Origin of the sequence: Rhodoferax mekongensis (genome assembly GCF_032191775.1) — a bacterium.
In the GTDB taxonomy this organism is placed as follows: domain Bacteria; phylum Pseudomonadota; class Gammaproteobacteria; order Burkholderiales; family Burkholderiaceae_C; genus Allorhodoferax; species Allorhodoferax mekongensis.
Genome location: NZ_CP132507.1, coordinates 1,040,997 through 1,098,468, shown reverse-complemented (window position 1 = coordinate 1,098,468; position 57,472 = coordinate 1,040,997). Strand labels below are relative to the sequence as shown.

General features: G+C 58.2%; 54 protein-coding genes and 1 pseudogene (1 of these 55 running past the window's edge). 17 read left to right on the top strand and 38 right to left on the bottom strand.

Features of this window, described 5'->3' with window-relative positions; translation table 11 throughout:
- The 18 genes from RAN89_RS05215 to RAN89_RS05130 form a co-directional block, all read right to left on the bottom strand.
- Window positions 1-296: the start of a UDP-glucose 4-epimerase family protein gene (locus tag RAN89_RS05215; protein WP_313868568.1), read on the bottom strand. Its footprint begins 655 nt before the window's first position; only the first 296 of its 951 coding nucleotides appear in the window; its start codon is at window positions 294-296; its stop codon lies beyond the left edge, outside the window.
- Window positions 293-1,546 (bottom strand): glycosyltransferase family 4 protein, encoded by a 1,254-nt coding sequence (locus RAN89_RS05210; RefSeq protein ID WP_313868567.1) that lies wholly within the window; start codon window positions 1,544-1,546, stop codon window positions 293-295. Before RAN89_RS05210 ends, RAN89_RS05215 begins: the two co-directional genes overlap by 4 nt.
- Before the next feature lie 4 nt (window positions 1,547-1,550).
- Window positions 1,551-2,723: a non-hydrolyzing UDP-N-acetylglucosamine 2-epimerase gene (gene wecB / locus RAN89_RS05205; RefSeq protein ID WP_313868566.1), complete on the bottom strand. Its 1,173-nt coding sequence runs from the start codon at window positions 2,721-2,723 to the stop codon at window positions 1,551-1,553.
- Complete coding sequence (wbjC, locus tag RAN89_RS05200) at window positions 2,720-3,847, bottom strand: UDP-2-acetamido-2,6-beta-L-arabino-hexul-4-ose reductase (protein WP_313868565.1); 1,128 nt, start codon at window positions 3,845-3,847, stop codon at window positions 2,720-2,722. The genes wecB and wbjC overlap by 4 nt, the downstream gene beginning before the upstream one ends.
- A gap of 4 nt (window positions 3,848-3,851) precedes the next feature.
- Window positions 3,852-4,889, bottom strand: coding sequence for a polysaccharide biosynthesis protein (locus tag RAN89_RS05195; RefSeq protein ID WP_313868564.1), 1,038 nt, complete (start codon window positions 4,887-4,889; stop codon window positions 3,852-3,854).
- Between the two features lie 4 nt (window positions 4,890-4,893).
- Entirely contained in the window at window positions 4,894-6,030 is a 1,137-nt protein-coding gene (locus RAN89_RS05190) for a glycosyltransferase family 4 protein (RefSeq protein ID WP_313868563.1), read from the bottom strand.
- Between the two features lie 11 nt (window positions 6,031-6,041).
- Complete coding sequence (locus RAN89_RS05185) at window positions 6,042-6,923, bottom strand: methyltransferase domain-containing protein (RefSeq protein WP_313868562.1); 882 nt, start codon at window positions 6,921-6,923, stop codon at window positions 6,042-6,044.
- Window positions 6,924-6,925: 2 nt separating this feature from the next.
- The gene (locus tag RAN89_RS05180; protein WP_313868561.1) at window positions 6,926-8,005 is read right to left on the bottom strand and encodes a CgeB family protein; all 1,080 of its coding nucleotides are present in this window, start codon (window positions 8,003-8,005) and stop codon (window positions 6,926-6,928) included.
- A complete protein-coding gene (locus RAN89_RS05175) occupies window positions 8,002-9,102 on the bottom strand; it encodes a glycosyltransferase family 2 protein (RefSeq protein ID WP_313868560.1) in 1,101 nt (366 codons plus the stop codon). The genes RAN89_RS05180 and RAN89_RS05175 overlap by 4 nt, the downstream gene beginning before the upstream one ends.
- Window positions 9,103-9,110: 8 nt before the next feature.
- Window positions 9,111-10,133, bottom strand: coding sequence for a methyltransferase domain-containing protein (locus RAN89_RS05170; protein ID WP_313868559.1), 1,023 nt, complete (start codon window positions 10,131-10,133; stop codon window positions 9,111-9,113).
- Between the two features lie 52 nt (window positions 10,134-10,185).
- On the bottom strand, window positions 10,186-12,051 hold the full coding sequence (gene asnB / locus RAN89_RS05165) for an asparagine synthase (glutamine-hydrolyzing) (protein WP_313868558.1): 1,866 nt from the start codon (window positions 12,049-12,051) through the stop codon (window positions 10,186-10,188).
- Window positions 12,052-12,092: 41 nt separating this feature from the next.
- On the bottom strand, window positions 12,093-12,983 hold the full coding sequence (locus RAN89_RS05160; RefSeq protein ID WP_313868557.1) for an alpha-1,2-fucosyltransferase: 891 nt from the start codon (window positions 12,981-12,983) through the stop codon (window positions 12,093-12,095).
- 239 nt (window positions 12,984-13,222) lie between these two features.
- Window positions 13,223-13,918, bottom strand: a complete 696-nt coding sequence (locus tag RAN89_RS05155; protein WP_313868556.1) for a methyltransferase domain-containing protein — start codon at window positions 13,916-13,918, stop codon at window positions 13,223-13,225.
- Window positions 13,919-13,934: 16 nt separating this feature from the next.
- A complete protein-coding gene (locus RAN89_RS05150) occupies window positions 13,935-14,720 on the bottom strand; it encodes a DUF268 domain-containing protein (protein ID WP_313868555.1) in 786 nt (261 codons plus the stop codon).
- A 41-nt stretch (window positions 14,721-14,761) separates the two neighbouring features.
- A complete protein-coding gene (locus tag RAN89_RS05145; RefSeq protein WP_313868554.1) occupies window positions 14,762-16,048 on the bottom strand; it encodes a lipopolysaccharide biosynthesis protein in 1,287 nt (428 codons plus the stop codon).
- Window positions 16,045-17,061: a UDP-glucose 4-epimerase GalE gene (galE, locus tag RAN89_RS05140; protein WP_313868553.1), complete on the bottom strand. Its 1,017-nt coding sequence runs from the start codon at window positions 17,059-17,061 to the stop codon at window positions 16,045-16,047. Before galE ends, RAN89_RS05145 begins: the two co-directional genes overlap by 4 nt.
- A gap of 10 nt (window positions 17,062-17,071) precedes the next feature.
- Window positions 17,072-18,079, bottom strand: a complete 1,008-nt coding sequence (locus RAN89_RS05135; protein ID WP_313869345.1) for an NAD-dependent epimerase — start codon at window positions 18,077-18,079, stop codon at window positions 17,072-17,074.
- A gap of 125 nt (window positions 18,080-18,204) precedes the next feature.
- Entirely contained in the window at window positions 18,205-20,205 is a 2,001-nt protein-coding gene (locus RAN89_RS05130) for an SDR family oxidoreductase (protein WP_313868552.1), read from the bottom strand.
- Between the two features lie 218 nt (window positions 20,206-20,423).
- Here RAN89_RS05130 and RAN89_RS05125 point away from each other — a divergent pair, with 218 nt between their 5' ends.
- The 4 genes from RAN89_RS05125 (at window position 20,424) to RAN89_RS05110 (ending at window position 23,824) form a co-directional block, all read left to right on the top strand.
- Entirely contained in the window at window positions 20,424-21,032 is a 609-nt protein-coding gene (locus RAN89_RS05125; RefSeq protein WP_313868551.1) for a phasin family protein, read from the top strand.
- Between the two features lie 105 nt (window positions 21,033-21,137).
- Window positions 21,138-22,382: a patatin-like phospholipase family protein gene (locus RAN89_RS05120; protein ID WP_313868550.1), complete on the top strand. Its 1,245-nt coding sequence runs from the start codon at window positions 21,138-21,140 to the stop codon at window positions 22,380-22,382.
- Window positions 22,383-22,385: 3 nt separating this feature from the next.
- Complete coding sequence (locus RAN89_RS05115; protein WP_087496204.1) at window positions 22,386-23,042, top strand: TetR/AcrR family transcriptional regulator; 657 nt, start codon at window positions 22,386-22,388, stop codon at window positions 23,040-23,042.
- On the top strand, window positions 23,042-23,824 hold the full coding sequence (locus RAN89_RS05110; RefSeq protein WP_313868549.1) for a tetratricopeptide repeat protein: 783 nt from the start codon (window positions 23,042-23,044) through the stop codon (window positions 23,822-23,824). The genes RAN89_RS05115 and RAN89_RS05110 overlap by 1 nt, the downstream gene beginning before the upstream one ends.
- Here the strand turns inward: RAN89_RS05110 and RAN89_RS05105 are convergent, their stop codons facing one another.
- Window positions 23,825-25,432: a wax ester/triacylglycerol synthase family O-acyltransferase gene (locus RAN89_RS05105; protein WP_313868548.1), complete on the bottom strand. Its 1,608-nt coding sequence runs from the start codon at window positions 25,430-25,432 to the stop codon at window positions 23,825-23,827.
- Window positions 25,433-25,567: 135 nt separating this feature from the next.
- Between RAN89_RS05105 and RAN89_RS05100 the strand changes: the two genes are divergently transcribed.
- Window positions 25,568-25,822, top strand: coding sequence for an acyl-CoA-binding protein (locus tag RAN89_RS05100; RefSeq protein ID WP_313868547.1), 255 nt, complete (start codon window positions 25,568-25,570; stop codon window positions 25,820-25,822).
- Between the two features lie 60 nt (window positions 25,823-25,882).
- Here RAN89_RS05100 and RAN89_RS05095 read toward each other — a convergent pair whose 3' ends face one another.
- Complete coding sequence (locus tag RAN89_RS05095; protein ID WP_313868546.1) at window positions 25,883-26,206, bottom strand: polyhydroxyalkanoic acid system family protein; 324 nt, start codon at window positions 26,204-26,206, stop codon at window positions 25,883-25,885.
- Between the two features lie 77 nt (window positions 26,207-26,283).
- Here RAN89_RS05095 and RAN89_RS05090 point away from each other — a divergent pair, with 77 nt between their 5' ends.
- Window positions 26,284-26,613 carry a DUF1840 domain-containing protein gene (locus RAN89_RS05090; RefSeq protein WP_313868545.1) on the top strand — a complete coding sequence of 110 codons (330 nt, stop codon included), beginning with the start codon at window positions 26,284-26,286 and terminating at the stop codon, window positions 26,611-26,613.
- A 34-nt stretch (window positions 26,614-26,647) separates the two neighbouring features.
- Here the strand turns inward: RAN89_RS05090 and RAN89_RS05085 are convergent, their stop codons facing one another.
- The 8 genes from RAN89_RS05085 to RAN89_RS05050 all read right to left on the bottom strand — a co-directional run bounded on the left by RAN89_RS05085 (window position 26,648) and on the right by RAN89_RS05050 (window position 36,415).
- Window positions 26,648-27,619: a tripartite tricarboxylate transporter substrate-binding protein gene (locus RAN89_RS05085; protein WP_313868544.1), complete on the bottom strand. Its 972-nt coding sequence runs from the start codon at window positions 27,617-27,619 to the stop codon at window positions 26,648-26,650.
- Between the two features lie 199 nt (window positions 27,620-27,818).
- On the bottom strand, window positions 27,819-29,072 hold the full coding sequence (locus RAN89_RS05080; protein ID WP_313868543.1) for a phenylacetate--CoA ligase family protein: 1,254 nt from the start codon (window positions 29,070-29,072) through the stop codon (window positions 27,819-27,821).
- A gap of 86 nt (window positions 29,073-29,158) precedes the next feature.
- Window positions 29,159-29,968, bottom strand: coding sequence for an ABC transporter ATP-binding protein (locus RAN89_RS05075; RefSeq protein ID WP_313868542.1), 810 nt, complete (start codon window positions 29,966-29,968; stop codon window positions 29,159-29,161).
- 146 nt (window positions 29,969-30,114) lie between these two features.
- On the bottom strand, window positions 30,115-31,443 hold the full coding sequence (locus tag RAN89_RS05070) for an ABC transporter substrate-binding protein (RefSeq protein WP_313868541.1): 1,329 nt from the start codon (window positions 31,441-31,443) through the stop codon (window positions 30,115-30,117).
- Window positions 31,444-31,501: 58 nt separating this feature from the next.
- Complete coding sequence (locus RAN89_RS05065; protein WP_313868540.1) at window positions 31,502-32,578, bottom strand: branched-chain amino acid ABC transporter permease; 1,077 nt, start codon at window positions 32,576-32,578, stop codon at window positions 31,502-31,504.
- Between the two features lie 161 nt (window positions 32,579-32,739).
- Entirely contained in the window at window positions 32,740-33,669 is a 930-nt protein-coding gene (locus RAN89_RS05060) for a branched-chain amino acid ABC transporter permease (RefSeq protein WP_300475648.1), read from the bottom strand.
- Window positions 33,670-33,680: 11 nt separating this feature from the next.
- Complete coding sequence (locus RAN89_RS05055) at window positions 33,681-34,466, bottom strand: ABC transporter ATP-binding protein (RefSeq protein ID WP_313868539.1); 786 nt, start codon at window positions 34,464-34,466, stop codon at window positions 33,681-33,683.
- Entirely contained in the window at window positions 34,463-36,415 is a 1,953-nt protein-coding gene (locus RAN89_RS05050; protein ID WP_313868538.1) for an AMP-dependent synthetase/ligase, read from the bottom strand. The genes RAN89_RS05055 and RAN89_RS05050 overlap by 4 nt, the downstream gene beginning before the upstream one ends.
- A 175-nt stretch (window positions 36,416-36,590) precedes the next feature.
- On the opposite strand from RAN89_RS05050, the gene RAN89_RS05045 reads away from it, so the two are divergent.
- The 6 genes from RAN89_RS05045 (at window position 36,591) to RAN89_RS05020 (ending at window position 42,587) form a co-directional block, all read left to right on the top strand.
- On the top strand, window positions 36,591-37,334 hold the full coding sequence (locus RAN89_RS05045; RefSeq protein WP_313868537.1) for a Crp/Fnr family transcriptional regulator: 744 nt from the start codon (window positions 36,591-36,593) through the stop codon (window positions 37,332-37,334).
- Window positions 37,335-37,375: 41 nt separating this feature from the next.
- Window positions 37,376-39,376: a putative bifunctional diguanylate cyclase/phosphodiesterase gene (locus RAN89_RS05040; RefSeq protein ID WP_313868536.1), complete on the top strand. Its 2,001-nt coding sequence runs from the start codon at window positions 37,376-37,378 to the stop codon at window positions 39,374-39,376.
- 38 nt (window positions 39,377-39,414) lie between these two features.
- Window positions 39,415-39,663, top strand: a complete 249-nt coding sequence (locus RAN89_RS05035; RefSeq protein ID WP_087496189.1) for a DUF3297 family protein — start codon at window positions 39,415-39,417, stop codon at window positions 39,661-39,663.
- 18 nt (window positions 39,664-39,681) lie between these two features.
- Entirely contained in the window at window positions 39,682-40,194 is a 513-nt protein-coding gene (locus RAN89_RS05030) for a retropepsin-like aspartic protease family protein (RefSeq protein ID WP_313868535.1), read from the top strand.
- A 286-nt stretch (window positions 40,195-40,480) separates the two neighbouring features.
- Window positions 40,481-41,311 carry a pseudouridine synthase gene (locus RAN89_RS05025; RefSeq protein WP_428984495.1) on the top strand — a complete coding sequence of 277 codons (831 nt, stop codon included), beginning with the start codon at window positions 40,481-40,483 and terminating at the stop codon, window positions 41,309-41,311.
- 13 nt (window positions 41,312-41,324) lie between these two features.
- Entirely contained in the window at window positions 41,325-42,587 is a 1,263-nt protein-coding gene (locus RAN89_RS05020; protein WP_313868533.1) for an esterase/lipase family protein, read from the top strand.
- 17 nt (window positions 42,588-42,604) lie between these two features.
- Here RAN89_RS05020 and RAN89_RS05015 read toward each other — a convergent pair whose 3' ends face one another.
- Both RAN89_RS05015 and RAN89_RS05010 read right to left on the bottom strand, forming a co-directional pair.
- Window positions 42,605-42,871: a TfoX/Sxy family protein gene (locus RAN89_RS05015; RefSeq protein ID WP_313868532.1), complete on the bottom strand. Its 267-nt coding sequence runs from the start codon at window positions 42,869-42,871 to the stop codon at window positions 42,605-42,607.
- An 18-nt stretch (window positions 42,872-42,889) separates the two neighbouring features.
- Entirely contained in the window at window positions 42,890-43,474 is a 585-nt protein-coding gene (locus tag RAN89_RS05010; RefSeq protein ID WP_313868531.1) for a hypothetical protein, read from the bottom strand.
- 129 nt (window positions 43,475-43,603) lie between these two features.
- Between RAN89_RS05010 and htpG the strand changes: the two genes are divergently transcribed.
- Window positions 43,604-45,598, top strand: a complete 1,995-nt coding sequence (htpG, locus tag RAN89_RS05005) for a molecular chaperone HtpG (RefSeq protein WP_313868530.1) — start codon at window positions 43,604-43,606, stop codon at window positions 45,596-45,598.
- 134 nt (window positions 45,599-45,732) lie between these two features.
- Here the strand turns inward: htpG and RAN89_RS05000 are convergent, their stop codons facing one another.
- Both RAN89_RS05000 and RAN89_RS04995 read right to left on the bottom strand, forming a co-directional pair.
- Entirely contained in the window at window positions 45,733-46,248 is a 516-nt protein-coding gene (locus RAN89_RS05000; protein ID WP_313868529.1) for a metallophosphoesterase family protein, read from the bottom strand.
- 21 nt (window positions 46,249-46,269) lie between these two features.
- A complete protein-coding gene (locus tag RAN89_RS04995) occupies window positions 46,270-47,502 on the bottom strand; it encodes a GGDEF domain-containing protein (protein ID WP_313868528.1) in 1,233 nt (410 codons plus the stop codon).
- Window positions 47,503-47,711: 209 nt separating this feature from the next.
- Here RAN89_RS04995 and RAN89_RS04990 point away from each other — a divergent pair, with 209 nt between their 5' ends.
- Window positions 47,712-48,272: a pyridoxamine 5'-phosphate oxidase family protein gene (locus RAN89_RS04990; RefSeq protein ID WP_313868527.1), complete on the top strand. Its 561-nt coding sequence runs from the start codon at window positions 47,712-47,714 to the stop codon at window positions 48,270-48,272.
- A 10-nt stretch (window positions 48,273-48,282) separates the two neighbouring features.
- On the opposite strand, the gene RAN89_RS04985 is transcribed toward RAN89_RS04990, so the two are convergent.
- The 3 genes from RAN89_RS04985 to RAN89_RS04975 all read right to left on the bottom strand — a co-directional run bounded on the left by RAN89_RS04985 (window position 48,283) and on the right by RAN89_RS04975 (window position 51,672).
- Entirely contained in the window at window positions 48,283-49,812 is a 1,530-nt protein-coding gene (locus RAN89_RS04985) for a subtype B tannase (RefSeq protein ID WP_313868526.1), read from the bottom strand.
- Window positions 49,813-49,892: 80 nt separating this feature from the next.
- The gene (locus RAN89_RS04980; RefSeq protein WP_313868525.1) at window positions 49,893-50,390 is read right to left on the bottom strand and encodes a histidine phosphatase family protein; all 498 of its coding nucleotides are present in this window, start codon (window positions 50,388-50,390) and stop codon (window positions 49,893-49,895) included.
- Window positions 50,391-50,508: 118 nt separating this feature from the next.
- Complete coding sequence (locus RAN89_RS04975; RefSeq protein ID WP_313868524.1) at window positions 50,509-51,672, bottom strand: HD domain-containing phosphohydrolase; 1,164 nt, start codon at window positions 51,670-51,672, stop codon at window positions 50,509-50,511.
- 92 nt (window positions 51,673-51,764) lie between these two features.
- On the opposite strand from RAN89_RS04975, the gene RAN89_RS04970 reads away from it, so the two are divergent.
- Together RAN89_RS04970 and RAN89_RS04965 are read left to right on the top strand one after the other, a co-directional pair.
- Window positions 51,765-52,205 (top strand): FKBP-type peptidyl-prolyl cis-trans isomerase, encoded by a 441-nt coding sequence (locus RAN89_RS04970; protein ID WP_313868523.1) that lies wholly within the window; start codon window positions 51,765-51,767, stop codon window positions 52,203-52,205.
- Between the two features lie 93 nt (window positions 52,206-52,298).
- The gene (locus RAN89_RS04965; RefSeq protein ID WP_313868522.1) at window positions 52,299-52,946 is read left to right on the top strand and encodes a response regulator transcription factor; all 648 of its coding nucleotides are present in this window, start codon (window positions 52,299-52,301) and stop codon (window positions 52,944-52,946) included.
- Between the two features lie 2 nt (window positions 52,947-52,948).
- On the opposite strand, the gene RAN89_RS04960 is transcribed toward RAN89_RS04965, so the two are convergent.
- From RAN89_RS04960 to RAN89_RS04950, 3 genes are read right to left on the bottom strand one after another with little or no spacing between them, the layout of a single operon-like run.
- Window positions 52,949-53,731 (bottom strand): sensor histidine kinase, encoded by a 783-nt coding sequence (locus tag RAN89_RS04960; protein ID WP_313868521.1) that lies wholly within the window; start codon window positions 53,729-53,731, stop codon window positions 52,949-52,951.
- Window positions 53,728-54,069 (bottom strand): hypothetical protein, encoded by a 342-nt coding sequence (locus RAN89_RS04955; RefSeq protein ID WP_313868520.1) that lies wholly within the window; start codon window positions 54,067-54,069, stop codon window positions 53,728-53,730. The genes RAN89_RS04960 and RAN89_RS04955 overlap by 4 nt, the downstream gene beginning before the upstream one ends.
- 32 nt (window positions 54,070-54,101) lie before the next feature.
- Window positions 54,102-55,451, bottom strand: coding sequence for a sensor histidine kinase (locus RAN89_RS04950; protein WP_313868519.1), 1,350 nt, complete (start codon window positions 55,449-55,451; stop codon window positions 54,102-54,104).
- A 205-nt stretch (window positions 55,452-55,656) separates the two neighbouring features.
- On the opposite strand from RAN89_RS04950, the pseudogene RAN89_RS18600 reads away from it, so the two are divergent.
- Window positions 55,657-57,159, top strand: a pseudogene (locus RAN89_RS18600) (DUF7453 family protein); the annotation flags it as partial.
- Window positions 57,160-57,472: the final 313 nt, after the last annotated feature.

Genomic DNA, 57,472 nt, shown 5'->3' with positions numbered 1-57,472 from the left:
GCCAGCGCCAGAGTGCCCTGGACATTGATGCGCCGAAACTCTTCCAAGGGGTCTGCGGCCATCTCATCCATGACATGGACTCTGGCCGCCGCATGGACTAGCACCTCCACACCGACCAAGGCGGCACGCCAAGCGCTTTCCGAGGTGAAGTCGGGGATGGCGTAGCAAGTCACCCCCTCGGGCGAAGTGGGTGGTGGGGTTCTGTAACACGCATGAACGCGCTGGCCTGCGGCGAGCAGTTTGCGCAATAGCGCGCTGCCGACAAAGCCGGAGGCACCCGTCAATAGCACCGTCATGGACGCCGACTCGCTCCCCTAGGGGCTGGTTCAGCCATCCGGAGCAGCCAGGCCTCCAGACGCCTCAGTAGCATGGATCGCTCGAACTCTTGCTCGTATAGGGCCATACCTCTTCGACCCATCTCGGCACGCGAAGCGTCCGCCAGCATAGACAGACGCAGAACGGCATCCGCCAGCCCTCGGGCATCACCAGCCGAGCAAGTAAGCCCGGCGCGATGGGTGTCCAGCAGGTCAGCCCCTTCGCCGTCGAGCATGGCGACTATGGGGCGCCCGGCGGCCAGATAGGATTGCAGCTTGCCGGGAATGGTCATCGCAAAAATGGGCTCTTTTTTAAGGCTGACGAGCAACGCATCAGCCCCCTGGAAAAAAGACGGCATGCGCTCCACGGGAAAGCGGCCCAGCAGTTGCACACAGGATGCCAGTTTGCGTGCAGCTATGGCCTCCTCCACCCATGGCTTCACACGGCCATCACCCAAAACCACCCAGCGGATATGGGGTTGGGAGTCTTTGAGGTACTCCGCCGCTGCCAAGATGCCGGGGAAGTCCTGGGCTTCGCCCATATTGCCCGCAAACAGGACCGTGAAACTGCCAGGCGCGCTAGCCAGTTCCTCGGCCGGACGCGGGGCCGCATTTCCGGCAAACAATGACTCTGCCCAGCTGGGGAAGTAAGCGATGCGGGCGCTGTCACCTGCATACCGGCGTATCTGAGGGATGAAGCTCTTGGACTGCGCCAGGATCAGGTCGCAGCGACGGTAAATCCAGCGGACCATCTGCCCTACCAGCCACAGGCCCCAATCAGAGCGGACGATGCCAACGGCCTTCAGTGTTTCTGGCCACAAATCCAGAACCCAGAAAGCCATGGGTGCGCGCTTGCACCAGCGCAACACTGCGCCAGGAATCCCCACGGTCACGGGCGAAGGCTCGTGCACCAGGATGGCATCCACCCGCTGCTTGCGCAGACGCCAGGCGCCCCAGAGGGAGGCGCTCAGGGCAAAACTAAAATAGTTAAGCACCAGGCGTACCGCCCCACGCCCGCGCGCCAGCATGGGAACGCGCACCACGCACGCGCCAGCATAGCTGGCAAAGTCTGCGGGCGCACGGCGGTAGGCCTCAAACACTCGCCCTTCGGGGTAGTTCGGCTTGCCCGTCAAAACCGTGACCTGGTGCCCCTTCTGGACCAAGTCGGCCACCAAATCATTGATACGAAAGTTCTCCGGCCAGAAGTATTGGCTGATCACAAGCACATGCATAGCGTCAGGCGGCGTACTTCTTCCACACCACGCGGTTGACGTAATCCGTATAGCTGTGGAGTATGCGCAGTACCTTGTCCGAGACATTGGGCATGCTGTAGTCCTCCACCTGGCGCAGGCTACGCTGCGCGCCACGCGCCTGGGTGGACAGGATGGTCAGCGCCTGGCGCACACGCTCCACCTCCAGGCCCACCATCATGACGGCAGCTTCTTCCATGCCTTCGGGCCGCTCATGCGCTTCGCGCAGATTGAGCGCTGGAAAGTTCAGGATGGAAGATTCCTCGTTGATGGTGCCGCTGTCGGACAGCACTACACGTGCAGACAGTTGCAACCTCACGTAGTCATGGAAGCCCAAGGGCTTGAGCAGGCGAACCTGCGGATGGAAGCGCACCCCGGTGGCGTCCACGCGCTTTTGCGTGCGCGGATGGGTGGAGACAATCACCGGCACACCGTAGTCCTCTGCCACGGTGTTAAGCACCTCCACCAGCTTGCCAAACGACTTTGGCGACTCGATATTCTCTTCGCGGTGGGCGCTCACCACAAAGTACTGCCCCGGCTCCAGCGCCAGGCGTTGCAGCACATCGGAGGCATCGATGCGGGGGCGGTAGTGCGTCAGCACCTCGCACATGGGGCTGCCGGTCTTGATCACCATGTCCGGCGGCAGGCCCTCGCGCAACAGGTAGTCGCGCGCAATCGTGCTGTAGGTGAGGTTGATGTCGGCCGTGTGGTCCACGATGCGGCGATTGGTCTCCTCCGGCACGCGCTGGTCAAAGCAGCGGTTGCCTGCCTCCATGTGAAAAATGGGCACCTTGCGCCGTTTGGCGGGAATCACCGACAGGCAGCTATTGGTGTCGCCCAGAACCAGCATGGCCTGCGGCTGTTCCTGCTCCAGCACGCGGTCTACCGCCGTGATCAGATTGCCTATGGTGTGGGCAGCGCCGCTGGAGTTAGCTGCGCTGTCCAGAAAATAGTCGGGCTTGCGGATGTCCAGATCGTCAAAGAACACCTGGTTGAGCTCGTAGTCGTAGTTCTGGCCGGTGTGCACCAGCACATGCTCACAGTGCGCATCCAATTTTGCCAGCACGCGCGACAGACGGATGATCTCGGGGCGGGTTCCCACCACGGTCATGACCTTGAGTTTTTTGGGCGTCATGGGGTTCTTTCCAAGCAATGTCATACCGGGCAGGCGAAGGTATCGGGCCGCGCGCGGTCAAACACCTCGTTAGCCCAGAGCATCACCACCATGTCTGCGTCACCCATATTGGTGATGTCGTGGGTCCACCCAGGCACGGTCTCTACGATCTGCGGCTTGGTGCCACTGGTCTGCAGCACATGCTCCTGACCGGTCTGCATATGGCGAAAGCGGAACCTAGCATCCCCCTGGATGACGAGGAACTTCTCTGTCTTGCTGTGGTGATAGTGCCCGCCCCGGGTCACACCGGGATGCGCCGTGAAGTAGGAAAACTGGCCACTGTCCTGGGTCTTGAGCATTTCCACGAACACGCCACGCGGGTCTGCATAGCCCGGCACCTCATAGGAAAAGGCCTCGACCGGCAGATAGCTGACATAGGTCGCATACAGCGCCCGCATCCAGCCCGTCCCCACGCGCTCCGTCATGAGTGTGGCGCGGCTATCCCGGAACGAGGCGATCTGCCGGGCAAGCTCGCCCACGGTCACGGTGTACTGTGGGGCTACGGTATCAAAACCTTCTGCGTTGGTCGCCGGGTCTGCCCCGTCCATGATTTGCAGGAAGCGCTTAATTACATCGTCCACATAGACCAGCGTCATGGCGGCGTGCGGGTCGTGGATCTGGATGGGCAAGCCCCGGGCGGTGTGGTGGCAGAACGTGGCGACGGCAGAGTTGTACTGGGGCCGGCACCACTTGCCAAACACATTGGGCAACCGGAAGAGATGCACCGGCACCAGCGGGTCCTGCTCCAACGCCTGCAATGCGACCTCGGCCTCCCGCTTGCTGCGACCATAAGGATTGTCGGACGCAGCCTGGGTCGACGAGGTATAGAGGATCGGGATGGCCCGGCCCGCCGCATGCGCAGCGCGCGCCACTTCCGCGCACAGGGCGCGTGTCAGATCGGCATTGCCCACCGTGAACTCGGCAGGGTCCTGTGGGCGATTCACGCCCGCGAGGTGGAAGACGAAATCCACCCCTTGCAGCAGCGCGGGCAACTGCGTCACCCCGTGTTCACGGGTGAAGCAGACCACCTGCACATCCTTGCGTTCGCTCAGGTGCAGTTGCAGGTTCTTGCCGACAAAGCCATTCGCACCCGTGATCAGTACCTTCATGGGCTCAGTCCTCGGCAACGGCCGCTTCACCGCGCACGATGCGCCGCATGAAATCCAGCTTTAGCAGCAGCTCTCGCATGCCGCTGACATCTAGGCGAGTCGTGTTGTGCGAGTTGTAGTCCTCGCCATGCGAGCTTTGGGTCAGCTTGCGCTCACCCTCTTCCACAAACTTGGCATAGTTCAGATCGCGACCGTCTGGCGGCACCCGGAAGTACCCACCTAGATCGTCGGCGCAGGCCATCTCTTCGCGGCTCAGCAGGGTCTCAAACAGCTTCTCGCCGTGCCGGGTGCCGATTTCATGGACCGGATGCGCACTGCGCCCCAGCAGCTCCAGCAGGGCCTGGGTCAGCACTTGGACCGTGGCGGCTGGTGCTTTTTGCACAAAGATATCGCCGTTGCGCCCGTTCTCGAAGGCGTAGAGCACCAGATCCACCGCGTCCTCTAGAGTCATCATGAAGCGCGTCATGCTAGGGTCGGTCACGGTGATGGGCTTGCCCGCCAGCACCTGGTCGACAAACAGTGGAATGACCGAGCCGCGCGAGGCCATCACATTACCATAGCGCGTGCCGCAAATGACGGTGCCGTCAAGGTTGCGGCTGGTGGCGACCATGACTTTCTCCATCATGGCCTTGCTGATGCCCATGGCATTGATGGGATAGACAGCCTTGTCGGTGCTCAGGCAGACCACTTGCTTGACGCGGGCCGCAATGGCGGCTTCCAGCACGTTCTCGGTGCCCAGCACATTGGTGCGCACGGCCTCCATGGGATGGAATTCGCAGGAGGGCACCTGCTTGAGCGCGGCAGCATGGAACACATAGTCCACGCCCCGCATGGCGGCCGCCACGCTGCGGATGTCGCGCACATCGCCGATATAAAACTTGAGCTTGGGATGCGCATAGCGCTTGCGCATGTCATCTTGCTTCTTCTCATCGCGACTGAAAATGCGGATTTCTCCAATTTCTGAGCTCAGGAAACGGCGGAGGACAGCATTACCGAACGAACCAGTGCCGCCTGTGATCAGAAGCACTTTATTTGCAAACATGGATTCATCCTTTGGAGACAGTTAATGCGATTTCACGCCAAACCGATTCAGAAGCGCGCTGCCAAGTACGGCACTTGACCGAATCTATTGCAGCCATGGCCTTCTGCTCAGCCTCTTGAGCATTGTCCAATGCCTGACGCCAAGCATCGGCAATCGAATGAGGGTTGGTCGGATCGAAGTAAAACACCGTATCGCCCGCGAATTCGGGCATGGGACCGCTGTTTGAAACCAGGGCGGGCCGGCCGGCTGCCATGATTTCCATGAGAATATTCGGGCAGTTTTCCGTGCGCGAGGCAAACAGATTTAGGTGAGCATGTTGGTACAGGGCCGGTAATTGTTCGTGCGGCAGATTACCACTCAAGAGCACCGACGCCTCTAGTCCAAGTCGCGCTATTTCAGCACGCAAGGCAGATTGGTAGGGTGCGTAGCCCCCTCCGGCGATCACCAAAGTGCCGGGGGCCAGTCCTTGCACCTTCATAGAAGCGAATGATTGCAGAACTTCAATCTGAGACTTATAAAAGTCGACGAATGAGACATACAGGTAGTACTCGCCATCAGGCGCGATTTCTGGGCGGGGCAATGGCCGTGCCGAGTTCAACAGGAACCGTGGATGAATGCCGTGTGGGATCACCACTGCGCGCCCTCCTAATGGCCCGATTCGGGACTGGATAAAGTCAGCAGCGAACCGGGAGATGAAGATCACCAGATTAGCTCGGCGCATAGCAGCGGACAGGCCACGCTCCAGCAACCACTCACGCAAGCGCCGCGCACCCCAAGGGTAACGCTGGCGCTGAGTGCGGTCATAAGGCAGCATATTTTGGAACGTGACTACAGTTTTGAGTCCGACCGGTAAACCCAAGCGAGGCAATAGCCCTCCGGGACTAAACAGCACTTGCGCATTCAATCGTTGCGCCATTCGACCCAGATGAAGAATTTCCCACAACGCTCTGCGATAAGGGTTGCTCAAATCCCGCCCCACCGCAATCCGCTCGACGTTTTCCGGCATACCCTGCAAATCAAAGTTGTCCGGGCATAGCAAAAAAATCCTCCACTCTCCTGGGGGAACGTGGAGCAACAGATTTCGCAAATAGGTCTGACCGCCACCCAAACGTGCCGATAGTGCATTGATGAGGATGCGCAATCGCTCCCCCTTCAGTGCTTGACAAACATAGCCGGCAGGCCATTGCGTACGGGGTACGCGGCATGGCAACTGCTGCACGCTATGCGCTCGGCACCGATATGCAGGTCAGCGCTTCTGCATTCCGGGCAAGCAAGTAAGTCGTCGAGCTTGATCCCAATGTTGCGCTTGCGTTGTGACAAAAGGCCGCGTGCCAGCTGCAAGACACGCTTATTGACTCGAGCGCGCAAACCATTGCGTGGTGTGCCCGGGTTCTCTTCGGTAGGTGCGGCCCAGTCCGCGTCAACCTCAGGATTGAGGATCGTGAAATCAATGTGCCCATCCCAGTAATAGCGCACGTGAAAATCAAATGGGTGTCTAGGAATCGTCTCTCCGGCAATCCACTTCTTGCCTCTCGAATCAAATAGCTCGACCAAAACAGGGTCCGTGCGCCAGTCGGGCTTCTTGCGTACCAGCAACCTGCCATCACGCACTGTGATTTCGAGGCGGTGATCTCGATACGGGTTGAGGCGCTCCATCAGAGCATCTGGAACTTCGATATAACCGGCCTTGGCAACACGCTGCAACTCTCGTAGAAACAGTTCTGGTTGTGTGGAGTGCTCGAACACATGCGAAGCGATCACAAAGTCGAAGCTCTTGTCGCGAAACGGCAAATGCTCCACAGCCCCCAACACCGTGGCCCGGTCAACAACCAGTGGAGCCCAATGGCGTTGCTGCGTCACCTCGAAGGCATCAAGCAGCACATTGGATCGGAAATACGGGTTTCCTCCTGAGCCCACTTCCAGAACCAGCGCATCGGGAGCCACAGGGCAATGCAAACGGCGCAGCGACCAAGCTAGTTGTGTCCAACCCAATTTGCGACACAGACGCATCCAGAACGATTCTTCCATTCTCATGATCAGTGCTTCGCCTTCAGTTCTTCAATCCAATTTGTCAGCATGCGCATCCGGGACGTGACATCATGCCCGGCTGCCGCCACTTTGGCGCGTCCCGCGGCAGCCACCGCGTGGCACAACTCCTCGTTGCGCAGATACAGGTCCAGCTTATCCCCCAATTCCTGGGGTGACGAGAAATAGTCCGCCTCTTTACCCGGAAGAAACAAGCCCTCCAGGTCGGCCGTGCGCTCCGACAACAGCAGGGCGCCACTTGCCGGGATCTCGAAACAGCGCCTAGTGTAAGTGTCCCGGTTCAGCTTGGACAAGAAACACAAGGCGACCTTTGCCCCTGCCAGCGCGGAATTGTAGTCTGCCCCCCAGAGGGGATGGACCGGTGCCAATTGGCGCAGGATAGGGGACTCTTGCAATGCCAGCGCCCACCCCTCCTGATGGCCAAAAAGGCGTAGGCGCCAACCACGCCTCACGACCTCCTCCAGACAGGCAAGACGCATATCCGGCTCGTAGTGCCCGATGAACGCTACATCACAATCGAAGCGCTCAAGCTCCTTTTCACTTAGCTCTTTCGGGTGGTTCAATTCCGGTACATACCAAGAGCGCAACAGCTCCACACGCGGGGCACCCGCACGTGCGAAGTCTTCGAGATTGGCTTGGCGATAAGCAAGCGCCAAATCAAGCAACGGTAGACTGGCGATAAAGTGTCGCCATAGTCCTGCGATATGACCTCCGGCAAAAGGGTCATCATTGTTGTATCCGATCAGAACCACGCCGGGTATCTGGGCACGTAGAGCACGAACGGTCGCTGCTCGGACATGAGTACCGCGGTAGATAAACACCACATCCGGCTTGAACTTCGATGCTTGCGCCAATAGATCACGATTAAGGCTGCGTAGCTGCGGCCCCCAAAGATACTTGTTCTGTGCGCGGCGAACAAAGTGCCTAAGCCCAGCCAAGCGCCCCACAGGTCTTGAAAAGTAGTTGCACCACTTGAAGGCCGCCACTTCATGACCAAGGCCTTGTAAGGCTTGCTGAACCACCTCCTCATGCAGCTTGGAATGCCAGTCCCCGACTATCAAAATCTTCACTGGCCGCCTCCTCGGGCCGCGCCAAGACGTGGGGTGTAACCCAACTTCTTTTTAATCAAGCCAACTACCCGGTCCGAGCGGTCGGGACCGAGCAGTAGCAGAGCCAGGAAGTAGAGATGAAACAAGGGATACCGCCAGAAACCTAGCCTGGCCAATGACACGCCGTAGGCAAAAAACACGGATGTGGGGCGCTTTGCCTGGATGGAAAGTATGGGATAGGCATAGTTGCCGATATCCGCACGAATCGCCTTGAATACTTTCAAACCTAGAGTCTCTTCAACATACTTAGCGATATCGAGCATGCCGCGCATGAAATGAAGCGATGACTCTGGCGTTTGGTCATGCGGGACAAACTTTCCCTTTTCTACTTCGCTGTTCCCGAAGTCCGGTGGCGTGCCATCCCGGCGCAAGGCAATCACTTCCGGCACAAACACCACGCTGTGCGCGGACAGAACCATTCCGACCAGATAGAGCTGATACAACAAGGTCCCGTCAAATCGATCTGTCTCGACGGCGTGCGCGGCATCCCGGTTGATCACCATCCCCGATATCACGACAGAGCGTCGGTAGGCCGTGAAGATGGCCTGCGCTCCTGCGCGCAGCACATGCTGTTGCGGGAAGTAGCGAAAAATCTGTTTGTATAGAGTAGGATCCGCATCGAAGGAGGCGTAGCTTCTGACCACCACGCCACAGTCAGCTTGCTGCGTCACGGCCGCGGCTATGCGCGCTAACGCCCCTTTGCACAGCAAATCGTCATTGCCCATGAACACGCAGTAGCGCCCTTGCGCCAACTCGACCAGGCGGCGGATATTGCCGTCATACCCCAGATTGACGGGGTTCTCTACATAGCGAATCAGCCCAGGACGCAGTCGATCAAATCGGTCGGCGACCTCCGCAATGGCTGCACGCTCCGGCGAACCGTCTTCGCAGATTAAGACTTCATACGCCTCAAAGTCTTGGGCCAAGATGGATTCGAGCAGTGGCCCCAGCAAAGCGGCCCGGTTGTAGGCAGGAATGCACACCGACAGTAGCGGCCGGTCACCAGCGCTATCTGACGCTTGATGAATAGAAGAGACTTCTTTGGGATTGGCGTTCATGACCACGGCTATCTGAAAACCCTGAGTGCACAGCCGATCTTGGGGGGGCGTGCGAAATATTCTTCGGCATTCAGGACCTTCTCCACGTCGGGCTGAAGCGTAGCCACCAAGGTTCGAATTTCAGCATCCGTCTTATGGTGCTGATATTGATGTGATCCGTACGCATCGAAGGTATTCAGACATGCGGCCTTGTACCTTCTGACAATCCGAGACCAGCGAGTTTCCCCTTCTATTTTCGGCACATCCCCTTGAACACAAAGCAGGAGCTTCTCAAGGACACCTCCCAGGCCGGGCAACATCCGCAGAAGCGAGATGAAGTGCGCATAGAAAAGGATGGCCCGGAACGGCATGCGAGAGAGTACTGCACGCAGGGGCAAATAGATCAAATGCCAGCGCCCCCATCTCAAGACACCCTGGTCGTTCAGGCCATAGCAGTTAAAAACAAACTCTCCACCTGGAGCCACCAGCCCATAGAGGGCATGTGCAGTCTTCTCAACCGATGGCGTGTGCTGAATAACGTTGTGGCAATAGACCATGCCGTCTATGGACTGATCCAACAATGGCGGCGCATCAATCGAGCATTGGATAACATCGACATTCTTCAGACCCGCCAGATTTCGCCGTACCACATCGTCTACCGAGTGAGACAGGTCCAGCATGATCACATGCTTCGCGCCATACTCGGAAAACCATTTGGTTTGCGCCCCACTTCCGCCGCCGGCGTCTACGATCAACGTGTCCTTGAATGCACCTGCAGATCCAAATGTGTTCTTCACCGTGTGCTGAAGCCAATTAATCTTGAAGTCGGTAAAGTTGAAGTGATTCCATTCATCGCCAAAAGACGTCACACTTTCAGTCTCCACCGTCTCAACAAAGCGCGGAATGCCGTTGATGATGGGATAGCGCCGACCCGATGGCGCCACTAAGTTTCCTGAATGTATGTTCCCGTCCTCATCCATCACCGCGCCGGCCAAAACAAGCGGCGCCTTTGAATCAGGTTCGCAAATGTATTTGAGTAGAAATGGCGTCATCCTTAATATCCGCTGGTGGTTTTTTGCACAGTATGAAATAGCGTGACTCGCTTCATGGGCCATCTACGTTATGCATGGCAAGTGCCAACATGATCAACGCAAACAACCGCCCCCCATTGGCCCGTCCGGCAAGGTGCCCCCTGACAAGACCGCGGACCTCCGTCATGTCGATCATCGCTGGAAGCCCTTCCATTCTTGCCATCAATGCGCTCTCTCCTTCAGCACGCAACCATTCATTGATCGGAATAGAAAACCCCTGCTTGCGCTTGGTATCCAGATCCGACGGAAGCCACTGCTGCGCAAGGATCCGCTGCAGCCGACGCGACTCACCATCCTGCACCTTCCATTCCGAGGGGATTTTTTCAAAAGCAAACTCAATCAAATGATGATCCAGAAAAGGCGCGCGCACCTCTAGGCTGTGCGCCATGCTGGCGCGGTCCACCTTGACGAGAAAGTCATCCGGAAGAATGCTGCCGAAATGTGTTCGGGTCATGCAGTCAACCGGGTCGCTGCCCTGATCAAACAAGTGGGTCAGGAACATCTCGGGAGCAGATACCCCGCCCCCCAACTCGGCGATGGCCGGCTTCGTCATGATGCGTTGTCGAAGCTGCATATCAAAGTAGGGCCGCCCCCAGATCATCTGGCGTAGCGGTCCATGTCGCATCGAGGCCAGGCGATTGCGACCACGCACACCCGCAGGCAATTGGCCCGCCACGGAGGCCACGGTGCTCAACAGGGCGCCTCGCATCCATCCCCAGCGGCGAGCGTCCGCCAAACTGGTGGTGTAGTCCGAATAGCCTCCAAACAACTCGTCCCCACCATCGCCGCCGAGGGCCACGGTGACCTGCTTTCGCGCCAAACCGAACACTAACCAGGCAGGAAGTATGGATGAATCAGCAATGGGTTCGTCGATATATGGGGCCAACTGGTCAAGGTGCCCTAGACCCGGCCTATCCAGCGATAGCACATGGTGCCGGGTACCAAAGTAGCTGGCCACCCTTTGCGCGTGCATAGACTCATCCAGAGCCGAGCCAGGCAACGAGACGGTGAAGGTCTCAACGGGCGTTGAACTGACCTGCGCAGCCGCTGCCGCTATCAGACTGGAATCCAGCCCCCCCGACAGCAGGACCCCTACCGGAACGTCAGCGATCAATCTATGCCGAACCGAGTCTTTGATCAGTTCGCCCGCCTCAGCGGCCAAGTCCATCCCATTGACCTTTCCGACCACACTCTTTGCTGGTAGCGCCCAGTAGGGCTTGATAACAAGCGCCCCTGTCGTCAGATCAAGACGGCCGCTGTGCGCAGCCGGCAGCTTTGCAACCCCCTGAAACAAACACCTATCGCGGGGGACATAACCCAAGGCAAGATAGAAGTTGAGCGCCTGCAGGTCAATCGCGCGCCCATGCTTCAGGGCCTTGAGCTCCGATGCAAAGTGAAACACTCCACCGGCATAGGAATAGTAGAAAGGCTTTTCCCCTGCCCGATCACGGGCAAAGAACAACGACGGCCCGCTGCTTTCATCCCCCTGATCCAGAATGGCAAGTGCAAACATCCCGTTGAGTTTGTGCAGACATTGTTCACCCCAAACTTGGTACGCAGCCAGCAAAACCTCAGTATCGCCTGACGAGGTGAACTGGAAGCCCTTTTCCTGCAGCTCGGCGCGCAAGGACTTGAAGTTGTAAATCTCTCCATTGAAGACCACAACAAAGCGCCCGCTTCCGCTGAGCATGGGCTGGCTAGCAGCATCCGTCAGATCAACCACCGCTAAACGGCTGTGTCCCAATCCAATCCGCCCACAACTTGAATACCACACCCCGGACCCATCTGGCCCACGATGTGCTAAGCGCGCTAGGCTAAGCTCCATGCCGCTGCGCTCAACTGCCCCATGCAGATCGACAACACCAAAAATTCCACACATGAAACGGCCCTATATTTTCACCGCGTCGGCGAAGATATGCATCAAAGCTTAATCCACTCAGCTGGCAGCAAGCCGTCGAACCCCCACCACGCCTTGCCTTCCAGCTTCTTGTAGCCAGGTGCAATCACATGCTTTCCTGGGGAGGCTGATAACCAAGCTCCCCACCAACTGAATGTGCTGTTTGCAATGATGAAGTGCTGGCACTGCGTCATGAGCCACAGATCTGCATATGCATATGCATCACCCTGGTTATGGGACACACAGGTGACTCTGTCATCAGGCAATGGGATGCGTTCACGTGCACTTTCTGGCTGATCAGAAAAAAGAAAGTAATGCGCCTGAGGGACGAGCTCTTCCATCTTGGCGATGGCACGTGCGTAATAGTCGCCTGGCGCGTTCGTGCCGCCCTCAATGCCCGGCGTGTCAAAGAATCGCACATGCACCGCAATGGCAGTACATGTGCGCACTCGCAATGCGACGTCTAGATTTTTGGCGTCGGAAGGCGGCTTTATTCGCAAATCAGCCCGAAGCACAGGTTCTATATCCTTGAAGTAGGCCTCGCCCTGCCAATAGCCTTCGAGATACAGATTTCCTCTGGGCTGGACATCCAGCAAACGAGAGTCAAAATCCATCCCCACTTGCTGAATATAAGTACGCAACTCAAATCGTTTTTGAGCATTTATTTTTCGCTTCAAATACCTGCGAATGCGCGAAAAAGGCTCCATCCGTTCAGATGCAAGCGCTTTTCGACAAGGAATATGAAAATGCTCCAACTGCGAATGTCGCTGATACAAACTGTCATTCGCAAAGCCACTGACATCATCTATTACTAATTCGGAAGCCGTGGCTAGTGCCAGCCTGCGCGCGGCAGCATAGCAAAAAAGTTGGTTGCCTAAGCCACCAAATATTCGGGGAATTACTTTTGTACCCATCTTAGTCTTTGAGTAACTCATCTTTACTTACTAGGAGCCGTACGTGAGTGCTCTAAAACGCAGTAGGTCAATACACACAACATAAATTCAGACTCTGCGTCCAAGGATCTCCGAAAGCCAGGCGTAACACCCGGTACAACAAAAAAACCTCGAACATCTTGTGTCAGTCGCCGGTGCGCATAAAATATCACCAGTCACCTATTTTGCAAGTCAAGCCACAGAAGACCTGATTATTATTCTTATTTCTTTACGGCAATGCAGTGCCAACCAAAGCATGCCAAATCATCTGCTCGGTGCTTTTTTCGGACTCGAAAATAGACCACCCCCAGAACAGCATATGCATATGCAAATGGCCAATACCAGCCCCCCTGTCGACGCTCCAATCCACCCAAACGCAGGATCTCTTGGCGCAATAGGGAATACCAATCCCCATTAGACACAATCTCTTTGATTTCAAACCCACGTAAAGTCAAATGATGCTCATACCAATATCGTGAGAAACCACTACAGAAATGGTACGGCGCCATATGGACATTGGAGCTAAATGGAGCGGTCAGAATAACCGTACCACCCGGCTTGAGAAGCCGGGCAAACTCATCAAGTGCATGAGTGGGCTCTGGCACATGCTCCAGCACTTCGCTGCAGAGAATAGCGTCAAAACTAGCATCAGGAGCAGGGATCGCCGCGATATCAGAAACTAGGTCTATACGACTGGTATCCCAATGACAATCATGCAAGCCTTGGGTAGCCGCCTCACCTTTGCCTCCTGTATATTGTCCAAAGTCCTGGGACACGTATACCAGATGACGACAGTGCTTTCGATTCTTCAACTCACCGGCACCGGCATCCAAAATTCGGAGGCCCGGAGGGATAGCGGAGAGTGCCTTTTCTAGCCACACTTGGCGATTCGACTCATTTTCCTCGGCGATCAGCATAGCTGTCCTAATTGAATTATTGCTTTTTGAACACAAATATGCCAAGGCCATAATCCTCATTGGCCAGAGCCTGCAGTTCATTGTCGATCGGTTGAGCATCTTTGACGGTGGAACCATTAGTGATCACCACTAAGCGCTGAAGAGACAATACATTTGCTTGCGCTAAACGAATAATGCTGCGTGGATCAAAAATGCGGTTGGCGTTAAACTCCACTTTTTCGCGGCCAATAGGTACGGCAAGATAAAAAGTCCCCCCCGGCCGCAGCAGCTTCGCCATATTCGCGAAGCCGCGCACATGGCCATTGGCGTCTACTGGATCCCCATATCGCCCCAAACCAAAATGCTCAAGAGCATGCAGGCATGAAATTGAATCGCAGTACCCACCTGAGGTCAGAGATTCATCAATCCCATTCATGAGATCTGCTTGTTTGAAGCTGATGTTGGTAAGTTTTGTCCTGATGGGACGCACATCAAACACCTCGATTTCACGATAGCTCGCGACATGCGCTACAAATCCATCTACCCGGGAGCCCACATCCACATGCTTTTCCGGCTTTGCTTCAAAAATCCACCTTGCAACCAGAAGATCTTGCCAAAAGTACTCCGTGTTGGTACTTCCTCCTTCTTCATATCTATCGTGTAAACAGGGAGTCAGCGTCAAAACACCATCATACTTCTGGGAGAACTCACGCCAATCTTTCAAAAATCGTGGTATCCCACGCAATGATTTCAGAAATACAAAGAAATCAAACCCCAATTGGCTTGATGTAATCCAATGAATTTTCTTAAGAATTTTTTTCATACTTCACATTGAGTGGCTATGGTTCTGCATCCATTTTCACTTCAAAGGCTTTTCATCGAAAAGTTCTTCCGTGCCAGCAGAAGCATCCATATAACGTAGACACCAGACACAATAACCAAAGCCCCTACGACTCCCGGAACACCCAAGATAGATCCCGCATAAAAATTGGCAGAGACACCCAAGACGCCCGTCCAAATTTTTGCCGAGGTCATGATGGACGCTTGCATATCACTGATCAATTTCAAGGCCAACATCTGGCCTGCGGCAAATAGTCCTCCAGCCAACACCATCCACGGCATCAGATATGACACAGAGCGGTATTGAGGGGATACCAACCAAGCAAAGATCCACTCATGCATCAGACACGCTAGAGCAAATCCTACTCCGGTCAAACCCAAGCAAGCCAATGTAATTCTCCAAGTCAAGGCTCGAACACTTCCCCGCCGCCGCTCATCGGTCGCATCACCCGCTCGTTGATAGAAAATAGGCCCAAGGAATGACACAACCGTTCCAACCGTCATCACAATCGGCGTATAGCCAAGTTGAAACAGCACAGCATACAAACCGACATCTTCGCGCGAACCAAAAAGGTCCAACGCCCATCGATCTGAGCTCTGTTGAGCCCATACAAACACGCCCCAATAACTGAATGGAAGACTATATTTCCATATATGCTTTATCCACTCACCGCTATTCTCTGTAGATTTTTTCTCGAGATGCAAGCATGATTGCAAGAAGAAATATAGTGACCCGACCACCAACATGCTGGCCCCGACATAAGCTGCAATAACCGCCGGTACAGATGCCCCTAAACAAGAAACTGCACCGAGAACCAAGAGAATCTTCAGCCAAGCCTCCACCCCTCCATGCAAAGCAACCAGCGAACGCAACCGGGCTGCATTCAGAATACCACTGTAGGCGGCCCCATATCCACCAAGCAATGAAAAAAGAACGAGTGGCCCGACAAAATCAATCTGCGGGTCATATCCAAAAAACTGAAGCCCTCCAAAACACAGGCCACCAAAAGTCAATATGATGACGGTTGAAATCCATAAGATACGTTTAGACGCCTTGAGGTAAACGCCTAACTCTTGTTTTTCAAAAGCAATCGAATAATAACGACCAATACTTGTCACGACACCACCAAGGACTACCTGGTTAATAAGTCCAATCAGCGTGAGCCCCAGAGCCAATTCTCCGTAGGTTTCGGGGGCAAGGTGTTCGGTCAACACACGCACCAAAACCAAAGTACCGGTGACAGCCGCCAATTGTCCAAAGACCAGCCAGCCCATTTCGCGAGCCAACCGAAAGATGCGCGACCAATTCATGTGGACTCGACCGATCCAGGCTGTATTCGAGCGAAACGCCAGGCACTGGCGCACATTTCGTGGATATCCCTCGATGCACTCCAGCCCATCAACTGCCTAGCCGCGTCCGTTTTTGCATAAGCAGCGGCGACATCTCCCGGCCGTCGAGCCACTATGGAATGCTGGATCGAAAACCCACACACCTGCTCAAACGCACGCAGAACCTCCAGAACACTGTAGCCACGCCCCGTCCCAAGGTTGAAGGCATTCCACCCCGGGTGAGCCTCCAAAAAGTCCAACGCGGCCACATGCCCCTGCGCCAGATCGACTACATGGATGTAGTCCCGCACGCCAGTGCCATCGGAAGTGGGGTAATCCGAGCCATACACACTCACGCTTGGAAGTCTGCCGCAAGCCACCTGCACAACATAGGGCATCAGGTTATTGGGCACACCACGCGGACTCTCCCCAATCAAGGCCGACGCATGCGCGCCCACTGGATTAAAGTACCGCAAGCATGCAATCCGCCACGCGGCGTCCGAATTCGCGACATCCTGCAACATCTCTTCAATATGCAGTTTGCTACGCCCATACGGGTTGACCGCTCCAGTCGGGTGTGCCTCATCCAAGGGCAGATACTGCGGAACACCATAGACGGTGGCACTGGAGCTGAAAATCAGGCTCTTGACATGGGCCACCTGCATAGCTTGCAACAGACTGATGGTGCCCTGCACATTGTTGGCATAGTAAGCAACTGGGGCTTTGACCGACTCCCCTACTGCTTTTAGCCCGGCAAAATGAATCACGGCATCCACCGCGTGCTTCTGAAGCACTTCGGTCAAGCGCGCGGTATCCAGAATATCGCCAGCAATGACAGGGACTGTTGTTTTGGTGATTTCCTCAATACAACACACAACCGTCGGACTGCTGTTGCTGAAGTTGTCATAAATAACCGCGTGATGCCCGGCTTCAATCAGTGAAACAGCGGTATGGCTGCCAATATATCCAGCACCACCGGTCAATAGAATATTCATTCGCTGCCCTTCACGACGCTACGTGGGCGCGCACTGCCACTGAATAGTAATCCTGATACCAATCAACGAAACGCTGAACCCCGAGCTCTACAGAGGTGCTGGGCTTGAATCCAACCCACTGGTTCAGTGCGTCCGTATCCGCAAAGGTTGCCGGGACATCTCCGGGCTGCATCGGCAAGTAGTTTTTTACCGCAACTCGACCCAGAGACTTTTCGATGGCCTCGATATAGGCCATCAAGGGCGTTGGCTGGTTATTTCCAATATTGAATACGCGGTAAGGTGCGCCTCCCGCTTGTGATGCGGGGGCGGCTCGTTTGTCAAGCACCCTCACCACGCCTTCCACGATGTCATCGATAAAGGTGAAGTCCCGCACCATTTGACCTTGATTGAACACGTCAATGGCACGCCCCTCCAAAATGGCCTTGGTAAACAGAAACAAGGCCATATCAGGGCGCCCCCAAGGGCCGTACACCGTGAAGAACCGCAAGCCTGTCGTCGGCACATTGAACAAATGGCTGTAGGTGTGCGCCATCAACTCATTGGCCTTCTTGGTCGCGGCATATAAGCTAATGGGATGATCCACACTGTCCTGCTCGGAAAAAGGCAGCTTGGTATTTCCTCCATAAACACTGGAACTACTCGCGTAGACCAGATGCTCAACCGCGCCGTAGCGGCAACCCTCCAGGATGTTGACAAACCCGGCCAGATTCGAGTCCACATAGGCGTGGGGGTTTTGCAGCGAATACCGCACCCCCGCCTGAGCAGCCAGATGGACCACACGGGTGGGCGCCTCTTGTTGAAACAAGTCGGCCATGTCGGGCCGATCGGCAACGTCCAGTTTGCGAAAGCGGAAGTTGTCATGTGCCATCAACAGCTTGAGTCGACTCTCCTTGAGCCCCACGTCATAGTAGTCATTGAGATTATCAATACCAACGACTAAATTCCCCTGGCTCAACAGACGCTGGCATACGTGAAAACCAATGAAACCGGCACTCCCGGTCACAAGTATGGTCACGATTGACTCCCAATGAGTGCACCAGAGGTGCGACCCAAGGCAGGCTGGGTATAAGGGCGGGCAAGGGGTAGATACATGTGGCTGGCATTCTAAGCAGCCATCCCCAAGTGCAGACTAGCCCCAATCGATCAGAAGTGTATCCCCCGCATCATTTGCTGCATCGCAATCGCCTCCGGTGACAACTTCGCCTTCTCCCCTGGCTTGGCACCCTTGGCCGCGGAGGAATCAGGGAACATACGGAAGCTGGTGTTCATGGCGATCTGGGCGATGCGGGGCACTAGGGCATGCATTACCTGCCCGGTGATACCCAAACGCGTGGCGATTCGCACAGGTTTGCTGATGCAGGCATCCGCCACCATGTCGGCAGCTTGTTCAGGGGACAAGGTCGGCACATTGTTGTAAATGCCCGTTGGCGCAATCATCGGTGTGCGCACCAAGGGCATGTTGATAGTGGTGAAGCTGATGCCTTGGTCTGCGAACTCACTGGATGCGCAACGGGTCCAAGCATCCAAAGCGGCTTTGGATGCCACATAGGCGCTAAAGCGAGGCGCATTGGTCAGAACGCCAATCGAGCTGATGTTCACGATGTGCCCCTTTTTCTTGGCCACCATACCCGGCAACAAGCCCATGGTCACGCGCAGACATCCGAAGTAATTGAGCTGCATCGTGCGCTCAAAGTCGTGAAAACGGTCGTAACTAGACTCGATAGCGCGGCGGATGGAGCGGCCCGCGTTGTTGATCAGGAAGTCCACGCCCCCGTGGTTCTCGATCAGCACTTTCACAAACCGGTCGCAGTCCGCCATGTCGGCAATATCCGCCGGGTAGGCAACAAAGCTGTAGCCCTTTGACTTGGCCTCCTTACAGGCCTCTTCAAGCTTGTCCAGGTCCCGACCACAAATGATCGTAGTCGCGCCAGCCTCGGCAAACTTGTGCGCAGCTGCCAGACCGATGCCCGATGAGCCCCCAGTCACCAACACCACTTTGCCGCCCACGGTTCCGCGCAGGGAACGGTCGATATGCAGGTCGGGGTCCAGGTGGCGCTCCCAGTAATCCCACAAACGCCATGCGTAGTCTTTCAAGTTGGGGCATTCAACGCCAGAACCCTTCAACATCGCCAAAGAATCACGGCAGTCAAAGCGTGTGGGGTAGTTGATAAAGGTGAGCATGTCTTCCGGCAGGCTCAGGTCCTTCATGATCGCGTTCCGAACCCGACGTACAGGCGCGAGTCCCATCAGACTCTTTGTCACGCTGCGTGGAATGAATCCCAAGAGGGCGGCATTCACAAAGATATTCATCTTTGGGGCATGGGCCGCCTTGCTGAAGATGTCCAGTACGTCGCCTACCCGGTAGCCCACCGGATCCACCAAGTGGTAGCACTGCTTGGCAATGCCCTGCTTGTGGCTGATAACGTTCAAAGCATCAACGACAAAATCTACGGGGACGATGTTGACCCGCCCCCCTTCCAAACCAATGGACGGCATCCATGGCGGAAGCAACTGCCGCATGCGCTGAATCAGTTTGAAAAAGTAATACGGCCCATCAATCTTGTCCATTTCACCGGTCTGGCTGTCGCCGACCACCATGGCCGGGCGGTACACCGACCAAGGAACCTTGCATTCCTTGCGAACAATCTTCTCACTTTCATGCTTGGTCATGAAGTACGGGTGTTCGTAGTTCTCCGCCTCATCGAACATGTCTTCACGAAATACGCCTTCATACAGGCCTGCAGCTGCGATCGAAGACACATGGTGGAAGTGCCCTGCATCGATAGCCTTGGCAAATTCCACGGTATTCCGGGTTCCTTCGACGTTGACGGCAATTTGCGACTCTTCGTCAGCCTCCAAGTCATACACCGCGGCGAGGTGATAGAAGTGGTCAACTTGTCCTTTGAGGGCTTTGATGGCGTCTGCACTAACGCCCAGCTTCTTGCCCGTCAGATCACCGAATACCGGGACAACCCGCCCCGCCGATTTGGCGTCGGACACCGCCCAGAACTCACGCAGGTCGGCGACTTTATCTTCGCTTTCTTTGCGAATCAGGAAGTGCACTGTCGCACCCTTGCGCTGCAACAATTTTTTCACTAGACGTTTGCCGATAAACCCTGTAGCCCCTGTGACGAAATACCGCATACATGCTCCTGTTAATCGAATAATTCTGACGGTTTTTGGCGCTGCGGATTTCATCGTAAACCCGCGAAGTCTTTCGTATGACTGCGCGATTGTGGAACGCTTTCAGCGTTTTCCTTAGTGGCGCCCACCTACACAGACTGCATGACAGGCCTTAGAGTAAGCATCAAGCCGGTGCAGATATGCTTGTGCACCCTGTCACACACTCATCAGGAGTTCTCATGGTCAAGAAAATCCAAAAAAGCAAATCCTCTCCTTCTACCGGCACTCCGTTGTCGTCTTCGGTCAAGGACTCTGCACAACAAATCTGGCAAGCCGGCTTGGGCGCCTTCACCCGCGCTCAGGCAGAAGGCAGCAAGGCATTCGAAGCATTGGTCAAGGAAGGCGTGAGCATCCAGCGCAAAACACAAGCCGCGGCCGAAGGCAAAATTAACGAAGCCACTGCCAAAATGTCCACCATGGCCAACGACATCACCAGCAAAGCCACCGGTCAGTGGGATAAGTTGGAAAACATCTTTGAAGAACGCGTCGCCAAAGCCCTGAACAAGCTGGGCGTTCCCTCCGCCAAGGACGTGAGCGCCTTGATTGAGCGCATCGAAGAACTCAACAAGACCGTCCAAAAGCTGTCTGCCAAAGCACCTGCGGCAACCAAAACCGCAAAAGCTCCCTCGAAGAAGGCCGCGCCTGCGCCAGTAGCCGTGACCAAAAAGGCACCAGCCAAGAAAGCCACCACTTCCAAACCCGCTGCCAAAAAGGCTGCTAGCAAAAAAACCACGATGAGCAAAGCGCCGGTAGTGCCTGCAGAGGGCAACGCGACTCCACAAAACTGATCGCTCAAAGCGGTAGAACAAGGGCGCAAAGGCGCCCTTTTTTACGCCCGTAGAAACTGCTGCATCGCAGCATGAATACCCTCATCTGAACACTACACTTCCCCCATGAAGGCAGCCCGACAAACAAAGCCCCGAATCGCCATGGCACTCGCTGGTGGCGGTCCTTTGGGGGCCATTTATGAAGTAGGCGCTCTGTGTGCTCTACACGACTCTTTGGCCGGCTTGGATTTCAATCATCTGGACCACTACGTAGGCGTTTCTGCTGGCGGCTTTATCGCTGCAGCCCTTGCCAACGGCTTAACGCCCCACCAGCTCTGCGCGTCCTTCATTGAAGGGGATGCAGACTCCAACGACTTCTTTGATCCCGCCTGGCTGATGCAGCCTGCGTATGACGAATGGGCGCGGCGCGGCATCATGTTGCCGGGCCTGCTGGCTTCAGTGGGTTGGGACATGCTGACGCGACGCACTACTGCCATTCGGGCGCTGGAACGGTTAGCCCCCGCATTGCCGACCGGCGTCTTCTCCAACAGCCAAGTGGATACACAACTCTCGAGACTGTTCAGCCAGGACGGCCGCACCAACGATTTCCGCAAACTGGCCTGCAAGCTCACGTTGGTCGCCACCCACTTGGACAGTGCAGAAGCGGTCGCATTCGGAAGCAAGGGATGGGATCACATCTCCATCTCCAAAGCCGTGCAAGCCAGCTCTGCCTTGCCGGGGCTGTTTCCGCCAGTTGCCATTGATGACCAGTATTTCGTGGATGGGGCGATGAAGAAGACCATGCACGCCTCGGTGGCGCTTGACGAAGGGGCAGACCTCTTGATTTGCCTGAATCCCTTGGTGCCCTTCGACGCAACGGCACCCCAATACAAACGGATCATGCAAGCCGGCATCCCGGCAGAAAAGCGCAACATCCCGCGTATCGTGGATGGCGGGTTGCCGGCGGTATTGAGTCAGACTTTCCGCTCCATGATCCACTCTCGCATGGAGCTGGGCATGAAACACTATGCCCATGCATACCCTGACACTGACATCGTTTTGATCGAACCGGACCATCGGGACCCGGAGCTGTATCTGGCCAACACTTTCAGCTACGCCCAACGCAGGCAACTCGCCGAGCACGCGTACCAGCAAACCCGTCAACTGCTTCGCTCTCGCAAAACGGGCTTGTCCGCACAACTGCACCGCCATGGCATTCAACTGCGGCATGATGTGCTGGACGACCCCAAGCGCCACCTGTGCGCCCCGAGGAAATCCCCCTCCCGTTTGGGGCAAGCCTTGGGTACATTGCAGGACGTTATGGAAGATCTTTCACACGTGGTTCGCCACGAGACACTGCTGAGGCACTGACCCATGGTTAAAAAAGCGCCGCGGCGTACTGCCGAGCGGATATTGGAAACCACCCTGGAGCTATTCAACCGCTTCGGGGAGCCGAATGTATCGACCACGCTGATTTCGGCAGAACTCGGCATCAGCCCGGGGAATTTGTATTACCACTACCCGGCCAAAGACGAGCTGATCAACTCCCTGTTTGACCGCTACGAACGTTCACTGAACGAGGTGCTTAACGCCAGTGACAACGTCCGGGATGTGGAAGACGCCTGGTTTTTCATGCACACGCTGTTCGAGCTGATCTGGCAGTACCGCTTTTTGTACCGCGATCTGAACGACCTTCTCAGCAAAAACAGGCGTCTGGAAACCCACTTCCAAAGCGTGCTGAAGAACAAAACCCGCTCAATACGCGCCATGCTCGAGTCCATGGCTCGCGCAGGCGCCTTGCGCATGGATGTGCGCGAAATGGAGCCCACTGCCACCAGCATGGTGGTAGTCCTCACGTACTGGCTGAGTTTTGAATATGTGCGCGACCCGCGCAACGCCCTGGAGCCGGAAAGCGCGCAAGCTGCCTTGCTGCGCGGCGGTCAACATGTGCTCAACCTTCTGGTCCCCTACCTTGAAGCCCAGCAACGCAGTCATTTGCTGCAACTCAGCGGTGCCTACACCAGCTCCTGATGCACGACACTCCGGTCTGGGACCCTTTCCCCTACGTGCATCAGCACCTGTTTGACAGCGAGAACCTGCAAAACCACTGGGCGCGCCTGCACGATGGTGATCAGGAACCCCTGCCCCTAGACCCCGAGGTGTTGCAGGCTTGGGTCCTGTATCACTGCGGCGAGTTCGAAGCAGCGTTCCGCGCAGGGCGTTTGCTAGGCCCGGCCGGCTACGCCGTGATGAACAAGGCGTGCCTGATCCAAGCGGACTACTTGGAGCGCAACGAAGCCGCCCGCTTGAATTTGTATTTCGATACCGCAGAGCGCGCAAAAGCCCACATGGCGGCAGAGCCCGGCAACCCCAATGCGCACTACTTTTATGGCTATGCCTTGGGCCGCTACAGCCAGAGCACCAGTGTGGCGCAAGCGCTTGTCAAGGGTTATGGCGAAAAAATCAAAACTGCTTTCGAAACCGCCATCGCTTTGAACCCGCGCCATGCAGATGCACATATTGCATTGGGCTCGTTCCATGCCGAGGTGATCGACAAGGTGGGCGCCATGATCGGCAACATAACTTATGGCGCCAAGCGCGAAACCGCCTTGCACCATTTCCGCACGGGCTTGGCGCTCATTCCACGCGCTGCCATCGCGTTGACTGAATACGCACGTGGCTTGCTCATGCTCGATATCGAGCAGTTTGAATCCGAGGCCATGTGCCTCTATGAACAAGCTGCAGCCGTACAGCCTCTGGACGCGATGGAGCACCTTGGGGTGCTCCAAGTTCAGGCCGAACTGGCGAGCTGATCAGTCGCCCCAGGGCAACATCAGCGTCAGCATGGAGAGCTTGGCAAATTCCGGCTCGAACTGGTCGATGATTTTCTGGGGATCCGGGCACAAGGTCGCATCCGTCACCACGCCGAACTGTACCCCTCCGCCGTAACTCAGGATGGACACACCCAGGCCCACGGATCCGCTCTGGGGCACCCAGAACAGGTTTTCCTCAATCGTGGCGCCGCAGATTTTGAGCTTCTCGCGCGGACCCGGCACATTGGTCATGACAGCCGTGGTCTTTTTGGAGAACAGGCTCAAAAGGGCATCCTGGGCAGGCTTGATCAGCAAACCTGCCACCGCCAACAGGCCGAAGGCCAGCAGAGGCTGCATGCTGCCCTTGAGGCCTCGCATGCGGGTGCGGACTTCATACACCCGCTCAACCGGGTTTTCCAGGCCAATGGGCAGCACCAGAGGGGCCAAGCCGAACTGGTTGCCCAACTTGTAGGCATGCTCCAGTGGCCGCAGGTTCACCGGCACCATGGCGCGGATTTCCTTGCCGGCTACCGCATCGCCTTGCTCGCGCAAGTACTCTCCAATCGCACCCGCCACGCAACTCAGCAACACATCATTGATGGAGCAATTCAAGGCCTTGCCCACCGCTTTCACTTCTTCCAGCGGCAAGGGCGCGCACCACGCCACACGCTTTGCATGCCCGGGCTGCCCTTTGAGCCGCGTGGGCGAATCGTCGGGCATCAAAGCTAAAGCGGCCAAGTCACTCACCACCTGGTAGGCCATCTTTGCCATGTCGACCGAGCTGTGCATGCCCGACTCCATGCCCTTCTGCGGCTCCATCAACAGCGACATGGACTTCACCGCGCCATCCCCGGCCGCTCCCAAGGCCTTCACGGCCATGTGGGTCAGGGGCTTGAGCAAGGCGTCGCTCAACCACTCCTCTGCGCCATCCAGCCCTTGGGCACGCTCAGGTTTGCTGCGGCGTTGCGGTGGCGGGCTGCCGCCGTCCACCAAGGATTGGGTTACTGAAATCAGGGCAATGCCATCTGCAATGCAATGGTGAATGCGCACCATCAAGGCAGAACCGCCTTTGTAGTTCTCTACCAAATGGAACTGCCAGAGCGGCCGGCTGCGATCCAGCGGCTCCATGGTCAGGGCAGCCAGTCGCTCCTGCAGGGCCTCCTGCTCGCGGCCGCGCGGCTTTTTGGCCAATGTCTCAGTTACCACATGCCGGTCGATATCGAAGTTGGCATCCTCCACCCAACTGGCCCCGGCAGCGTCTTCCACCACGCGCTGTTTGAACCGGGGGTACTTCAACAGCCGATCTTCCACACGCTGCTTCAGGTCTGCCAGTGGCAAGCCGGGTTGGGTGACCCACACGCCCACAATCATCATGAGGTTGGAGCTGGAATCCATGCGCAACCAGGCCGTGTCCACCTTGGACATGCGTTCGCCATTCAGGCCCAGGGTGCCGATCACGGCATCCGCCACATTTTTCTGCACGGCTCCGGCTAACTTGCGGGTCCGACGCACCACCTTCTTGGCAACCGGTGCCACGGAGGGTGCCGCATTGGATACGGGGTTGCGGGCCTTGTCGGCAACGTTCTTTGCAATGACGCGGGTGACCATGGATTCTCCGGACAGAACAGGTATGGGGGCGAACGCCTATTCTGGGGGCAAAACGCCGCTTAAGATACGGGTGAAGCACCTGCTTGCATTGGGTGTTCCCCCTAGTTCCTTGCACAAACCCGAACGGAGAAAACCATGGCCGATCTGAAAGCCGCTTTCGAAGCCGCTGTTGCCAATTCCAAAAACCTGAGCGAGCGCCCTGACAACGGCACCCTACTCAAGATTTACGCCCTCTACAAGCAAGCCACTGCGGGTGACAACACCGAAAAGAAGCCCGGTTTCGCCGACATGGTGGGCCGTGCCAAATGGGATGCCTGGAATGGTTTCAAAGGCACCAGCAACGATGACGCCATGCAGCAGTACATCGACCTGATCGAATCCTTGAGCTAAATCAGCTCTTGGCGCCCGCGCAGCATGTGCGGGCAGCTATCAAAAAAGTAGCACATCACGCTATTTTTTTTTCGCCCCGGATTTGGCAGCCGCTTTGGGCTTGAGCAGTTGATCGAGGTTTTTGACAATCTCTGCCTCAATCTTGTCTTTGAAAGCCCCGAGCAAAAAGCCGAGCTTGGCGCTGAGTTCGAACTTCGAATCGCTCACTTGCAACATGCCGCTAACTCCCGAGCGCTTGAAGATCACTTCATCCAGCCCCTCGCCCTCGACATAGGTGCACTCCATGTCGAAATCCTGTTCAGCCTGTTCGGCCCACTGAAAGGCAATTTTGCGCGCAGCAGCAAAGCCCAGGCTGTGTTCGCGCAGTATGTGTAAGTCCGCCATGGGTGTTCCTCTTGTCAGTATGCTGTGGGTGCTGCATTTGCAGTGAACGGCATCATAAAACCACTGCGGGCTCCGCCATGCTTTACAAATTCAAATCCAAAGTAGCCAGCGACGTCATCATGCTGGAACCCAATGGCCGGCAGATTCTGGCGCTGTGGGGGCGCACCGGCGAAGAGAGCTTGCGCAAAGGCATCTTGCTGGCTGCAGACATGCCCGTTGCCATCAGCGCGCTCGAAGAAGCCATCGCCAAAGAGGAGGCCCAACGCGCCCAAGCTGACTTGGAGGCACAAGAAAAAGGGGAAGACACGACCCCGACCGGTGTGAGCTTGCGCCAACGGGCCACGCCCTTGCTGGACATGGCCCGCCGCAGCATGGCTGCGGGCAAGGACATCACTTGGGGTGTCTGACCCGGCGAGCGGGTCAGACAGGTTTCAGGCCAGATCAGTCAGCGTAGACGCCGGCGGCCTTGATGATGGGGGTCCACTTGGCGATTTCAGCCGCCACGAACTTCTTGTGCTCCGCAGGTTCGACACGCTTGTCAGTCACCACCACGGCACCCAGCGCTTCTTGCTTCTTGATGAAATCAGCATCTTTCAACGCCGCCTTCAAAGCGGTGTTGAGCTTGGCCTGAATGTCAGCGGGTGTGCCTTTGGGGGCATACAGGCCGTGCCAGATGGTCACTTCGAAGTTGGACAGACCCTGGCTTTGCAGTGTGGGCAGGCTCTTCAAAGCAGCGGTCGTCAAAGGCTTGGCAGTAGTGACCGCGTAAGCATTCACTTTCTTGCCTTCGATCTGCTGGCTGGTGTTGGTGGTCTGGTCGCACATCAGGTCGATCTGGCCACCGATCAGGTCGGTCATCGCAGGGGCGGTGCCTTTGTAAGGCACGGTCGTCATGTCGACCTTGATGGCGTTCTGGAACAGCAAACCGCACAGGTGAGACGCAGAACCGATACCGGCGTTACCCAGGTTGATCTTGCCGACGTTCTGGCCGATCCAGGTGGTGAGTTCCTTGTAGGTCTTGGCAGGCAGGTCGGGCTTGCCGATCAGGGTCATGGGCACATCGTTGATCATGCCCAGATATTCGAAGTCAGACTCGACCTTGAAGGGCATGTTGCGCAACAAGCCGGGCATGGTGCCCATGGCGATGTGGTTCAACAGCAGGGTATAGCCGTCCGGCGCGGCCTTGGCCACTTTGCTGGAGCCGATAGAGCTGCCTGCACCCGCTGCGTTGTCGATGATGATGCTCACATCACCCAGCTGCTTGCGCAGTGATTCAGCCAGGTCGCGGGCTACGCGGTCGGTGGGACCGCCGGCAGCAAACGGCACCACGATGGTGATGGGCTTGGAGGGATATGCCTGTGCGAAGGCGGAAATCGAGAACATGGCCGCCGTCGCAACGAGTAGTTTTTTCATGGTTTGTCTCCTGGTTAATGGATGCAGTCTAGCCCGCCCCACGTGACCGTGTCATGTGGTAAGCACCTAGCTCGCGGGGCTATTAAAAATGAGAATGAGCATTCCCGCAGAAGCAAGGTTATCGGGTCCGGCGCGGGGGGGAACTGTGGTGTTCAACAGCTCGGGAAAACCCTGAGGCCCGCAACAGCGGGCCTCCAGCTCAGCGGTAACTGCGTGCGTCTTCGATGACTTTGCCGTCATTGGGCAGGCTGCCCGGAGACAACAGTTGCACATCCCCACGCAGCTTGGTCACATCGCGCACCGCATCCGCCACACGCTGCGCCAGGCCTTCGGGTTGACCTGCAACCTCCAGCATCAGGGTCATCTGGTCATTGGCCATTTCACCGCTGACCACCAAACGGGCCTTGTGCACTTCAGGGAAACGCTTGGCCACTTCATCCACCTGCTTGGGGTGCACAAACATGCCTCGCACCTTGGTGGTTTGGTCGGCACGCCCCATCCAGCCTTTGATGCGGGTGTTGGTACGCCCGGTCGGGCACTGCCCGGCCAGAACCGCTGAAAGGTCGCCGGTGCCGAAACGGATCAAGGGGTAGTCCGGGTTCAGACTGGTCACCACCAACTCGCCCACTTCACCTTCGGGCACCGGGTCACCGGTGCCGGGCCGCACGATCTCCACGATCACCTGCTCATCCAGCACCAACCCTTCACGCGCAGTGGTCTCGTAGGCAATCAGACCCAAATCCGCCGTGGCATAGCACTGGTAACCATCCACCCCGTGGGCGGTGAACCAGTCACGCAACGATGGTGGAAACGCCTCGCCACCGAACATGGCCTTGCGCACGGTGGGCAGGGCCACGCCCATTTCCAGCGCCTTCTCGAGAATGATTTTCAGGAAGCTGGGCGTGCCGATGTAGCCGGCAGGCTGCAACTCGGCCATGGCCTGAACTTGCTGCTCGGTCTGACCGGTGCCGCCTGGAAACACCGTGCACCCCAAGGCATGGGCACCTGTCTCCATCATGGAGCCGGCGGGCACAAAGTGGTAGCTGAAGCTGTTGTGAATCAGCTCGCCGGGACGAAAGCCCGCCGCGTAGATGGCCCGAGCCATGCGCCAGTAATCGCGCGCTGTGCCTTCGGGCTCATAAATGGGGCCCGGGCTGGCAAACACGCGGGTCATGGCGCTGCCGAACCCAATGGCACTGAAACCACCGAACACGTTTCCGCCCTGTTGGCGCGCAGCCTGCTGCAACGCCTGCAACTCGGATTTGCGGGTCACCGGCAGTCGCGCCAGTGCCGCACGGTCGGTAATGCTGGCAGCGTCCACGCCCTGCAGGATGGAGGCAAACGCCGGACTGTGTTGCTGCGCGTGGGCGACCTGCCGGGGAAGTGCCGACATGTGGGCAGCATCGCGCTCGGCCTGCGAACGGATTTCCAGGGCGTCGTAGGCGGGGGTCATAGGCTCTCCGTCAGCTGATTTGCTATTATTTCAGGAGCTACTCGCGCACATTCAACGGGCGCCAGCAGCACTTTTCTATCAAGACATCAGGCCAACCAGCGCTTGCGGCGCTTGTAGCTCTTCACATCCTTGAAGCTCTTGCGTTCACCGCCACCCATGCCGAGGTAGAACTCCTTGACGTCTTCATTGGTACGCAAATCTTCTGCCGCACCGTCCATCACCACACGACCGCTTTCCATGATGTAGCCGTAGTCAGCGTATTTCAGCGCCATGTTGGTGTTCTGCTCGGCCAGCAGGAAAGTGACCCGCTCTTTGGCGTTGAGGTCTTTCACGATCTCAAATACCTCTTCCACGATCTGTGGCGCCAGGCCCATGGAGGGTTCATCCAGAAGCACCATACTGGGGTTGGCCATGAGCGCGCGGCCGATAGCGCACATCTGCTGCTCACCACCGGAGGTGTAAGCCGCCTGGCTGGTACGGCGGGTTTTGAGGCGGGGGAAGTAGTTGTAGACCTTTTCGAGGTTAGCCGCCACCTCGGCCTTGCTCTTGCGGGTGTAGCCGCCGGTCAACAGGTTTTCTTCGATGGTCAGGTGGGCAAAACAATGGCGCCCCTCCATCACCTGCACCACACCGCGTTGCACCAGATCGGCAGGGCTCAGGTTTTCGATGCGTTCACCGCGCAGCTCAATGCTGCCCTTGGTGACTTCACCCCGCTCGCCCGCCAACAGGTTGGACACAGCTCGCAAGGTCGTCGTTTTGCCCGCCCCATTGCCCCCAAGGATGGCCACGATGCCGCCTTCGGGCACCTGAAGGGAAACCCCCTTGAGTACCAGAATGACGTGGTTGTAAATGACCTCAATGCCATTCACGTTGAGAACGATGTTTTTCGGTTCCATAGGTTCGCCTTTACCAATCGACAGACCTGCGCAGCAAGCCTGTCGATTGGCGGCCCGTCAGGGCCGCTTCCCCTCCCGCTCAGCGGGAGGGGTTGGGGAGGGTGCAGTCAGGACAGCAAAACTGCCGTCTTGATCTGCACAGCAGATCAAGACTGGCAGTCCGCAGGTGTGCGGGCAGTCAGCTTCTTCTCTGCGGCGTACTTGGCAGCGGTAGTCTTGACCAAGGGCTTGATGATTTGCTCATCGCCTTGCAGCCAATCTGAGGTGAATTGCCACTTCGTGCCGTCCCAGGTATGGATACGGGCCCAGGACGCACCCATGTGATCCATGCACGAGGTGCTGATGGGGCGCATCACGCCGGCAAAGCCGAGTGCATCCAGCTTGGGCTGGGTAAGGTTCAGGTTCTCCAGACCCCAACGGATCTGCTCACCGGTCATGACCTTACCTTTGCCGAAGCGGTCTTGTGCAGCGCGCACGCCTTCGATCGCCAGCATGGCGCTCATGGCACCGCGCATGTAGAGCACCTGGCCGACTTCTTCTTTCGGTCCGGTGCCCTGCCCCTTGCCGTGCACCATGGCCATCACGTCCTTGACCAACTTGGAGTTGGGTTCGGCACCGTGCTGCATGGTCACGGCGTTGTAGCCCTTGGCGCCGTCGGCCACGTCCTTGACGTCCGGCTCAGCACCGGCCCACCACACGCCGTACATCTTTTCGCGGGGGTAGCCGGTGGCTTGTGCTTCCTTGATGGCGGTGGAGTTCATCACACCCCAGCCCCACAGGACCACGTAGTCAGGACGGTTCTGGCGCACCTGCAGCCAAGTGGCCTTTTGCTCCACGCCGGGGGCCGTCACGGGCAACAGGGTAAGGTTGAAGCCGTGCATGGCTGCACGCTCTTGCAACAAGGGGATAGGCTCTTTGCCGAACGGGCTGTCGTGGTAGACCAGCGAAATCTTCTTGCCTTTGAGCTTGTCGAAACCGCCTTCCTTCTTGGCGATGGCTTGCATGATGGCATCTGCAGCCACCCAGTAAGTTCCGGCAATGGGGAAGTTCCACTTGAAGACGGAACCATCCGCGCTTTCACTACGGCCATAGCCTACTGTCACCACAGGGATCTTGTCCGCAGGTGCTTTTTCGGTAATCGCGAACGTAGCGCCAGTGGACAGGGGTTGCACAAACGATGCCCCCTTGCCCTTCAGGCGCTCATAGCACTCCACGCTGCGGGCTGTGTCATAGCCGGTTTCGCATTCTTCAAAGCTGAATTTCACGCCATTGATGCCGCCGCGGGCATTGGTGAGCTTGATGTAGTCCACATAGCCGTTGGCCCATGGCACACCGTTGGGCGCGTAGGGCCCGGTGCGGTACGACAGCACCGGAATGAACTGCTCCTTGGCTTGCGCGAAAGCATTGCCTGCCATCAGGCCGGATGCACCGGCAGCCACCAGAGTGCTTGCGAGTACGAGTTTAGAAAGCTTCATTTGTCTCTCCTGTAATAAGTGGTTGAAGCACGGGGAAAACACGGAACCTGACCCGCCCTCAGTGAGGGAAAGGCCACAAACGCAATTTCTGTTTGCCGATGGACCACAGCTTGGCAAGGCCATGGGGCTCGACGATCAGGAACCAGACAATCAGTCCGCCGAACACCATCAGCTCGGCATGCGAGACAGCGGCTGTGGAAATCTCAAATCCGAACAGGCCAGCCAAGGCCGGCAGGAACTGACTCAAGAAGATGGGCAAAACCACGATGAAAGCCGCACCGAAGAAGCTGCCCATGATGGAGCCCATGCCGCCGATGATCACCATGAACAGCAGTCGGAACGACTGGTCCACCGAGAAGGCCGCTGGCTCCCAGGCGCCGAGGTAAATGAAGCCCCACAAGGCACCGGCGACACCCACGATGAAAGAGCTGACGGCAAACGCGCTCAGCTTGGCGTACATGGGGCGAATGCCGATCACCGCAGCCGCCACGTCCATATCGCGGATCGCCATCCACTCACGCCCCACGGCACCACGCACCAGGTTTTTGGCCAGCAAGGCAATCAGCACCAGCAGCGTCAGGCAAAAAAGGTACTTGGCCATGGGAGACTCCAGCGAGAGGCCGAATACCTGCAAGTTGGATACCGACACCGAGCCAGACGGCGAGTTGTTGGTGAACCACTGAATGCGCAAGAACATCCAGTCCGCAAAAAACTGCGCCGCCAGCGTGGCCACCGCGAGATACAAGCCCTTGACGCGCAAACTGGGCAGCCCGAAAACCATGCCGAACAGCATGGAGCTCACGCCACCCAGCAGCAGCGCGACCAACAAAGGCATGCCCTCAATGCGTACAAAGAAGTTGTAGGCCGCGTAGGCCCCTACCGCCATGAAAGCGCCGGAACCCAGCGAAATCTGGCCGCAGAAGCCCACCAGAATATTCACGCCGACAGCGGCCAGTGAAAAGATCAAAAAGGGAATCAGAATCGCCCGGAACAGGTAGTCGCTGGCCAACATGGGCACCAGCGCAAAGCCCACCAGCAACAGGGCCACGATGGCCATGCGGTCTTGCAGAATGGGAAATATCTGCTGGTCCGCACGGTAGGTGGTTTTGAATTGGCCGTTTTCTCTGTAGAACATTTTTTATCTCGCAGTCTTTTGGCTGAGTGTCAGGACGGCAGCGCACTTTGCTCCGTGTCCTCCGCCCGCTTTGCGGGCTCCTCCTTGACCTACGCAAAGCGCACTACCGCCCTGCCACCGAATGAGCGCGATGGAGCGCAGAGATGGATGCAAATTGAAAGTCATACGCGGTCAATAATTTTTTCGCCGAACAAGCCTTGGGGCCGGATCAGCAGGAAGCCCAGCGCCAACACATAGGCGAACCAGATTTCAATACCGCCACCCACATAAGGCCCGAGGTACACCTCGGACAGCTTTTCGCCCACGCCGATGATCAAGCCGCCCACGATCGCACCGGGTACCGAGGTGAGCCCCCCCAGAATCACCACCGGCAGCGCACGCAAGGCCACGGTAGTCAGTGAAAACTGCACGCCCAGCTTGCTGCCCCAGATCATTCCGGCCACAAGGGCCACCACACCGGCCACGCACCAGACGATGACCCAGATGCGGTTGAGTGGAATACCGATGGACTGCGCCGCCTGGTGGTCATCCGCCACGGCGCGCAGGGCGCGGCCCGTTGCTGTTTTCTGGAAAAACACGCTCAGCAGGGCCACCAGTGCAGCAGCGATGATGGCGGCATAAAAGTCTTCCTTGTTGATCAGGATGCCGCCTTCAAAGGTACTCTCCAGAATCATCACCGGGTCCTTGGGCATGCCGATATCGATCTTGTAGATGCTGCTGCCGAAGATGCTTTGGCCCAGCCCTTCCATGAAGTAAGTGATACCCAGGGTGGCCATCAGCAAGGTGGTGCCTTCCTGATTCACCAGATGGCGCAATACCAGGCGCTCAATGATCCAGGCCACCACAAACATCACAACGCCCGCACCCACAAAGGCCAGCACGTTGGCCGCCACCGGGGAAGTGATGCCCAGATACACCGGAATCCATTCCGCGAAGCGCGCCATCGCCAAAGCGGCAAACAGCACCATCGCACCTTGGGCAAAGTTAAAGACGCCTGAGGCTTTGAAAATCAGCACAAAGCCCAGTGCGACCAGCGAATACAACATGCCGGCCATCAGGCCGCCGAGTAAGGTTTCAAGGAAAAAAGCCATGGTGTTTTCTTTCAGTGGCTGGTGCCGAGGTAGGCGCTAATCACGTCTGCGTTGTTGCGCACTTCGTCCGGGGTGCCATCGCCGATTTTTTTGCCGTAGTCCAGCACCACCACGCGGTCGCTGATGTCCATCACCACGCCCATGTCGTGCTCGATCAACACTACCGTCGTGCCGAACTCATCATTCACATCGAGCACGAAGCGGCACATGTCCTGCTTCTCTTCGACGTTCATGCCGGCCATGGGCTCATCGAGCAACAGCACTTGGGGTTCCATCGCCAGCGCGCGACCCAAGTCGACCCGCTTTTGCAGGCCGTAAGGCAGCTGACCCACAGGCGTCTTGCGGTAGGCCTGGATTTCCAGGAAATCGATGATGCGCTCCACCGCCTCGCGGTGCTGGATCTCTTCCCGCTCGGCCGGGCCGATGCGCAGGGCCTGCATCAGGATGTTGCTTTTGATCTTGAGGTTGCGCCCGGACATGATGTTGTCCAGCACGCTCATGCCCTTGAACAAGGCTAGGTTCTGAAAGGTGCGGCCTATGCCCATGGTGGCCACTTGGTGGCTGTCCATGTGCTTGAACTGCTGCCCGCGGAAAGTGATGGCCCCTTCCTGCGGGGAGTAGACCCCGTTGATGCAGTTCAGCATCGAGCTTTTGCCGGCGCCGTTGGGGCCGATGATGGCGCGAATCTCATGTTCCCGCACATCGAAGCTGATGTCGGTCAGCGCCTTCAAGCCACCGAAACGCAAGGATATGTTTTTGACGTCCAGAATGACGTCGCCGATCTTTTTATCGCTCATGCTGCAGCCTTTACGGGGGCAAGGGTTTTGGTGTCTTCGATGCGCAGCGTGGCGCTGACGCTGCCGGTGCGGCCGTCTTCAAACTTCACCACGGTCTCGATGAACTGGCTGGTCTTGCCCTCGTACAGTGCATCCACCAACACCTGGTACTTCTCAGCAATAAAGCCGCGGCGGACCTTGTTGGTGCGGGTCAATTCACCATCGTCTGCATCCAGCTCTTTGTGCAGCACCAGGAAGCGGCTGATCTGGCTGCCAGCAAGCAGCGCATCCTCGCTCAGGTCGGCATTGACCTTCTCCACGCACTCTTTGATCAGGTCGTACACCTGTGGCTTCTGGGCCAGATCGGTGTAGCCGGCATACGGCAGATTGCGGCGCTCAGCCCAGTTGCCTACGGCATCAAAGTCGATGTTGATGAGCACACATACCTTCTCTCGGCCATCGCCATAAGCCACCACTTCCTTGATGTGCTGGAAGAACTTGAGCTTGTTCTCCACGTACTTGGGAGCAAACATCGCATCGTTGAACGCACCGCCTTTGAGGCGGCCCACGTCTTTGACGCGGTCGATGATCTTCAGGTGGCCGTGCGAATCGATGAAGCCTGCGTCACTGGTGTGGTACCAGCCGTCAGCCGTCAACACCTCGGCAGTCGCCGCTGGATTCTTGTAGTACTCCTTGAGCAGGCCGGGCGACTTGACCAGGATCTCACCGTTCTCAGCCACCTTGATCTCCACGCCTTCGCAGGGAATGCCCACCGTGTCGGCGCGGGCCTGGTTGTCCGGCTGCAGGCACACAAACACTGCGGTCTCGGTCGAGCCATAGAGCTGCTTGAGGTTGATGCCGATGGAGCGGTAGAAGGTAAACAGGTCCGGGCCGATGGCTTCACCGGCGGTATAGGCCACGCGCACGCGGCTGAGACCCAGGGTGTTTCGCAAGGGGCCATACACAAACACATTGCCCAGGGCATACAAGGCGCGGTCTGCACCCGACACCTCCAGCCCATCCATCAACGCGGGGCCCACACGCTTGGCCACGTTCATGAAGTAATGGAACATGTTGCGCTTGATGCGGCCCGCATCTTCCATGCGGATCATCACGCTGGTGAGCATGCCCTCAAACACCCTTGGCGGCGCAAAGTAATAGGTCGGGCCGATTTCTTTCAGATCGATAGTGGCCGTCGCGCTGCTCTCAGGGCAATTCACCACATAGCCACAGGACAACCACTGGGCGTAGCTGAAGATGTTCTGGCCGATCCATGCGGGGGGCATGTACGCCAGCACTTCCTCGGCACTCGTGAGCTTGTCGAACTCAGCGCCTGCACGTGCCCGGTTGAGCAAGGAGTCGTGCGTATGCACCACGCCCTTGGGGTTGCCGGTGGTGCCCGAAGTAAAGAACATGGCCGCGACATCGGAGTGCACTATCTTCCCCACCTCGCTCTTGAAAAAAGCGGGGTGCAGTCCGGCAAACGCTTTGCCCGCAGCCAACAGCTCATCCACCGCGGCAAGTCCGGGCTGGTCGTAATTGCGCAGGCCGCGGGGGTCGTCAAAGTAAATGTACTGAAGCTGCGGGCACTGGTCGCGCACCTCCAGCAGCTTGTCGACCTGCTCCTGGTCTTCAGCGAATGCAAAGCGCACTTCAGCGTTATTGATAGGAAACACGCATTCAGGGGATGCAGCATCCTGGTAGAGCGGAATAGGCACAGCGCCCAGGCTTTGGACGGCCAGCATGGTGGCGTACAGGCGGGGGCGGTTGGCGCCCACTACCACCATGTGGTCACCGCGCTGCAAACCTGCTTGATGCAGCCCGGCGGCGAGATGCTCCACCATCACGGCCAGGTCACCCCAGCTCAGTGATTGCCAGATGCCGTATTCCTTTTCGCGCATGGCAGCGGCCTGCGGGCGCTGACTCGCGTGCTGCAGCAGAAGCTGCGGAAATGTCGTGTGCGTACCCATTGCGTGTCACCTCGTTATGCCCGCTGCATGCTGGTCGCGGACTTTGGTATGGGGCGAATGGTAGGACGGCGTTTGACGTCAGGTTGTCGTTTGGACGACAATTCAGACGAATCTCGGTAGGTGTTTTCCCTTCGCTGAACGGCAACTTACACGCGGGTTACATGAAGCTTTCACCATGCCCCACACACGCACTGCACACGCCTCTGACGCCACGCTGCACCAGCGTCGTCGCCCCCTGACTGACGCTGAGTTGGACGCCATTCCGTGGCTGCACTTGCTGGCCCCCACCGACCGGGAACGCGCTGTCGATGACCTGCGCATTGCAGAGGCCGCACCGGGCGAATACATGTGCCGCATGGGGCGCCCGGTGACCTACTGGTTCGGCGTGATTGACGGCCTGCTGAAGATGAGCACTGACAACGCAGAAGGCCAGACCATGACCTTCACCGGTGTTCCGCCCGGAGGTTGGTTCGGTGAGGGCACTGCACTCAAGCGCGAGACCTACCGTTACAACATTCAGGCCCTGCGCAAGAGCCTGGTCGCCGGTTTGCATGTGGATACCTTTCATTGGCTACTGGACCACTCGATTGCTTTCAACCGCTTTGTGATGAACCAGCTCAATGAGCGTCTGGGTCAGTTCATCGCTGCACGCGAAATCGACCGCATGACCAACCCCGACATCCGGGTCGCCCGCAGTCTGGCCTCGCTGTTCAACCCCGTGCTGTACCCCGGCGTCGGGGAGGTGCTGCGCATCACCCAGCAGGAGCTGGCGTACCTGGCCGGCCTCTCGCGCCAACGGGTCAATGAAGCACTCAACGCCCTGGAGGCGCAAGGCTTCATCAAGGTGGAATACGGCGGACTGCGTGTCTTGGATTTACAAGCCTTGCGCTCCAAAGTATTCACCCGCCAGCTGCCCTGATGCCCCTCCTCTAAGATACGAGCCAACAACAGGGAACCACTATGCTGACAAGCGAAGAGCTGGAGGCACGCAGGCAGCACTTCCGCTTGCTGGAGCGCATCAGCCTGCCGATCTGGGTGTTCGACATCGACAAGAGCCGGGTGCACTGGGCCAACGATGCGGCACTCACCCTCTGGCGCGCGCAGGGACTGCCCGAGCTGTGCAGCCGCGATATGGGGGCGGACATGTCCGCCTCGGTTGCCAAACGGCTGCGGCAATACCAAAGCGACTTTGCGCAGCACGGCGCCAGCTTCAGCGAGCAGTGGACCATCTACCCCGCCGGCGTACCGGTGTCCATGAACATGCAGCTCAGCGGCATCCGCCTGACAGACGGGCGCATGGCCATACTGTGCGAAAGCCGCATCATTGAGCCGGACCGTCCCGAGGCACTGCGCTCGGTAGAGGCCCTGCTGCACACCGATGTGATGATCACGCTGTATGACCGGGAAGGCGTGGTGCTCTACCGTAACCCGGCTGCGCGCGAATCGGTGCCCAACCTCAACATGCGCATGGCCGAGCGCTTTCAGGACATGGAAGCGCTGGAGCGCATGCTGGCCATGCTGGAACTGCATGGTGAAGCCACACTGACACTGCCCGCCCACACCACCCGCAATCTGCGCTGGCACGAGGTGTCGGTCCGCCTGTGCCGCGATGCGGTAACCGGGCGCGACGCAGTGCTCATGAGCGAAGTCGATGTCACCGCCATCAAACATGCGCAAGACCACTCGCAGTACCTCGCCCGGCACGACTCCCTGACCGGCCTGCCCAATCGCAGCCATGTGATGCAGCGCTTTGCCGACACCTTGCGTGACATGGGAGAAGGCGCTACCGAGGCTGCACTGATCTACATCGACCTCGATCACTTCAAGGACATCAACGACACCCTGGGCCACGCGGCGGGTGACGCCCTGCTGGTGCAGGTGGCCGAGCGCCTGCGGGCAATCACCCGCAGCAGCGACATGGTGGCCCGGCTGGGTGGAGATGAGTTCCTCATCCTGATGGTGTCCCACAACATCCGCGAAGAAGTCGACCTGGTACGCAGGCGCCTCAGCAGCACGGTCGCGCAACCCATACATATCCATGGTGCGGAAGTCATCGTCACGCCCAGTGTGGGTGTGAGCTTTTATCCCGAGCACGGCAAGGAGCTGGATACCCTGCTGCGCAATGCCGACCTCGCCATGTACAGCGCCAAAGAGAGCGGCCGCAACGCCCTCAACATCTTCGAGTCGCCCATGGCGCAGCGCGTGCAACAGCGGCTGGAGCTGGAAACCGAACTGCGCCACGCCCTGACGCGGCAGGAGTTTGAGCTGTACTACCAGCCACGCGTGGACGTGGCCACCGGCCAGGTGCGCGGGGCGGAAGCGCTGATCCGCTGGAACCACCCGCAGCGCGGGCTGGTAGGGCCGGACGCCTTTATTCCGACCTGCGAGAGCACGGGCATGATCAACGCCTTGGGCGACTGGGTGTTTGAGCAGGCTGCGCGGCAGCAAGTGCAGTGGGCCCGTGAAGGCTTGGACCTGAAGATTTCCGTCAACCTCTCGCCCCGCCAGTTCCGTGACCCGGAGCTGCTGAACCGCTTGGCCCGCATCGTCACCGCCACTGCGGCGCAGCCCGCGCGCCTCGAATTGGAGCTCACCGAGTCCATGCTGCTCGGAGTGGCGCCCCACACCCACGAAACGCTGGACGATTTGCGGCGCATGGGCTTCTCCATCAGCGTAGACGACTTCGGCACGGGCTACTCCAACCTGGCCTACCTGAACCGTTTTCCGATTCAAGTGCTGAAGGTGGACAAAACCTTTGTGCAGGACATCGAGGCCAACCGCCCGGTGGCCGAGCTCATCGTGTCCATGTGCCGGCTGATGCAACTGCACATCGTGGCTGAAGGGGTGGAAACCCCGGCCCAATTGGAGTGGGTGCAGGCCCAGGGCATTGGGCAATACCAGGGGTATCTGTTTGCAAAACCCTTGCCCGCCGCAGCTTTTGTACAGAGAGTGCGGGCATAGCGCGAAGCCAACCGTCCGGGAATGAGAAAATACAGGCCATGACAAACACGACTGAACGCCCCGCCCTGCCCGACCACCTGTCTATCGACCCCCGCAGCCCCCACCATGTGGCTGCCGTGTTCGAGCACGACATCGGCATCCGCTTCAACGACAAAGAGCGCATGGACGTGGAGGAATACTGCGTCAGCGAAGGCTGGATCAAAGTGCCCGCCGGCAAGACGGTGGACCGCAAAGGCAAGCCCCTGCTGATCAAGCTCAAGGGCAAGGTTGAAGCCTTTTATCGCTAACACAGCCACTGCTTGGTGATGGGCCCTCAAGACCGGGATGGGGACGCTGCAGCGCCCCGCCAGATGGGGCTGATTCCGCTCATCGTTTTTTGGTGCGTGGTGATGGGCCTGCTGTATGCCGGCATGAGCGTCTACCTGCAGCCCAAAAAGGCCCAAGTGCTGGCCAATGGCGACCTGATCATCCCGCGCGCCCTGGACGGACATTTCTACACCCCAGGCCGCATCCAGGGCGTAGAAGTCACGTTTCTGGTGGATACCGGTGCGTCGCTGGTCACGGTGAGCGAAGCGTTTGCGCGCAAGGCCGGGCTGACCGGTGGCACCCCGACCACCTTCCGGACCGCCAACGGGGACCGCGCCGGGCGCGTGGTCGAGGGGGCGAGCCTTTCCATCGGCCCGGTGGAAGCGCGCAACATCAAGATGGGTGTGGGCCTGCACGGAGGGGAGGACGACGAAGCGCTCCTGGGCCAGTCCTTCCTGTCCAAGTTCGACATCACGCTCCACAAAGACCATATGGTCCTCCAACCCCGCTAATGCTGGCCTGCCAGGCCATTTAGTAGCAAAATCTGCCTCTAGCGCTCATGGAATGTGCGCGAGCAGCTCTCAAAATAATAGCAACCGCACCATGACCGATCAGACTCCTCCCCGCCCCGTCCTGCGCCGCGCGCCACCGCCCGCCCAGGAGGCAGCAGCCCCCACCGGCGCACGCCGTGCACCGCCTCCCGTCGCATCCCGCGCGCCGGGCAACCGCGCCATTCCCCAAGGCCAGAGTAACACCGCCGCCCATGGCGCCGGCGGCACGGTGCGGCTGAACAAACGCATGGCCGACCTCGGCATGGCCTCGCGCCGTGAAGCAGACGAGTGGATAGCCAAAGGCTGGGTCAAGGTCAACGGAAAAGTGGCCGAGATGGGCATGCAGGTGCTGCCCGATGTGCGCATCGAAATCGACAAGCAAGCCCAGGGCCAGCAGGCTAACCAGGTCACCATCCTGCTGAACAAGCCGCTGGGCATCGTGAGCGGGCAAGCCGAGGACGGGCACGAGCCCGCCATCAAGCTCATCCAGCCCCAGAACCGCTGGCGCGATGACAACGCGCGCTTCTTCTTCCACGGCAGCCAGCTCAAAAGCCTGGTGCCCGCCGGCCGGCTGGACATTGACTCCACCGGCCTGCTAGTGCTGACACAAGACGGCCGCGTGGCCCGCCAGCTGATCGGCGAAGACTCAGTGATGGAAAAGGAATACCTGGTGCGCGTCGCCTACACCGGCGTGGAAAACCCCGGTGCGGCCAACTCGCCTGCGGCCACCTACCCTGCATTGGCCGGACGAGGCAAACCTCAACAGCTGATTCGCCTGGACGATGACGACCCAGTCACCAGCGATGTGCAAAGCGTGTTCCCGCCCGAGAAGCTGCAACTGCTGCGCCACGGCCTGAGCCTGGACGACCAGCGCCTGAAGCCCGCCAAAGTGGAATGGCAAAACCCGGAGCAGCTGCGCTTTGTGCTGACCGAAGGCAAGAAGCGCCAGATTCGCCGCATGTGCGAGCTGGTCGGCCTGAAGGTGGTGGGCTTGAAGCGGGTGCGCGTGGGCAAGGTCATGCTGGGCAATCTGCCGGTGGGCCAGTGGCGCTACCTGCAGCCGCACGAAAAGTTTTAAATACAAGGCGCCTATGCCCACACCGCCCCGCACCAAGGTCTTCGCCAAAGCCATCGCCACAGACCTGCGGGGCGCAGCCCAACTGGCCACCCAGGCCACCTTGGGAGTAGCGCGCATGGCCGAAGGCGTGCACCAGTCGGTGCTTGGCACGTTGGGCGCACGGGGCGACATCAGCAGCACGCAAACAGGCAGCCACCCGCAAGCCACCGGCCTGACCGGCTGGGTGTACAGCGCAGTGCGCGGCATCACCACCCTGGTGGGCAAGTCGGCAGACGCCGCCTTGCGCGCCCTCACCCCTTTGCTGGAAAGCACCGAGGCCCAGCCCCCCGAATCCCCCCAACGTGCCGCCGTGGTGGCTGCACTGAACGGCGTGCTGGGCGACCACTTGGCCGCCACCGGCAACCCGCTGGCCACGCCGATGAGCTTGCGCTTTAACGGCGCTGTGCTGGAACCCGACCAGATTCCCGCCAAAAATGCCGTCAACGGCAAGCTGCTGATCGTGCTGCACGGCCTGTGCATGAACGATCTGCAGTGGGAACATGCAGCGGCAGACGGCACCCCCACCAGCCACGCCGCCGCACTGGCGCAAGCCCATGGCTACACCCCTGTTTTTGTGCGCTACAACACCGGCTTGCACATCTCGGTCAATGGTGCAGCGTTGTCAGAAAAGCTCGGCGAGCTGGTGGACCAGTGGCCTGTGGCGGTGGAGAGCATCACCGTGCTGGTGCACAGCATGGGCGGGCTGGTGGCACGCAGTGCCTGCGCCACCGCGGAAGCAAACGCAGCTCCGTGGCGAGCCCTGCTGAAGTCCATGGTGTTTTTGGGCACGCCCCACCACGGAGCGCCGCTGGAGCGGGCGGGCAATTGGGTCGATGTGGTGCTGGGCAGCACGCCGTATTCACGCCCCTTGGCCAAGCTGGGGCAGCTGCGCAGTGCCGGCATCACTGACCTGCGCTATGGTTTGGTCCTGGAGTCTGACTGGCAAGGCCTAGACCGCTTCCGACGCCAGCCCGACCGGCGCACCCACCTGCCCCTGCCCGGGGGAGTGGACTGCTACACCGTGGCCGCCACCGTAGCCAAACCGCGCAGCCTGCTGGCCGAGCGCCTGGTGGGCGACGGCTTGGTACCCCTGCACAGCGCTCTAGGCCGGCACGACGATGCCGGCCGTACGCTGCACTTCCCCAAAAACCGGCAAGCCGTGGTGTACCGCCTCAACCACATGGAATTGCTCAGCAGCCCCGTGGTACGAGAGCTGTTGGTCAATTGGTTGGCCTGAGCCTGTCCCAACGCCGCTCAAGCACGGCGCTCTGCGTCTTCGAGGGCCAGCAGCAGGCTGGTGCGGTGCTGGCGGGCGACTTCCTGCCAATGCAGGCCGCTGATCGCACCCTCCAACGCCCAAAGCAGGTTCAAGCTGGCGTTGCCGACTTGGCGCTTGACTTGGAGGTAAGCCGCCACCGAACCCAGGCGACGCAGGTCCGCCACGGTGTGGATGCCTGCGGCGATCAGCATCGACTGTGACTTGGGGCCCAGATTGGGCAGATGGGCAAGGTGGTTGACCATGGGCGAATCTCGTAACAGTTAACTGGGTGCAGATACGGCTGTCGCGTGCACTTCTTGCACCCAAAAGCCTAGAGCAGACCGAATACCCCGCAGCTCAACTCGCTGACCGGCCACAGGCAATGGACCGACAACACGCCCTTGCACACAAGCCTCACCGGCGGCTCCGTCTAGACGAAATGTGAAATCCTGTTTGCAACCCTTCCCCGATGTCTGGACAGGCTCTGCCTTCAAGACGACCGCTGAAACTCCAGTTTGGGGAGAACCTGTGATGTACGCCAAGCCATAGACATAGCCCAAAGGCGCTGCAACAAGTACACCAGCAAGGGATAGTGCCATCACCGGAAAACCCAGCAGAACCCGAAAAATGTGCGTCGGCATTTTGAGTTCCAGCCCAGCGCTGAGGCGGCTATGCCAAGACGGAATGCACCAAAAGCCCAACAACAGAATTCCACCAAGGGTAAAAATCAGCCGCCATGCCCAAATTGACAGTCGGGTCGTAGCAATCAAGTACTCCGTCATTTCGGCGGTCAGACCGCAGCCCAAAAGCAGGAACAGAAAACAGGCGACAACTAGCCCGACACGAAGTTTCTTGTTTTGAAGCATTTGGCAATGCTACCCATCTGCCCAGCCTCTTGAAACCCACCCCCTCGCCCATAATTGAGGGTTGCCCGCGCCGCAGGCGCTATTGGCCCGTGTCGCACATCGCTTTTTTTGAGACTCAGAGACAGAACTATGACCAAGCAAACCATGAATTTCCAGGCCGAAGTCGCCCAGCTGCTGCACCTGGTGACGCACTCCCTGTACTCCAACAAAGAGATTTTTCTGCGGGAGTTGATCTCCAACGCGTCGGACGCCTGCGACAAGCTGCGCTTTGAAGCCATCAACAACAGCGGCCTGTATGAGAACGACTCCGAGCTGAAGGTCAAGGTTACCTTCGACAAGGACGCCAAAACGCTGACCATCACAGACAACGGCATCGGCCTCTCCATGCAGGAAGCCATCGACAATCTGGGCACCATTGCCAAAAGCGGCACCAAAGACTTTGTGAGCAAGCTCACTGGCGACCAGAAGGCCGACAGCAACCTGATCGGGCAGTTCGGCGTGGGCTTTTATTCCGGCTTTATCGTGGCCGACAAGATCACCGTGGAATCCCGCCGCGCCGGCTTGAAGGCCGATGAAGCCGTGCGCTGGGTAAGCGACGGCGGCGCCAGCGGTGGCGGTGCGTTTGAGGTGGAAGCCATTACCCGCGAAGCGCGTGGCACCAGCGTCATCCTGCACCTGCGTGAAGACGCTTCCGACTACCTGCAGACCTGGAAGGTCAAGGGCATCATCAACAAATACTCTGACCACATCAGTCTGCCCATCCTGATGGAAAAGGAAGAGTGGAAAGACGGCGAGCTGATCAACCCGTCTGATGAAAACGGCGGCCGCCAGCCCGGTGGCATGGTCAAGACCGGCGAGTGGGAAACCGTCAACAAGGCCAACGCCATCTGGAGCCGCGCCAAGAAGGACGTGACGCAAGAGCAGTACGACGATTTCTACAAGCAGATCAGCCACGACTTTGAGGCGCCCTTGGCCCACACCCACAACCGCGTGGAAGGCAGCACCGAATACACCCAACTGCTCTACATCCCGGCCAAGGCTCCACACGACCTGTACAACCGCGACCACAAGGGCGGCCTCAAGTTGTATGTGAAGCGCGTGTTCATCATGGACGATGCCGAAGCCCTGCTGCCAAACTACCTGCGCTTTGTAAAAGGCGTGGTGGACTCCGCCGACCTGCCCCTCAACGTGAGCCGCGAGCTGCTGCAAGAGAGCCGCGATGTGAAAGCCATCCGCGACGGCAACACCAAGCGCGTGCTCTCCATGCTGGAAACCCTGGCCAAGAACGACAAGCTGCCAGAGGCCGGTGCTGACGGCGTAACCGATGTGCTCAGCGCCGAAGAAAAGGCCGAGCAGGAAGCCAACTTGGGCAAGTACACCAAGTTCTATGCCGAGTTTGGCGCGGTGCTCAAAGAAGGCTTGGGCGAAGACTTCGGCAACAAGGACCGCCTGGCCAAGCTGCTGCGCTTTGCAAGCACCACCAGCGATACCGTCAGCGTCAGCCTGGCCGACTACAAGGCGCGCATGAAGGAAGGCCAGGAGGCCATCTACTACATCACCGCCGAGACCCTTGCGGCCGCCAAGAACAGCCCGCAGCTCGAAGTCTTCAAGAAAAAGGGCATTGAAGTGCTCTTGATGACCGACCGCGTGGACGAGTGGGCCCTGAACTACCTGCACGACTTCGATGGCACGCCCCTGCAATCCGTGGCCAAAGGCGCGGTGGACCTGGGCAAGCTACAAGATGAAGCGGAGAAAAAAGCCGCAGAGGAAGCTGCCGAAGCCTTCAAGCCAGTGCTGGCCAAACTGAAAGAAGCGCTGAAAGAAAAAGCTGAAGACGTACGTGCGACCACCCGCCTGGTGGACAGCCCCGCCTGCCTGGTGGTGCAAGACCACGGCATGAGCACCCAACTGGCCCGTTTGCTCAAGCAAGCAGGCCAGCAAGCTCCGGATGTGAAGCCTGTGCTGGAAGTCAACGCGGACCACGCACTGGTGAAAAAGCTGGATGGCTCGGTGCATTTCCACGACCTGGCCCACATCCTCTTCGACCAGGCCTTGCTGGCGGAAGGCGGACTGCCGGAAGACCCGGCGGCTTATGTGAAACGGGTGAACGCTCTGCTGGTGTGATGCGGGCTGACATAGAGAAAAATAAGCCTCCAGCGCCCGCTGCATATGCGCAAGCAGCTACTTAATTAGTAGCAAAAGGCAGAAAAGAAAAGCCCCGCAGTCGCGAGACTGGCGGGGCCATTTTCTGAGCGAGCTCAGGAGGCCATGTAGCCCGTGCGCAGCGCATACGCCCACTCCGGCCGCCCGCGCAGATCCGCCAAACGCGCCATGGGTTCAAAGTCGTAAGGCACGCTGTGCAGCGCAGCGCTCCAGGCTCCCGATGCGCGTTCAATGATGGCGTAGCGGGCGTCGGGCGATCCGTTTTCCACCACGTTCTCCATCGGCTCCAGATCGTCGAAGGCCGCCAAGCCCACGCTGCCGGGGTTGCACAGCAACTGCCCGGCACGCGAGCGCAAAGCACGAGGAATGTGCGTGTGACCGCAAGCCACGACAGCTGCGGTGTGGGTCAGGATCTGGCGCTCGTGGTTACCTGCCAGGCTCAACCAGCCACTGGCCATCAGGTAGCGGGCCGTTTCCAGGGGCAACAAAGGGCCGGACAGGCTGTCGCCCAAATTGACGATGCAGTCCACGCCTCGCCGGCGAATGTCAGCCGCCACCGCCTCCAATGCGGGGAGGTTGCCGTGAATATCGGAGATGAGGGCAATACGCATGATGCTGACATTACCACCCGGCTAAACGGCAAGCGCCACATCGTTGCACGCCGGAATTCCGCTGGACGACTGCACTTGATTACGCCCTGCCGCCTTGGCGGCGTACAGTGCCTGATCCGCACAGTCAATCACGGCTTCCAGCGACTCAATGCCACCGCGAGTTTGTCCGTCCGGTGCACATGCATAGCCGACCGAAAACGTGAAGCGGACATTGCGGCCATCCTTGATGCGCACGGACTGCCTGCCGGCTTCGTCCACCAGCCGCTGGGCAAAGCGGCCGGCTTCTTCGGCAGAGCAGTCGTGCAAGAGCACACAAAATTCTTCGCCGCCGTAACGCACAGCAATATCGGAGAGGCGCGTCAACTGCGACAACATGCGGGCGGCATGCGCCAGCACGGCATCGCCCCCTGCGTGGCCATAGCTGTCGTTGATACGCTTGAAGTTGTCGATGTCCATCAAGACGAGCGCATACCCCCCAGCTTGCCACTGGTGGGGCTTGGCAACAGCCATCTCAAAGAATGCGGTGCGGGTGTAAAGGCCGGTCAGGCCATCACGGCGCAGCCGGTCACTCATCTCGCGGTGTTGGCGCTGACTCACCATCACGATGAACACCACGGTGGCCACCGTGAAGTACAAAGCAGCCACGCACAAGGCCACGATCTGGGCGGGCGAGTTCGCAACAGTAGACACCAGTATGGCCTGGCCATTGAGTGCCATGCCTGCCCGCACGAAAAAGGCCAATGCACTGAGTCCGTGAATGATGTTCAAAACCACCCGCCACTGCGCTCCATGCCGCCCGGGGGCCATGGCCACCATCAATGCGGCCAGCACCAGCTGAAAGCCAATGGCCATGGACATGGAGAAAACGCCAAACTGTGCATCCGTTTCGAGGAAATAGACGGCCAATACCCCTGACAGGCCGACCGCAGTACTCAGTGCTACGCTGCTGACGGGTGCCTCCACCTGCAAGAGTTTGGCGTAAGCAAGCATCGTGAACGGCACAACGGCCAACATGGCCAGGTTCGCGACCAGATACGTCAGGACCCAGGGGGCCTTACCGCGGAAAAAGAACAACAGAAACGCAAATGACGCAAAGGCCAGACTCGCAGACCATTCATGCAAACCCAAGCGCTTGGAGGAAGCACCCCGTGCGAGCAAGGCAGAGAGAATGGCAAGACTGAACGCCAGCAGACTCGTGGCGAATACCAATGTGGCGGCATCCAGCCGCAGGTGACCCGTTGTATACAAAACCACTCCCTGAAGCTTGACGGGTGTGCCACTGTGGGAACTACCACGCCCTCGTTTTTTTGATGTCAACGACTCAGCAAATATTGTTCCATGGAGAAGTGGCTATAGAACTGAAATTTCCTTTATTTCCAGACTTACCCCTCGGGCAAGCAGCCCAAAGGCTTGACCGATATCATGAAAGCTCGATTCCCAACCCCGAAATCGGCAAGCCTCTTGTGGACACTCCCCTTCTGACCGCACCCGACATCCGTCAACGCATCTGGCAGGAACTGCAGCGTGCCCTGCAAGACAGGCACCACGAATGGCGAACCCCCGTGCTGGCCACGGTGAACGCGGATGGCTTGCCGCAAGCACGCACCGTCGTGCTCCGGCATGCAGATGCGCGGCAGGCAACCTTGCAATTTTTCACCGACAAGCGCAGTCCCAAGTTTGCAGAGTTGGAGGCGGCGCCCTCTGTGGCGCTGGTGTTCTGGAGCAAACGGCTTAGCTGGCAGTTGCGGATCCAAGCCACGGCAACGTTGCAACGTAGCGGACCTGATGTGGATGCGGTGTGGACACGCATCAGCCAATCCCCCGCTGCAGGGGACTACCTCTCGGCCAAGGCGCCGGGGGATGTGTGGGAAGAAGACGCCTCAGACACCCCATCTGACAACACGCAGCACTTTCTTGGGATCGTGACCCTGCGAGTTCAGAACTTGGACTGGCTGGAACTGGCGCGCACGGGTCACCGGCGGGCTGTATTTACCGCAGACCAGTGGGAATGGCGTGTGCCCTGAGGCACGGATATCAACCTGCTTTGGCAACCTGGATCATCCAGGCAAAGAGTTGCTCCAGGTCATAGTCGCCAGCGTGGCCCTGATCCCAGGGCATGGCAAAGTCCACGGCATAGCCTTGGTTCTGCAAGGCGGTTGCCAAGATCACCGGAATGGCCAGTGAGGTATCGCGGTCGATCGTGCCGTGGCGGATGCGCCAGCGTTTGGCATTGCGCGCGTCCCTGCTGCCGATGTATTGCATGGCATTCATCATCTTCACCAGCTTGTCTTCCGCACGAACCGCAGCGTTGGCCGTGTTGCGCTGCACCGAGAAATCCGTGAAATGCCGGTTATTTGTTGAAGCGGTGCCGAACAGGTTGTTCTCACCGCTGGAGGCATCCAGTGCATCGAACGCCGGCGGCAACTTCATGCGGCCTGCATAGCGAACAAAGGCGTCAAAGTCGAGGCTGCGCACCTTGCCACCTTGGATGTTGAGCCAGCTGTATTTCCCTAAATCTTTGCCTGCATCCAGTTGACCCTGTGCGGAAGAGAGTACATAGCCCGAAACCCAGTCCTTGAAGCTGCCGTTGCCTGAAGCGTCCAGCGTCAAGTTCTGCCCTTGGGGCGACTTCAGATTCAAACTATTGACGTAGGCAGGAAACAAAGGCTTGAGCTCGTTGGACACCTTGATCTGCTCAGGCGTCAGGGTACCGGCCACTTCTTTGCGAACCATGTTGAAGTCCAGCATGCTCACCTGGATAGCCCGGTAATCATTCACCCCGTTAAACAGCCACTCGTGCGCGGCGTCGGCATGCTCAAGGTTGGTAATCGGGCAGTAGGCCGACACCGCAAAAATGTCGTCCCGCCCCGGGGCTGCGCCCATGGCTTGGAGATAGGTCTCGTAGTCCGGGGAGTTGCCGCTGGCACCCAACAAGGCAGACAAAGCACCACCAGCGCTCGTGCCGTTGGAAATGATTTTTTCCATGTCGCCGGGCAATACGCTGGCGTTCAAGCGCAGGTAGCGCACCGCGGCTTTCAGGTCCAGGATGGCTGCGGGCGCTTTGCCGGTAAAGGCACCATCAGCATCCTTCAAGGTGCGCCCCCGTGCGCCGGGAGATGCGACTACAAAGCCCTTGAGCAGGGCCGCGGCAATAGTGCTGGGCTTGCCAGCGCTGGGGCCCTGGGTTACCGCTTGCGCAGTACCCGGCTTGGCGGGCATGTAGCCGCCGACCTGGTTAGGAAAAAACACCGGCGCCGTGCGGGCATCGAAGTCTCCCACCTTGGCGTTTTGGTAATAGGCCTCCGGCACATAGATGTTGATCACCTGGTAGGCGGTATCCACCGGCTTGGCGACGTAGGGCACCCCAAGGTAGGCACGCACTGCGATGCTTTGCCCGTCCACCGACACCGTTTGCTTTTCAAACCGCGTGGGGTCCAGGCGCAATGCATCGGGCGCTGTGGCGGCTACAGCATCACTCTTGGTTGATGAACAGGCTGTGCCCATCAGCACAGCGGTACCGGCCAGACAAGCCAGCGTGGCACGACGGGAAATGGAAGAAGACATGAAAAAACTCCTAGGTAGCGCATGCTATCCAGCGAACGTAAAGAGTGGATGTAGCTGTCGCAAAGCGAGGTTTGCCTACCCTAAGGGCTAAACCTACCCGTGACAGACCAGACTCCATCGCGTCGCCCTAGCACGACCGCCTCGCCGGAGGCCGGAACCACGCCGGCAATGGCAGTGATATTGACCTGATGGGTCACAACGACCAAGACACCTTTACCCGCCCATGCATTCATCAAAGCTTTGGCGGCTTGCGTTTGGGCAGGCGCAGAATCCGGTTCACCAAAAAAAGAATTGAACGCCAGCTTGTCTACCCGCATGCCCGGAAATGCCAAATCTGCCGTGTCGCGGGCTCGGCACCATTGGGATGACCAAACTGCATCCACCGGTACCTGAAGTTTCCGGAAAAACTGACCCAAACGCACCGCCTGCGCACGGCCCTCCGCACTGAGGTTGCGTTGGGTGCTGCAGTCGTTCAAAGTAAAGTGTTCGGGGTCACCCACGCCGGGAGCCAAGGCGTGGCGAATCAATACCACGCTGCCAGCCCGAACTTCTGCGTTGCCATCCACAGCCGATGCCATGGAAGCTGCACACCAGGCGAGCAACAGCGACGTTATGCGAAGCCAAAATTGGGGCGATGTCATGAGAGCATTCTTTCGGACCCAAGCGGTTGTCGGTTGGATCGCAGCCCATACCCCTTCACGCATAATCGCCCGGCTCGCGCACATCGGCAAAGCGCTGCTTGATCGACGCCCGCTCTTCTTTGGCGGACAACAGGGCCTCGACGCAATCCCTGTCCAACAAGCCAGCATCCGCTTCTGCACGCAGTTCTGCGCACACAGCGGCGTCATCCCACGAGTTTTTGTAGGCCCGGCGATTACTGAGCGCGTCATACACATCAGCCACCGCCACAATGCGTCCCTCCAAGGGGATGTGCTCCATGGTCAGCCCACGCGGATAGCCCGATCCATCGCCCCGCTCGTGGTGCGTCGAGACGATGTTGCGCATGATCTGCTCCTGCATGCTCCCCTGCAAGCCAAGGTCCTGGCTGATTCGGCCGATGATGCTCTCGCCCATGGCCACATGGCGCTTCATTATCTCGTACTCGGCAGCATCCAACCTACCAGGTTTGAGCAGGATGTGGTCCGGGATACCGACTTTGCCGATATCGTGCAAGGGCGAGAAAAGCTCCACATACTCGATGTAGGCATCACTCAAACTGTGGCTTGCAGCCAAAGCGCGGGCCATGATGCGAGAGTAGTACGCAATACGCTCCAGGTGCTGCCCCGTCTCAAAGTCCCGGGATCGGGCCAAGTCCACCGCGACCTGAATGGCACTCACAATGCCGCGCGCCAAACGGCGTTGCGTCAAAAACAAATGCGCAATCAGATCTGTGAATTCGCGTAGCTCTTCCACATCCGCATCTGTGAAAGCATGGAGTTGCCTGGAGTCATAAAAGAGAAAACCCGCCAGCACATCGCCCTGGGAGACCGGCGTTGTCACGCTGGATGGGTAGTGGTGATGCTTTAGCCAATGGTTGGGGGTGGACGGAGAGCGGAATGCGTCCACCAGGTTATGAATGACCCGGGTACCGCGCTGCACAGCCAGCTCCGAGAGCGTGGGCACATCTGCCAAAGCGACTTCATAATGCTTCAAGGCACCATCATCCCGGTTGGTGCTGACCAGCGTCTTCAGGAGCCCGGTGTTCGCATCATGTGCCACCACGGCGATACGATCGACCGCCGCAACTCGGCTGTTCACGAGGCGGAGAATCATCTCCAGCTGGGATGCCAAGCCTCCGTTCGGCATGGACTCCACCACATGGTGCGGCGACAACGCAGACAAAATGGGGTACAACTTCATGGTCATCATTGTTGCGCGATATAGAACCTTTGCGCAAAAAATTGGGGCCGTCATCCACGTATCAGATCGCTTTTTCTACCTATATCCAACCTATGAAAACCAAGCTCCGCACTTCCCTCTTCGCGCTAGCCCTGCTGGCCCACAGCGCCTTCGCACAAAACGCTGTGACCGCGGCAGCTGCCAAAGAAGATGGCGCTGTCGTCACCTCCAGCGGCCTGGTGTACCGCAGTCTCAAAGACGGCACCGGGGCCAGCCCCAAAGCCACCGACAAAGTCACGGTGCACTACAAAGGAACTTTCCCGGACGGGCGTGAATTCGACAGCTCCTACAAGCGCGGCCAGCCCATTGACTTCCCGCTCAACGGAGTGATCCCCTGCTGGACCGAAGGTGTGCAGCGTATGAAAACTGGCGGCAAAGCCAAGCTGACCTGCCCACCGGAAATCGCTTACGGTGCCCGTGGTGCAGGTGGCGTTATCCCTCCGAACGCGACGTTGGTGTTTGAAGTAGAACTGTTGGGCGTGAACGGAAAATAAGCAGCGGATAGATTTCAAGCCACGGCAGGCGCAAAACCTGTCTGGCTTGTAAGCATGACTCGCCTTGGATACGCGCCTCTAATTGACACTTGTATGACCCTCATCCGCGTACTGATCGCAGAAGATCACACCATGCTGGCTGATGCACTTCAGATGCTGCTGTCCACCCAAGAGGACATGCGTTGCGTCGGCATCGCCACCAATGGTCACAGTACCTTGGAGCAAGCTGAGCGCTTGCGTCCTGATGTGCTCTTGCTGGACTTGGGTCTTCCTGGTCTGGATGGTTTGGGCGTGATGAAGGCACTTCATGCCATGGAATCAGCCTCTCGCACACTTGTGGTAACTGCACGCATGGATGCAGGCTCAGTACGGGCTGCCTTGGCGCTGGGTGCCGCGGGCTACGTGCCCAAAAATGAAAGCAGCAGTGAACTGCTACACGCCATCCGCCGGGTGGCTCAAGGCCGTCGCTATATCAGCAACGATATCGCCAGTCTCTTTGTGGACGATGCAGAAGAGGAAGCCAAAGACATCAAACTCACCCACAGTGAAACGATTGTCCTGCAACTTGTCGGCGAAGGGCTCACCAGCAGGGAAATCGGTTTAAAGCTCAATATCAGCGAAGGCACCGTGCGCAAGCACAGGGAAAACCTGCGCAGCAAGCTGGGCATCCGCAACAGTGCCGAGATGGCGGCATATGCCATACGCACCCAGGGTGGTAGCACCCAGCCCGGAGATCTGTAGCCTCAAGTCCGATCGGCGACGATGTCCGCTGCTTTCCCGTTGTGGGTACTCAGGCCACACAGCGTGAAGACAGATCCAAGCCCTGGGGCACTCTTCAGCGCAAGATCGGCAGTCATGTAAGCCGCCTGCGCCTTGGCAATCGCCAGACCCAAACCGTGGCTCTGTTCGGCGTGCCGGTCATCAAAGCTGCGATAGGCGTCGAACAGGAAATCCTGCTGTTCAATGGGAATCCCACGACCACTGTCACGAACCTCGACGCAAAGGCGGCGCCCGATGCGATACCCCAGTCGCCAGCGCACGCCCACGTACACGGCACCGGAATCGGTGTTCTTGATGGCATTGCTTATCAGGTTCTGCACAACGGATTCGAGCATGCGGCGGTCGCTCCAGACGGTCTTGTGTTTCAGCCTGCCCGTAACTGCACATCGCAGCACAATTCCTTTGGACTTCGCCTGTTCGCCGAACAAAGCTTGCATGTATGCAAATAGATCCGTCAATTCCACACGCACAATCTGGAATTTGAGCGCTCCTGACTGCAATCGGGAGAGCTCCAACAAGCGACTCACTTGCGCATGGAGCTCATCCAAAGCACTCTCCATTTTTGGCACAACCTGGCCCAATGCCTCCTCGCCGCCCTTGGGAACCGTGTGCCTCAAGACACCCAGGAACAAACCAATCGCTTGAAACGGTTGTTTTAGATCGTGGCTCACCCCGGCCAAAAAGAGTGATTTGGTCTGGGAGGAATTTTCCGCAGCTTCTTTGCTCAGTAGCAGATCTGCAATCAAATTCTGGCTCTCGTATCGCAAGCGAACGTGCCCCAGCTCACCCCAGACGCCAATGAGGACAAGGTGTACACCAGCAACACATCTGCGTGGCGCTGTGGGTCGTCCATGCGTTTTCTTGAGCGCCACATAAACAACTCGCGGGCTGCGTTGGCAATCACACTAAAAGCCAGCCATGCTGCGATGACCCCATGCGCCACCCGGCCATGCATCAACCACACGCAAACGCCACTCAACAACACGACTGCAACCAAGGGAAAGTGCAAGTCAAAAACAAAATAGCGGGCGAACGCGCGCCTCTCAAACTGCGCCAGCGTCTCTGTTGATGCTTTAGAAGGCATGGTGTATTCGTATGGATTTTTTACGGGTACACCTAGGCAGTACGCAATCCGCACAAAGTGAAAGTGCTACCGCACCCCAACCGGGAGCTGACATCAATCTCGCAGCCCAGAAAACTGGCTTGCGCCTTGGCAAGAGCCAGACCCAGACCATGACTCTCGCTGCCATGGCGATCATCAAAACTCCGGTAGGCATCAAACAACAAGGGCAACTGGTGCTCTGGTATGCCGGCTCCGTTGTCGCGCACTTCAATGCACAGTTGCTGCCCCTGCGGGTAGCTGGTGCGCAAGCGGGTACCGACGTAAACCCGCCCGCCTTCGGCATGCTTGAGGGCGTTGCTGATGAAGTTCGTCAACACGGATTCCAGCATCCGCCGATCCGCCCACACCCGGTGCGAACGTCCCGATGCCAATCGCAATTGCACGCCTCTGGCCTTGGCTTCTCCTGCCAATAGCTCATAAACCGGCAACAAAACATCCGTAAGCTGTATCACCTCAAGGTGTACGGGCATGGCGCCCGACTCCAGCCGTGAGAGTTCCAGCAGACGGCTGATCTGACGATGGACAGCACTTGCAGCCGCCTCAATTTTTTCAGCCGTTTGGATGGTGACCACATTGTCCAACCCCTTGGCCGCGCTGTGACGCAGAAAGCCGGTGTACATCCCTATCGCGCGAATGGGCTGCTTCAAGTCATGACTGACACCCGCCAGAAACAGACTCTTGTTGCGCGAAGCACTCTCCACCTCCGCGTTGCGTTGCTCCAAGTCGGCAATCAATCGCTGATTGTCAAAACGCAGGCGCATCGACTCCCGATGCAGCCGATTGGTGATGTGGGCATACCCACTCATGGTGGAGAAGTACGCCATGCTCAAACCGGCAAGCGCTACTGCCAACGGCTCTCCACTGATGGCCAAACGCACGACACCGGGCAGTAGCACGGGAACAGCAAAGGCATAGAAAGCCGGCAAATACGAAGACAGGGGCGTTACCGCACCGCCAATATGCCCGGTCACAAAAGCACCCGCCAACATGATGCGCATGGGGTCCCTAGGATCCACATGCATGCCCACAAATATGCCCCAGAACATGCCCAAGGCCAGGGACACTCCGGTGAACGAGCGCAATGCAGGGCCCGCCCTCATTCCGGCAGCCAATTGAGGCCGAAGCTGACGCACGAGGCACTCTCGCCATGCGGTCACCCCAAACCCCAATAGCAACCACAGCGCAACGTAAGTGTCCGGGTAGTTGGAACGAAGCAACCACGTGCCCAACACAGCCATGGCCAGATAGCTCACGTAAGGGTAGCGGATGTCGTTCGCAAAATAGCGCGCGAACTCGAGCTCCTCGTAATGTGCAAGGGTTTCAGGCTGCTTCGTGGCGTACATGAATGGTGAGATGAAGCCGTGACATACGGCCTAACACTATGCCATTTACCCCCCACTTGATGGACATAGTCCGACTGGACTATGCACCTCCATTTGCAAGGTTTTTATACGCACAAGTGCGTATAAAAACAGACCCAACTACGCATTGCTGCGGATTGCGACGAGCCGCGGCTGCTTTTAGCCTCGCTCCATCACAAGTTGTCGCATGCAACGCGACGCCGACCAGGGAGCCCTCATGTCAGCCATTCAATCCAAACGTCTCACCACGCCTGCGCGCTCGATCCACGCAGCCAACACTCACCACTCCCAACCTGTCAGATCCGAAAGCGAGGGATTCAAGTGTCGCGCTTTGTGTACGGCATTGGTCACAGTATTGGGTGGGTGGCAAAGTCCTGCGCTGGCCCAAGGGCGGACTGATACTTTGGCTATTACGGGCCAAAGTGCGCCTGGCACGCGTGGAGGCACCTTCACTTCATTTTCAGCGCCTGTGATCAATCAATCTGGGCAATTCGCGTTCCAAGGATTTATGAATGGCGGTAGCAGCACCGGAGGAATCTACAACGGTACCGCGGGTAATGCATTGTCCCCTGTTGTACTGCAAGGCCAGAGCGCCCCAAGTGCAGGCACAGGGAGGTTTTCTACGTTTAGCAACCCCGTACTCAACGAAAGCGGGCAAATAGCCTTCATCTCTTCTATCACTGGGGGCAGCAGCACCGTAGGCATTTACCGAAGCGACAGTGGCGGCGCGCTCACCGCCATTGCTTTGCAAGGCCAAAAGGCGAATGGCGCAAGCGCTGGGACATTTTCAGGCTTTAGCAACCTCTCAATGAACGAAGGCGGACAGACGGCCTTCAACACCTCAATCATTGGAGGCAGCAACAGTGGGGGAATCTACCGCAGCAACAGCGCAAGCGCGCCCACCGCCATCGCATTGGTTGGGCAAAATGCCGGCGGCAACGCCGGAGCATTTTTCTTTGTTGGCAATCCAAAGTTGAACGATAGCGGTCAAGTCGCTTTCAGAGTCACCCTCACTGGGGGGACCATCGCCCAAGGTATCTACTTCAGCAACGGTGGCACACCCTTCACTATCGCCGCCCATACCCAAGGTGCTCCCGGCTCTGGGGGCGGCATGTTTCTCGATTTCGGCAACCCCGTGCTGAACAATAATGGGCAAACGGCCTTCAGAGCCCTATTGACTTTTGGCAGCAGCACTGAGGGCATCTACCGAAGCAGTGACGGCACACTCACCCCGATCGCCATTCAAGGCCAAAGTGCGACCGGAACTGGCGTTGGTACCTTTGCGTCCTTTAGTAGCCCTGTTTTAAACGCTAGTGGGCAAACGGCTTTCGTTGCCAACATAACCGGTGGCAGCACTAATCAAGGCATCTACCGTAGCAGCAGCACAACCACGCTCACCGCCGTCGCGTTACAAGGTCAGAACGCCACCGGGTCCAGTGGCGGGACCTTTTCCTCCTTTAGCAACACTATTTTGAATGATCGCGGACATACCGCCTTCAAAGCCAACATCTCCGGAGGTAGCAGTAGCGAGGGACTTTACGTTGGTGACGGACAAGACACCGTTGCCGTGCAACTTGCGGGCAGCACGATTGCCGGGAAGACGGTGAGCTCCATAGACACGCCTCTCACTGGCAGCTTCAACAACCTCGGTCAACTGGCCTATCGAGCCGTCTTCACAGACGGCGGCTCCGGCAACTTCCTCTTCACCCCCGACCTGCGCTGGCGCCAGGCCATCAGCGGTGCGTGGGATACAGCAGCCAACTGGACTCTTGGCCTGGCACCGGCATTCGTGCATGCGATCAAGATCGACCCTAACGTCAGCCTCACCGTCACCGGTCCCAAAGAGGCGCAGTCCGTCAAGTCGCTCACGGTAGGCGGTGGCAACGGTATTGCCACACTCAAATTGGCAGGCGGAACGCTTACATCTGAGAGTGCCGTACAAATTGCCAGCACCGGTGTGCTAACGGGTGAAGGCGTCATTACAGGGCGTGTACTGAACGCTG

Bases quoted from the DNA above. Each gene is read 5' to 3' on its own strand.
- RAN89_RS05105 (WP_313868548.1), bottom strand. From the start codon at position 25,432: ATGGTCACCCGCGTCATTGCAAAGAACGTTGCCGACAAGGCCCGCAAC.
- RAN89_RS05070 (WP_313868541.1), bottom strand. From the start codon at position 31,443: ATGAAGCTTTCTAAACTCGTACTCGCAAGCACTCTGGTGGCTGCCGGT.
- RAN89_RS05185 (WP_313868562.1), bottom strand. From the start codon at position 6,923: ATGAGAATGGAAGAATCGTTCTGGATGCGTCTGTGTCGCAAATTGGGT.
- RAN89_RS05115 (WP_087496204.1), top strand. From the start codon at position 22,386: ATGGTTAAAAAAGCGCCGCGGCGTACTGCCGAGCGGATATTGGAAACC.
- RAN89_RS05030 (WP_313868535.1), top strand. From the start codon at position 39,682: ATGGGCCCTCAAGACCGGGATGGGGACGCTGCAGCGCCCCGCCAGATG.
- RAN89_RS05095 (WP_313868546.1), bottom strand. From the start codon at position 26,206: ATGGCGGACTTACACATACTGCGCGAACACAGCCTGGGCTTTGCTGCT.
- RAN89_RS05090 (WP_313868545.1), top strand. From the start codon at position 26,284: ATGCTTTACAAATTCAAATCCAAAGTAGCCAGCGACGTCATCATGCTG.
- RAN89_RS05040 (WP_313868536.1), top strand. From the start codon at position 37,376: ATGCTGACAAGCGAAGAGCTGGAGGCACGCAGGCAGCACTTCCGCTTG.
- RAN89_RS05100 (WP_313868547.1), top strand. From the start codon at position 25,568: ATGGCCGATCTGAAAGCCGCTTTCGAAGCCGCTGTTGCCAATTCCAAA.
- RAN89_RS05130 (WP_313868552.1), bottom strand. From the start codon at position 20,205: ATGCGGTATTTCGTCACAGGGGCTACAGGGTTTATCGGCAAACGTCTA.
- RAN89_RS05050 (WP_313868538.1), bottom strand. From the start codon at position 36,415: ATGGGTACGCACACGACATTTCCGCAGCTTCTGCTGCAGCACGCGAGT.
- RAN89_RS05195 (WP_313868564.1), bottom strand. From the start codon at position 4,889: ATGTTTGCAAATAAAGTGCTTCTGATCACAGGCGGCACTGGTTCGTTC.
- RAN89_RS05175 (WP_313868560.1), bottom strand. From the start codon at position 9,102: ATGAACGCCAATCCCAAAGAAGTCTCTTCTATTCATCAAGCGTCAGAT.
- asnB (WP_313868558.1), bottom strand. From the start codon at position 12,051: ATGTGTGGAATTTTTGGTGTTGTCGATCTGCATGGGGCAGTTGAGCGC.
- RAN89_RS05065 (WP_313868540.1), bottom strand. From the start codon at position 32,578: ATGTTCTACAGAGAAAACGGCCAATTCAAAACCACCTACCGTGCGGAC.
- RAN89_RS05025 (WP_428984495.1), top strand. From the start codon at position 40,481: ATGGCCGACCTCGGCATGGCCTCGCGCCGTGAAGCAGACGAGTGGATA.
- RAN89_RS04950 (WP_313868519.1), bottom strand. From the start codon at position 55,451: ATGTACGCCACGAAGCAGCCTGAAACCCTTGCACATTACGAGGAGCTC.
- RAN89_RS05055 (WP_313868539.1), bottom strand. From the start codon at position 34,466: ATGAGCGATAAAAAGATCGGCGACGTCATTCTGGACGTCAAAAACATA.
- wbjC (WP_313868565.1), bottom strand. From the start codon at position 3,847: ATGAAGGTACTGATCACGGGTGCGAATGGCTTTGTCGGCAAGAACCTG.
- RAN89_RS04975 (WP_313868524.1), bottom strand. From the start codon at position 51,672: ATGAAGTTGTACCCCATTTTGTCTGCGTTGTCGCCGCACCATGTGGTG.
- galE (WP_313868553.1), bottom strand. From the start codon at position 17,061: ATGAATATTCTATTGACCGGTGGTGCTGGATATATTGGCAGCCATACC.
- RAN89_RS05060 (WP_300475648.1), bottom strand. From the start codon at position 33,669: ATGGCTTTTTTCCTTGAAACCTTACTCGGCGGCCTGATGGCCGGCATG.
- RAN89_RS05000 (WP_313868529.1), bottom strand. From the start codon at position 46,248: ATGCGTATTGCCCTCATCTCCGATATTCACGGCAACCTCCCCGCATTG.
- RAN89_RS05035 (WP_087496189.1), top strand. From the start codon at position 39,415: ATGACAAACACGACTGAACGCCCCGCCCTGCCCGACCACCTGTCTATC.
- RAN89_RS05045 (WP_313868537.1), top strand. From the start codon at position 36,591: ATGCCCCACACACGCACTGCACACGCCTCTGACGCCACGCTGCACCAG.
- RAN89_RS05015 (WP_313868532.1), bottom strand. From the start codon at position 42,871: ATGGTCAACCACCTTGCCCATCTGCCCAATCTGGGCCCCAAGTCACAG.
- RAN89_RS05150 (WP_313868555.1), bottom strand. From the start codon at position 14,720: ATGAAAAAAATTCTTAAGAAAATTCATTGGATTACATCAAGCCAATTG.
- RAN89_RS05080 (WP_313868543.1), bottom strand. From the start codon at position 29,072: ATGACCCCCGCCTACGACGCCCTGGAAATCCGTTCGCAGGCCGAGCGC.
- RAN89_RS05075 (WP_313868542.1), bottom strand. From the start codon at position 29,968: ATGGAACCGAAAAACATCGTTCTCAACGTGAATGGCATTGAGGTCATT.
- RAN89_RS05160 (WP_313868557.1), bottom strand. From the start codon at position 12,983: ATGGGTACAAAAGTAATTCCCCGAATATTTGGTGGCTTAGGCAACCAA.
- RAN89_RS05010 (WP_313868531.1), bottom strand. From the start codon at position 43,474: ATGCTTCAAAACAAGAAACTTCGTGTCGGGCTAGTTGTCGCCTGTTTT.
- RAN89_RS04965 (WP_313868522.1), top strand. From the start codon at position 52,299: ATGACCCTCATCCGCGTACTGATCGCAGAAGATCACACCATGCTGGCT.
- RAN89_RS05085 (WP_313868544.1), bottom strand. From the start codon at position 27,619: ATGAAAAAACTACTCGTTGCGACGGCGGCCATGTTCTCGATTTCCGCC.
- RAN89_RS05125 (WP_313868551.1), top strand. From the start codon at position 20,424: ATGGTCAAGAAAATCCAAAAAAGCAAATCCTCTCCTTCTACCGGCACT.
- RAN89_RS05145 (WP_313868554.1), bottom strand. From the start codon at position 16,048: ATGAATTGGTCGCGCATCTTTCGGTTGGCTCGCGAAATGGGCTGGCTG.
- RAN89_RS04955 (WP_313868520.1), bottom strand. From the start codon at position 54,069: ATGCCTTCTAAAGCATCAACAGAGACGCTGGCGCAGTTTGAGAGGCGC.
- RAN89_RS05110 (WP_313868549.1), top strand. From the start codon at position 23,042: ATGCACGACACTCCGGTCTGGGACCCTTTCCCCTACGTGCATCAGCAC.
- RAN89_RS04985 (WP_313868526.1), bottom strand. From the start codon at position 49,812: ATGTCTTCTTCCATTTCCCGTCGTGCCACGCTGGCTTGTCTGGCCGGT.
- RAN89_RS05170 (WP_313868559.1), bottom strand. From the start codon at position 10,133: ATGACGCCATTTCTACTCAAATACATTTGCGAACCTGATTCAAAGGCG.
- RAN89_RS04970 (WP_313868523.1), top strand. From the start codon at position 51,765: ATGAAAACCAAGCTCCGCACTTCCCTCTTCGCGCTAGCCCTGCTGGCC.
- wecB (WP_313868566.1), bottom strand. From the start codon at position 2,723: ATGACATTGCTTGGAAAGAACCCCATGACGCCCAAAAAACTCAAGGTC.
- htpG (WP_313868530.1), top strand. From the start codon at position 43,604: ATGACCAAGCAAACCATGAATTTCCAGGCCGAAGTCGCCCAGCTGCTG.
- RAN89_RS05210 (WP_313868567.1), bottom strand. From the start codon at position 1,546: ATGCATGTGCTTGTGATCAGCCAATACTTCTGGCCGGAGAACTTTCGT.
- RAN89_RS04980 (WP_313868525.1), bottom strand. From the start codon at position 50,390: ATGGCATCGGCTGTGGATGGCAACGCAGAAGTTCGGGCTGGCAGCGTG.
- RAN89_RS05155 (WP_313868556.1), bottom strand. From the start codon at position 13,918: ATGCTGATCGCCGAGGAAAATGAGTCGAATCGCCAAGTGTGGCTAGAA.
- RAN89_RS05120 (WP_313868550.1), top strand. From the start codon at position 21,138: ATGAAGGCAGCCCGACAAACAAAGCCCCGAATCGCCATGGCACTCGCT.
- RAN89_RS05020 (WP_313868533.1), top strand. From the start codon at position 41,325: ATGCCCACACCGCCCCGCACCAAGGTCTTCGCCAAAGCCATCGCCACA.